The organism is Phaeobacter italicus (assembly GCF_019801785.1).
GTDB lineage: Bacteria > Pseudomonadota > Alphaproteobacteria > Rhodobacterales > Rhodobacteraceae > Phaeobacter > Phaeobacter italicus.
Window position 1 is genome coordinate 734192 of sequence record NZ_JAHVIJ010000001.1, and the last position, 57671, is coordinate 791862.

The 57671-nt window shown below is 59.8% G+C and carries 47 protein-coding genes and 1 tRNA gene (2 of these 48 running past the window's edge); 25 read left to right on the forward strand and 23 right to left on the reverse strand.

Annotated elements, in window-relative coordinates; translation table 11 throughout:
* The 3 genes in view from KUV39_RS03445 to KUV39_RS03455 are tightly spaced (each overlapping or abutting the next) and all read left to right on the forward strand, a layout consistent with a single transcriptional unit that may run on beyond the window.
* On the forward strand, positions 1-453 hold the 3' portion of the coding sequence (locus KUV39_RS03445) for an ABC transporter ATP-binding protein (protein ID WP_222458928.1). 213 nt of this gene lie to the left of the window's left edge; only the last 453 of its 666 coding nucleotides appear in the window; its start codon lies beyond the left edge, outside the window; its stop codon occupies positions 451-453.
* Positions 450-2864, forward strand: a complete 2415-nt coding sequence (locus KUV39_RS03450; RefSeq protein ID WP_222458929.1) for an ABC transporter permease — start codon at positions 450-452, stop codon at positions 2862-2864. The genes KUV39_RS03445 and KUV39_RS03450 overlap by 4 nt, the downstream gene beginning before the upstream one ends.
* Positions 2854-3957: a lipocalin-like domain-containing protein gene (locus KUV39_RS03455; RefSeq protein WP_222458930.1), complete on the forward strand. Its 1104-nt coding sequence runs from the start codon at positions 2854-2856 to the stop codon at positions 3955-3957. Before KUV39_RS03450 ends, KUV39_RS03455 begins: the two co-directional genes overlap by 11 nt.
* An 85-nt stretch (positions 3958-4042) precedes the next feature.
* Here the strand turns inward: KUV39_RS03455 and KUV39_RS03460 are convergent, their stop codons facing one another.
* From KUV39_RS03460 to KUV39_RS03470, 3 genes are all read right to left on the reverse strand, one after another.
* A complete protein-coding gene (locus KUV39_RS03460) occupies positions 4043-4474 on the reverse strand; it encodes a universal stress protein (protein WP_008561584.1) in 432 nt (143 codons plus the stop codon).
* Positions 4471-7077 (reverse strand): TRAP transporter permease, encoded by a 2607-nt coding sequence (locus KUV39_RS03465; protein WP_222458931.1) that lies wholly within the window; start codon positions 7075-7077, stop codon positions 4471-4473. Before KUV39_RS03465 ends, KUV39_RS03460 begins: the two co-directional genes overlap by 4 nt.
* A gap of 137 nt (positions 7078-7214) precedes the next feature.
* A complete protein-coding gene (locus tag KUV39_RS03470) occupies positions 7215-8180 on the reverse strand; it encodes a TAXI family TRAP transporter solute-binding subunit (RefSeq protein WP_008563148.1) in 966 nt (321 codons plus the stop codon).
* Between the two features lie 563 nt (positions 8181-8743).
* Here KUV39_RS03470 and mtnA point away from each other — a divergent pair.
* The 10 genes from mtnA to KUV39_RS03520 all read left to right on the forward strand — a co-directional run bounded on the left by mtnA (position 8744) and on the right by KUV39_RS03520 (position 20246).
* On the forward strand, positions 8744-9841 hold the full coding sequence (gene mtnA, locus KUV39_RS03475) for an S-methyl-5-thioribose-1-phosphate isomerase (RefSeq protein ID WP_222458932.1): 1098 nt from the start codon (positions 8744-8746) through the stop codon (positions 9839-9841).
* A gap of 9 nt (positions 9842-9850) precedes the next feature.
* Complete coding sequence (locus KUV39_RS03480) at positions 9851-10519, forward strand: class II aldolase/adducin family protein (protein ID WP_222458933.1); 669 nt, start codon at positions 9851-9853, stop codon at positions 10517-10519.
* 227 nt (positions 10520-10746) lie between these two features.
* Complete coding sequence (locus KUV39_RS03485; RefSeq protein ID WP_222458934.1) at positions 10747-11799, forward strand: dipeptidase; 1053 nt, start codon at positions 10747-10749, stop codon at positions 11797-11799.
* Positions 11800-11915: 116 nt separating this feature from the next.
* Positions 11916-13511 (forward strand): ABC transporter substrate-binding protein, encoded by a 1596-nt coding sequence (locus tag KUV39_RS03490; RefSeq protein ID WP_046210295.1) that lies wholly within the window; start codon positions 11916-11918, stop codon positions 13509-13511.
* Position 13512: 1 nt separating this feature from the next.
* Positions 13513-14571, forward strand: coding sequence for an ABC transporter permease (locus KUV39_RS03495; RefSeq protein WP_037302362.1), 1059 nt, complete (start codon positions 13513-13515; stop codon positions 14569-14571).
* Positions 14568-15509: a nickel transporter permease gene (gene nikC, locus KUV39_RS03500; protein ID WP_046210297.1), complete on the forward strand. Its 942-nt coding sequence runs from the start codon at positions 14568-14570 to the stop codon at positions 15507-15509. The genes KUV39_RS03495 and nikC overlap by 4 nt, the downstream gene beginning before the upstream one ends.
* Positions 15506-16363 (forward strand): ABC transporter ATP-binding protein, encoded by an 858-nt coding sequence (locus KUV39_RS03505; protein ID WP_046210298.1) that lies wholly within the window; start codon positions 15506-15508, stop codon positions 16361-16363. The genes nikC and KUV39_RS03505 overlap by 4 nt, the downstream gene beginning before the upstream one ends.
* Positions 16360-17115 carry an ABC transporter ATP-binding protein gene (locus KUV39_RS03510; RefSeq protein WP_222458935.1) on the forward strand — a complete coding sequence of 252 codons (756 nt, stop codon included), beginning with the start codon at positions 16360-16362 and terminating at the stop codon, positions 17113-17115. The genes KUV39_RS03505 and KUV39_RS03510 overlap by 4 nt, the downstream gene beginning before the upstream one ends.
* 89 nt (positions 17116-17204) lie before the next feature.
* Positions 17205-18635 (forward strand): HD-GYP domain-containing protein, encoded by a 1431-nt coding sequence (locus KUV39_RS03515; protein ID WP_244998201.1) that lies wholly within the window; start codon positions 17205-17207, stop codon positions 18633-18635.
* Positions 18636-18755: 120 nt separating this feature from the next.
* Positions 18756-20246: a sensor domain-containing diguanylate cyclase gene (locus KUV39_RS03520; protein ID WP_046210499.1), complete on the forward strand. Its 1491-nt coding sequence runs from the start codon at positions 18756-18758 to the stop codon at positions 20244-20246.
* A 113-nt stretch (positions 20247-20359) separates the two neighbouring features.
* Here the strand turns inward: KUV39_RS03520 and KUV39_RS03525 are convergent, their stop codons facing one another.
* Entirely contained in the window at positions 20360-21382 is a 1023-nt protein-coding gene (locus KUV39_RS03525) for a GAF domain-containing protein (RefSeq protein ID WP_082095508.1), read from the reverse strand.
* A gap of 286 nt (positions 21383-21668) precedes the next feature.
* Positions 21669-21754, reverse strand: a tRNA-Leu gene (locus KUV39_RS03530).
* A 206-nt stretch (positions 21755-21960) separates the two neighbouring features.
* Here KUV39_RS03530 and KUV39_RS03535 point away from each other — a divergent pair.
* Complete coding sequence (locus KUV39_RS03535; RefSeq protein WP_222458936.1) at positions 21961-22539, forward strand: YqaA family protein; 579 nt, start codon at positions 21961-21963, stop codon at positions 22537-22539.
* Between the two features lie 2 nt (positions 22540-22541).
* Entirely contained in the window at positions 22542-23006 is a 465-nt protein-coding gene (locus KUV39_RS03540) for a disulfide bond formation protein B (protein WP_046210303.1), read from the forward strand.
* Positions 23007-23074: 68 nt separating this feature from the next.
* On the opposite strand, the gene KUV39_RS03545 is transcribed toward KUV39_RS03540, so the two are convergent.
* Positions 23075-23500, reverse strand: a complete 426-nt coding sequence (locus KUV39_RS03545) for an Lrp/AsnC family transcriptional regulator (protein ID WP_037302819.1) — start codon at positions 23498-23500, stop codon at positions 23075-23077.
* A 113-nt stretch (positions 23501-23613) separates the two neighbouring features.
* Here KUV39_RS03545 and rocF point away from each other — a divergent pair, with 113 nt between their 5' ends.
* The 3 genes from rocF to KUV39_RS03560 are packed head-to-tail and all read left to right on the forward strand — an operon-like array spanning position 23614 to position 26509.
* Positions 23614-24540: an arginase gene (gene rocF / locus KUV39_RS03550; protein ID WP_050672624.1), complete on the forward strand. Its 927-nt coding sequence runs from the start codon at positions 23614-23616 to the stop codon at positions 24538-24540.
* Positions 24537-25466, forward strand: coding sequence for a citrulline utilization hydrolase CtlX (gene ctlX / locus KUV39_RS03555; protein WP_222458937.1), 930 nt, complete (start codon positions 24537-24539; stop codon positions 25464-25466). The genes rocF and ctlX overlap by 4 nt, the downstream gene beginning before the upstream one ends.
* Complete coding sequence (locus KUV39_RS03560) at positions 25463-26509, forward strand: ornithine cyclodeaminase (RefSeq protein ID WP_008559992.1); 1047 nt, start codon at positions 25463-25465, stop codon at positions 26507-26509. The genes ctlX and KUV39_RS03560 overlap by 4 nt, the downstream gene beginning before the upstream one ends.
* A 77-nt stretch (positions 26510-26586) precedes the next feature.
* Here the strand turns inward: KUV39_RS03560 and KUV39_RS03565 are convergent, their stop codons facing one another.
* Entirely contained in the window at positions 26587-27153 is a 567-nt protein-coding gene (locus tag KUV39_RS03565) for an HNH endonuclease (protein ID WP_008562607.1), read from the reverse strand.
* Between the two features lie 575 nt (positions 27154-27728).
* Here KUV39_RS03565 and KUV39_RS03570 point away from each other — a divergent pair.
* On the forward strand, positions 27729-28499 hold the full coding sequence (locus KUV39_RS03570; protein ID WP_222458938.1) for a pseudouridine synthase: 771 nt from the start codon (positions 27729-27731) through the stop codon (positions 28497-28499).
* 40 nt (positions 28500-28539) lie between these two features.
* Here KUV39_RS03570 and KUV39_RS03575 read toward each other — a convergent pair whose 3' ends face one another.
* Positions 28540-29205, reverse strand: coding sequence for an alpha/beta hydrolase (locus KUV39_RS03575; protein WP_046210306.1), 666 nt, complete (start codon positions 29203-29205; stop codon positions 28540-28542).
* Positions 29202-29855 (reverse strand): DNA-3-methyladenine glycosylase family protein, encoded by a 654-nt coding sequence (locus KUV39_RS03580; RefSeq protein WP_222458939.1) that lies wholly within the window; start codon positions 29853-29855, stop codon positions 29202-29204. The genes KUV39_RS03575 and KUV39_RS03580 overlap by 4 nt, the downstream gene beginning before the upstream one ends.
* An 89-nt stretch (positions 29856-29944) precedes the next feature.
* Here KUV39_RS03580 and KUV39_RS03585 point away from each other — a divergent pair, with 89 nt between their 5' ends.
* Positions 29945-31171, forward strand: a complete 1227-nt coding sequence (locus KUV39_RS03585; protein WP_008559674.1) for an MFS transporter — start codon at positions 29945-29947, stop codon at positions 31169-31171.
* Positions 31172-31271: 100 nt separating this feature from the next.
* Here the strand turns inward: KUV39_RS03585 and KUV39_RS03590 are convergent, their stop codons facing one another.
* The 5 genes from KUV39_RS03590 to KUV39_RS03610 all read right to left on the reverse strand — a co-directional run bounded on the left by KUV39_RS03590 (position 31272) and on the right by KUV39_RS03610 (position 36890).
* A complete protein-coding gene (locus KUV39_RS03590; RefSeq protein WP_222458940.1) occupies positions 31272-32048 on the reverse strand; it encodes a squalene/phytoene synthase family protein in 777 nt (258 codons plus the stop codon).
* Positions 32049-32101: 53 nt separating this feature from the next.
* Positions 32102-33715 carry a citramalate synthase gene (gene cimA / locus KUV39_RS03595; RefSeq protein ID WP_222458941.1) on the reverse strand — a complete coding sequence of 538 codons (1614 nt, stop codon included), beginning with the start codon at positions 33713-33715 and terminating at the stop codon, positions 32102-32104.
* Between the two features lie 56 nt (positions 33716-33771).
* Entirely contained in the window at positions 33772-35178 is a 1407-nt protein-coding gene (gene cysS / locus KUV39_RS03600; RefSeq protein ID WP_222459057.1) for a cysteine--tRNA ligase, read from the reverse strand.
* Between the two features lie 314 nt (positions 35179-35492).
* Entirely contained in the window at positions 35493-36068 is a 576-nt protein-coding gene (locus KUV39_RS03605) for an outer membrane protein (RefSeq protein ID WP_046210309.1), read from the reverse strand.
* Between the two features lie 318 nt (positions 36069-36386).
* On the reverse strand, positions 36387-36890 hold the full coding sequence (locus KUV39_RS03610) for a porin family protein (RefSeq protein WP_222458942.1): 504 nt from the start codon (positions 36888-36890) through the stop codon (positions 36387-36389).
* 526 nt (positions 36891-37416) lie between these two features.
* Between KUV39_RS03610 and KUV39_RS03615 the strand changes: the two genes are divergently transcribed.
* Positions 37417-38967: a trimethylamine methyltransferase family protein gene (locus tag KUV39_RS03615; protein WP_222458943.1), complete on the forward strand. Its 1551-nt coding sequence runs from the start codon at positions 37417-37419 to the stop codon at positions 38965-38967.
* 51 nt (positions 38968-39018) lie between these two features.
* On the opposite strand, the gene KUV39_RS03620 is transcribed toward KUV39_RS03615, so the two are convergent.
* From KUV39_RS03620 to KUV39_RS03645, 6 genes are all read right to left on the reverse strand, one after another.
* Entirely contained in the window at positions 39019-39708 is a 690-nt protein-coding gene (locus KUV39_RS03620; protein ID WP_222458944.1) for an ABC transporter ATP-binding protein, read from the reverse strand.
* Positions 39705-40475 carry an ABC transporter ATP-binding protein gene (locus KUV39_RS03625; protein WP_209034029.1) on the reverse strand — a complete coding sequence of 257 codons (771 nt, stop codon included), beginning with the start codon at positions 40473-40475 and terminating at the stop codon, positions 39705-39707. Before KUV39_RS03625 ends, KUV39_RS03620 begins: the two co-directional genes overlap by 4 nt.
* A 1-nt stretch (position 40476) precedes the next feature.
* On the reverse strand, positions 40477-41460 hold the full coding sequence (locus KUV39_RS03630; protein WP_222458945.1) for a branched-chain amino acid ABC transporter permease: 984 nt from the start codon (positions 41458-41460) through the stop codon (positions 40477-40479).
* A complete protein-coding gene (locus KUV39_RS03635; protein ID WP_008560713.1) occupies positions 41460-42380 on the reverse strand; it encodes a branched-chain amino acid ABC transporter permease in 921 nt (306 codons plus the stop codon). The genes KUV39_RS03630 and KUV39_RS03635 overlap by 1 nt, the downstream gene beginning before the upstream one ends.
* Positions 42381-42483: 103 nt before the next feature.
* Complete coding sequence (locus KUV39_RS03640) at positions 42484-43620, reverse strand: ABC transporter substrate-binding protein (RefSeq protein ID WP_050672614.1); 1137 nt, start codon at positions 43618-43620, stop codon at positions 42484-42486.
* A 488-nt stretch (positions 43621-44108) separates the two neighbouring features.
* Complete coding sequence (locus KUV39_RS03645) at positions 44109-44786, reverse strand: hypothetical protein (protein WP_046210315.1); 678 nt, start codon at positions 44784-44786, stop codon at positions 44109-44111.
* A gap of 235 nt (positions 44787-45021) precedes the next feature.
* Between KUV39_RS03645 and KUV39_RS03650 the strand changes: the two genes are divergently transcribed.
* Positions 45022-48270 carry a chemotaxis protein CheB gene (locus KUV39_RS03650; RefSeq protein WP_222458946.1) on the forward strand — a complete coding sequence of 1083 codons (3249 nt, stop codon included), beginning with the start codon at positions 45022-45024 and terminating at the stop codon, positions 48268-48270.
* A gap of 73 nt (positions 48271-48343) precedes the next feature.
* On the opposite strand, the gene KUV39_RS03655 is transcribed toward KUV39_RS03650, so the two are convergent.
* On the reverse strand, positions 48344-50737 hold the full coding sequence (locus KUV39_RS03655) for a 1-deoxy-D-xylulose-5-phosphate synthase N-terminal domain-containing protein (protein WP_222458947.1): 2394 nt from the start codon (positions 50735-50737) through the stop codon (positions 48344-48346).
* A 181-nt stretch (positions 50738-50918) separates the two neighbouring features.
* Positions 50919-52121: a methionine gamma-lyase gene (locus tag KUV39_RS03660; RefSeq protein ID WP_008561282.1), complete on the reverse strand. Its 1203-nt coding sequence runs from the start codon at positions 52119-52121 to the stop codon at positions 50919-50921.
* A 92-nt stretch (positions 52122-52213) separates the two neighbouring features.
* Here KUV39_RS03660 and KUV39_RS03665 point away from each other — a divergent pair, with 92 nt between their 5' ends.
* The 3 genes from KUV39_RS03665 (at position 52214) to KUV39_RS03675 (ending at position 56245) form a co-directional block, all read left to right on the forward strand.
* Positions 52214-52702, forward strand: a complete 489-nt coding sequence (locus KUV39_RS03665) for an Lrp/AsnC family transcriptional regulator (protein WP_222458948.1) — start codon at positions 52214-52216, stop codon at positions 52700-52702.
* 122 nt (positions 52703-52824) lie between these two features.
* Complete coding sequence (locus KUV39_RS03670; protein WP_222458949.1) at positions 52825-54597, forward strand: adenylate/guanylate cyclase domain-containing protein; 1773 nt, start codon at positions 52825-52827, stop codon at positions 54595-54597.
* Between the two features lie 163 nt (positions 54598-54760).
* Positions 54761-56245: a phosphatase PAP2 family protein gene (locus KUV39_RS03675; protein ID WP_222458950.1), complete on the forward strand. Its 1485-nt coding sequence runs from the start codon at positions 54761-54763 to the stop codon at positions 56243-56245.
* A 2-nt stretch (positions 56246-56247) separates the two neighbouring features.
* Here KUV39_RS03675 and KUV39_RS03680 read toward each other — a convergent pair whose 3' ends face one another.
* On the reverse strand, positions 56248-57671 hold the end of the coding sequence (locus KUV39_RS03680; RefSeq protein ID WP_222458951.1) for a hypothetical protein. It continues 1459 nt past the right edge of the window; only the last 1424 of its 2883 coding nucleotides appear in the window; the start codon falls outside the window, past its right edge — the gene reads right to left on this strand; the stop codon is at positions 56248-56250.

Here is a 57671-nt window from a genome sequence, read left to right on the forward strand (position 1 = left end):
CTGGACGAAGATGGACGCGCCGCGCTCAGGCGCAATCAGGTTGCGCTGGTGTTTCAGCAGTTCAACCTCATCCCATCCCTGACCGTGGGCCAGAACATCGGCCTGCACGCCCGCCTCGCAGGTCGATTGGATGGCGACTGGCTGGCAGAGCTCAGCTCGCGCCTGGGCCTTGCCGAGCTGAGAGGGCGCTTTCCGGAACAACTGTCGGGCGGCCAACAGCAACGTGTGGCGATCGCCCGTGCATTGGCCCTGCGACCCAAGCTGCTTTTGGCCGATGAGCCGACGGGAAATTTGGACGAAAAAACAGGATCTTCGGTTCTGGAGCTGATGCTCGATTTGAGCCGCGACAGCGGCAGTGCACTGCTGCTGGTGACCCATTCCCAAGACATCGCAGGTCGCTTGGATCGGCGGCTCCACCTGCGGGAGGGCAAACTGTCGGATCCCGCCCCATGATCGCTGCAACCCTGATGGCGGTGCTATCTCATTGGCGCCGCCAACCCCTTCAGCTTGGTATGCTGGTAATCGGCCTGGCCCTTGCCACCGCCTTGTGGTCCGCGATGCAGGCAATCAACAGCGAAGCCCGCGCCAGCTATGCCGAGGCCGCTGCTCAGATTTCCCCAGATCGAGAGGATTATCTGATCAGTGATAGAGGGTTTATTGAATTATCACAGTATGTTGCACTGCGACGTGCAGGTTGGCTTGTCTCTCCACTCCTGATCGGAGAATTCGGTGATCCGGGCAGCAGGATCGAACTGCTTGGCATTGACATCCTGACCCACCCGATGGCCGAAACCCTCACAGAGGTGAACACGCCGCAGCAGGCGGAGCCGCTGCAATCTGCCGATCTCCTGTTGCCGCCGGGCCGTCTGTTTGTGCACCCGGAAACCAAGCTGCCCGACACAGACCTGCCGCCAGTCATTGCGAACGCCAATGTCCCACCCGGCACCGCGGTTGGGGATATCGGGACGGTCGCCCGGCTCTTGCAGTCAGGCAGCAGGATCAGCCGGTTGGTGATCTTGCCGCAGCAACCAGTCGGCCTGCCGCCATTGCGGACCGTCGCGCCAGATCTGATCCGGCAAAGCCGATCCACCGGTGCCGACACCGAGCAACTAACGCGCAGCTTTCATCTGAACCTGACGGCCTTTGGCCTGCTCGCCTTTGCTGTCGGACTGTTCATCGTTCAGGGCACCATTGCACTTGGCATCGAACAAAGACGCGGAATGTTTCGCACCCTGCGCAGCTTAGGTATTCCTATCAAGATACTGATATCAGTCATATTTACTGAACTCGCGATCATCACGACCTTTGCCGCACTTATTGGTTTGGCCCTTGGCTATCTCATTGCGGCCGCGCTGATGCCGGGGGTTGGGGCGACGCTCTCTGGCCTTTACGGTGCTGATCTGCCGGGCAGTCTGCGCCTGCGACCCAGTTGGGTACTGTCTGGGTTTGGCATGGCTCTTGCGGGTATGTTGATGGCTGGTGTGCAAAGCGCATGGAGCATCCGGACGCTTCCCATCCTTGCGCCCCCGGCCTCTGCCGCGCGCGGCCAGCAGACATTGCGCGGCCATCGCTGGTCTGCAGCTGCGGGTGGCCTTCTTCTTCTTGCAGCCGCTGTCATACCAATTGCCTTCGATGGTCTCTTCGCAGGGTTTCTGTTTCTTGGCGCGCTGATGATCGGCGCAGCACTTTTGCTGCCGCTGCTGTTGTCGCTCTTGGCGACACTGGGCGGACGGCTCGCAAAACGACCGCTTAGCCAATGGCTTTGGGCCGACATGCGCGCCCAATTGCCGGGGCTTTCCCTTGCCTTGATGGCCCTTCTGCTCGCGCTCGCCACGAATATTGGTGTTGGAACAATGGTTTCGAGCTTTCGGCTCACCTTTGTTGGCTGGCTCGATCAGCGTCTGGCGTCAGAGCTGTACATGACCCTCCCCAATAGCGATGACGCAAGGAAGGTCACTCCCTGGCTGGAGGAACGCGGTGTTCGTGTTCTTCCCATTCGCCACAGTGACGAGCGGTTCAATGGCGCCCCGATGGAGGTCTATGGCGTGGTCGATGATGCGACCTACCGTGACAACTGGCCGCTGATCGCTGCCCAGACGCAGGCCTGGGACCAAATTGCGCAAGGAACCGGCGTATTGATCAACGAGCAGTTGGCCCGCCGGGCAGATCTGGCGCCCGGCGATCCCCTGCAGATCGCGGCGGATTGGCAGATGACGATTGCAGGCGTCTATTCGGACTACGGCAACCCCCATCCGCAGGCAATCGTTGGGCTGGATCGTCTGCTGGCAGAACGTCCCCGGATCGAAAACCGCCGCTTTGGTCTGCGTGTAGATGCAGATCAGGCCCAAGGTCTGCGTGCCGACCTGCAAGAGGCATTTGATTTGCCCGCGACCGCCTTCATCGATCAGCGCGCGCTCAAGGATCGTTCCTTGGCGATTTTTGAGAGGACGTTCGTGGTGACCGGCGCGCTCAATCTCCTCACCTTTGGTGTTGCGGGTTTTGCCATGTTGACGAGCCTTTTGACCCTATGGAGCCAGCGCCTGCCACAGCTCGCCCCGATCTGGGCGATGGGCGTCACGCGCCACGAACTTGCCCGCCTTGAGGTGCTGCGCAGTGTGTGTCTGGCCTCATTGACCGCTGTTCTGGCCCTGCCCCTTGGCCTGATGCTTGGATGGGCGTTGCTGGCGGTTGTGAACGTCGAGGCGTTTGGATGGCGGCTGCCGATGGTCCTGTTCCCGATGGAGTGGCTGCGGCTTTTCGCGATGGCGCTGATGGCGGCGGCGCTGGCTGCCGCCTTGCCGGCCCTGCGGCTCGCCCGATTGAAACCTGCTGACTTGCTGAGGGTCTTTGCCAATGAACGCTAAATCTCTGACGGTCTCTCTGCTGTCCTTTGTGCTCGCCATGCCGCACGCAGCCGCAGCACAGGGTTATGCCGGGCTTGGCACTGATGCAGAGGGGTTTGCGATACCCGAGCGCGGCGTCGCGCCGCAGTTTCCCACCGACCACGGCCCACATCCTGACTACCGGATCGAGTGGTGGTATCTGACCGCAAACTTGCAGGGCGATGACGGGCAGGACTACGGCATCCAGTGGACCTTGTTCCGCTCTGCGCTGCGCACCACCAACCATGAAACGGCCACCCTTGAGGCCGTTTGGGGAGATCCTCAGATCTGGCTGGGGCACGCCGGGCTTACGACGCCAAATCAGCATTTCCACGCCGAGCGGATCGCGCGGGGCGGGATTGGACAGGCCGGTGTCACGGCAGAGCCCTTTGCCGCCTATATTGATGATTGGAACATGGTTGCTGAGCCGCGCAAACCAGACCAAAGGGACGCATTGGACAGCTTGCGCCTGTCGGCCCGTGGCGCTGATTTTTCCTATCAACTGAACCTGCAGGCGGACGGCCCGTTGGTCTTGCAGGGTGAACAGGGATATTCCGTCAAATCCGCGACCGGCCAGGCCAGCTATTATTATTCGCAACCGCATTACCGGGTCAGCGGGACGCTTAATCTGCCGGATGGGCCTGTCACTGTTCACGGCGATGGCTGGCTTGATCGCGAGTGGTCCAGCCAGCCCCTGGCCCCCGATCAAAGCGGCTGGGACTGGTTTTCCCTGCGGTTTGACAGTGGTGCAAAGATGATGGGCTTTCAGCTTCGCGGTCGGGAGGTTTACACCTCTGGCACCTGGATCGAGCCCGATGGATCGGCCGTGCCACTGCCCCCCGGCGCGCTGCAGGCCGAACCGCTGAGGCACACAGATATCGAAGGCAGGACCATCCCGACAGGATGGCGGCTGACTCTGGCCGAAAGGGACCTCGATATCGAAGTTGACGCAATCAACCCCAACGCCTGGATGGGCACCTCATTTCCATATTGGGAGGGTCCGGTCAGGATCAGCGGCAATCAAACCGGGATCGGCTATCTGGAGATGACAGGCTATGCGCCCGACGGCGACTGAAGCGAAGACCTGAGGGCAAAACGAGTGAGAAAAACAATTGGGGCGCCCGATACGGACGCCCCTTTGATTTAGTCCTGAGCCCCGCTCAGCGCACGACGTAGACCGAGCAGCTGGAATGGCGGATCACCCGCGCCGCATTTGGGCCAAGCAGGTAATCCGTCAGCTCCGGCTTATGAGCCCCGATGACGATCAGATCGCTACCCGCCTTGTCGGCGACCTTCAGGATCTCCTGATAGGCCTTACCGGTGGCGACGAGGTGGCGCACCTTGGCATTGCGGTCTTCTCCCAACACCTCCTTGCACAGCGTCTGGAGGCGATCGTTTGCCTCCTTGATGGCGCGTTCGTGGTGATGTTCTTCGAAAAAGCCGCTGACCCAGCTTTCGCCGAAATCGGGCAGCACGTTGACAACATCCAACTGCGCGCCATCCAGCTCCGCCATCCGGGCGGCCTCTGTCAGCACCTTGCGGTCTGTCGCATCGCCATTCAGCTCCAGAGCGCAGAGAACAGATTTGCTCATGCCATTGCCTCCTCTTTGCGGGCGCGACCGGCTTGCATCAGAGCGATAAGCCCCAGCAGCAGCAGCGCCGGAATGAAGATCAGCTCCTTGGGCAGCTGATCCGCAGGCACCTTGACCGAGGTCAAGGATACAGGGTCATCCAGATAGAAATCAAACCCGTCCATCATCGGCTGCGCAGGGGTGCCAAACATCGGCTCTTCCAGCTTGACGGTTCCGTCCTCTTCAAGAAGCAGCAGACCGAACTGATCCACACTTGCCTGACCCCCGCCAGCACCCACGGTCAGAACCAGGGTGGTTTCGGTCATCTCGCCAGTGTCGAAGTCGGGGCCCGCCACTTTCAGACGCACCTCTGTGCCCTCGGGTGCCTCGTCCAGCGCGCTGACCAGCTCTGCAGGTTGCACCTGCGTGAACGGAGGCTGGATGTAGTCCATGAAAAAGCCCGGGCGGAAGATCGCAAATGCAATCGCCACCAGCGCCACGCTTTCATAGATGCGGCTGCGTGTAAGGAAATACCCCATGGTACCCGCAGTGAACACGAGGATCGCGATGGTCGCTGTTACAGCCACCAAAATCCCCTCGACCCAGGTGACATCAATCAACAGAAGATCGGTGTTGAAGATGAACACGAAGGGCAGCGCCACAGTCCGCAGGCTGTAGAAGAACGCGGTAAAGCCCGTGCGGATTGCATCCCCGCCCGAAACGGCCGCAGCGGCAAAGCTCGCAAGCCCCACCGGTGGGGTCACATCCGCCATGATGCCAAAGTAGAACACAAACAGGTGCACCGCGATCAGCGGCACGATCAGGCCGGATTGCGCGCCCAGTTCCACGACGACACCCGCCATCAGAGACGATACGACGATGTAGTTGGCCGTTGTCGGCAGGCCCATCCCCAGGATGAGCGACAACAGACCGACCATCACCAGCATCAGGATCAGGTTGCCGCCGGACAGGAACTCGACCAGATCAGCCATCACCTGCCCCACGCCCGTCAGCGTAACGGTCCCGACGATAACACCGGCGGTTGCGGTCGCCAGAGCGATGCCGATCATGTTGCGAGCGCCATCCACCATGCCGTGCCACAGGTCATTCACGCCATCAATGAAGTTGTGCAGCAGGTTGCTCTGACCGCGGAACAGCGCCTTCAGCGGTTTCTGCGTCAGCAGGATCACAAACAGCAATGCGGTCGCCCAGAAGGCCGACAGACCCGGCGATTTCTGTTCGATCATCAGGAAGTAGACCAGAACCACAATCGGCAGCAGGTAATGCAGACCAGCCTTGTAGATCTTTCCAACATCCGGCAGCTCGACTTCCTTGGCGTTCGGGTCATCGGGCTCCAGATCGGGGACCTGTGCGGCCATATAAACCAGCGCGATATAGACCAGCGCAACCAGGACTGTGATGATCAGACCAGCCGCATCCGGTGCGGTTGCTTCGATCGCGTCCACCGGGAACTGGGTGCCGTAGCACAGGCCGGCAAACACCAGGAAAAAGCTCAGCATCCCAAGCGCGGTGCGCATCAGGTTGACTTCGCGATTGCCAAGGGTCGGCATGTTCCGCTTCACCGCCTCAAGGTGCACGATATAGATCAGCGCGATGTAGGAAATCGCGGCCGGCAGGAAGGCGTGGGTGATCACCTCGACGTAAGAGATGCCGACATATTCCACCATCAGAAAGGCCGCAGCGCCCATGACCGGCGGCATGATCTGACCATTCACCGAAGAGGCGACCTCTACCGAGCCGGCCTGTTCAGAGCTGAAGCCGACCCGCTTCATCAGCGGGATGGTAAAGGTGCCGGTAGTCACCACGTTGGCAATGGATGAGCCGGAAATCAGGCCGGTTGCGGCAGAACCAACAACAGCCGCCTTGGCCGGGCCGCCCCGCAGGTGGCCAAGCGCACCAAACGCCATTTTGATGAAATAATTGCCGGCCCCGGCCTTATCCAGCAGCGCACCAAACAGCACGAAGAGAAAGACGAATTTTGTCGACACGCCAAGGGCAATGCCAAACACCCCTTCAGAGGTGATCCACATCTGTTCCATCGCGCGGTCAAGCGATGCGCCTTTCCAGCGGATCACGTCAGGCACCAATTCAGAGGAGCCGAAGAAGACATACAGCAGGAACACCGACGCCACGATTGCCATCGCAGGGCCAAGGGCCCGTCGCGCGCCTTCAAACAGCAAGACAAGACCGATTGCGGCAAAGATGGTGTCGATATCATCGCCCTTGCCGCCGGCATTCACGATCTTTTCGTAAAAGATATAGCCATACAGTGCGGTGAAGGTGCCCATCAGGGCAAGGATCCAATCCTGCACCGGGATCCGATCTGTCGGGCTGGTTTTCAACGCAGGATAGGCCGCGTAAGCCAGAAAAATCGCAAACGCCAGATGGATCTGGCGGGAGTTGTTTACAACGCTGCCGGGCAGCACGAGATTGGCAACCGGCGATGCCAGAAGCACCTGAAAGATGGACCAGATACAGGCCACGATCGCCAGGAACAGCCCAACGCTGCCCATCGGGTTGCGGGCACCGGAGTCGGATGAGGCAACAAGAGCCTGAAGCTCTTCCTCTGACAGCGGACGGTTGCCCTGTGTTTCACTTGTCATGATGGTTTCCCCTCGAAAGCTGGTGCCCCGGAATGATGGCACTGCTTCACTTGTTTTTGACACCCCGGTCAGCGGACGTGGGGACCGCAGGTGCAAAACGGGGCGCCTTGGCGCCCCGTTCGTTCAACTGGTCTGAATTATTCGATCCAGCCCTGTTCTTTGTAGTACTTTGCAGCACCTGCATGCAGCGGAGCGGACAGACCGGCGGTCGCCATTTCTTCCGGCTTCAGGTTGGCAAATGCCGGGTGCAGCTTTTTGAAGTCTTCAAAGTTTTCAAAGACCGACTTTACCACAGTGTAAACCGCTTCTTCGGAGACCGCATCAGAGGTCACGAAGGTTGCGCCCACACCAAAGGTCGCGGTGTCTGCGTCCGAACCACGGTACATGCCGCCGGGGATGGTTGCCGAGCGGTAGAAGGAGTTGTCAGCAATCAGCTGCTCAACAGCTTCGCCGTCAACAGTCACCAGAACGGAGTCACATGCAGTGGTGGCTTCCTGGATGGAACCGGAGGGGTGGCCAACGGTGTAAACCATCGCGTCGATCTGGTTGTCGCACAGCGCTGCGGACTGCTCTGCGGCTTTCAGCTCTGTTGCCAGTGCAAAGGCGTCCATGCCCCAGCCTTTTGCTTCCATCAGCACTTCCATGGTGCCGCGCTGACCGGAACCGGGGTTGCCGATGTTGACGCGCTTGCCTTGCAGATCGTCAAAGTTGCTGATGCCTGCGTCGGCACGTGCAACCACGGTGAACGGCTCCGGGTGGACGGAGAACACAGCGCGCAGACCTTCAAAGGCGCCCTGCTCTTCGAACTTGGAGGTGCCGTTGTAGGCGTGGTACTGCCAATCGGACTGCGCCACACCAAACTCCAGCTCGCCGTCGCGGATGGTGTTGATGTTGTAAACGGAGCCACCGGTGGATTCCACGGAGCAGCGGATACCGTGCTCTTTGCGGCCTTTGTTGACCAGACGGCAGATCGCGCCACCGGTCGGGTAGTACACACCGGTCACACCGCCGGTGCCGATGGTGATGAATTCTTCTGCCATAGCAGCAGGCGCCATGAATGCGCTTGCGACCAGGGCGCTAACGGCCAGTTTCGTTTTGGTCATGTTCGTTGTTCTCCCACGTATTTTATCGTCGAAACCGAAATGCCGCAAAATCTGCGGCGGGGGTCTAGAACCCTTCGGGACATGTAGCTGCCGGATTTGGATTGTCGCGCCTTGGCGCCACTTTTTTCCGGTGGCCACACCGGTCCGTGCAAAAAGCGTTTCAGTCACCAGATGCCAAGTCAAGGCACCCCCATGATCTGCATCGCCGGAATGACGGGGATTTGGCGTATCTGGTGCCAAACTCCGAATTTTCCCCGTGCGACACGAACCGCAGGATTCGCGACACTGTGTCAGAATGCCGCACCTGAGCGCAAGATGGCATCAATAAACAATCCATGCAGTTGATCTTTTGACTGACCCGCCTCTGGCTGGGTTCGGCGCTGAATTATGTCAGCCCTCCACTCCCTTCAAGCGAGAAATGCTGCCTTGCAGCACAAATACTTAACGGCCCGGCAAGACTGCGGTCGATAGCTTGGCAGAAATACCAATTCCGTTGCACTCTGCGTGCAATTCGCTAGGAGAACAGCAACACATCCGTCCATTTTGCGCAGGAGACACACCGTATGAAGGTCAATGGCACGCATTATCGTTCGCTTTGGTGGGACCATGACAAATCGGTCCTGATGATCATCGATCAACGCTGGTTGCCGCATGACTTTCGCATTCAGCCTGTCGAAACCCTTGAGGACTATGCAACCGCCATCGTTGAGATGCGCGTGCGCGGCGCTCCGTTGATTGGTGCGACGGCCGCATATGGCATGGCGCTGGCCGCGCAGCTGGACCCCTCTGATCGCGCGCTGGAAGCCGCCTGGCAGATGCTGAATGCAACCCGCCCCACGGCAATCAACCTGCGCTGGGCACTGAACCGCTGCCTTGCAGCCCTGCGCCCCCTGCCCGAAGCAGAACGCGCGTCAGCGGCGCTGGCCCTGGCGCATGAGATCGCGGATGAAGATGTGGAGATCAACCGCCAGATCGGTGCACATGGTTTGGAGCTGATCCGCGAGATCGCCGCCAAAAAACCAGCGGGAGAGCCGGTGCGCCTGCTGACCCATTGCAATGCCGGCTGGATTGCGACCGTCGACTGGGGCACCGCCACCAGCCCGATGTATCAGGCACATGATGCAGGCCTGCCGATCCACGTTTGGGTGGACGAAACCCGCCCCCGCAATCAGGGTGCGCTGACCGCTTGGGAGCTCGGCAGCCATGGCATCAGCCATAGCTACATTACCGACAACGCCGGCGGCCATCTGATGCAGCATGGCCAGGTTGATCTCGTCATCACCGGCACCGATCGCACCACCCGGCGGGGCGATGTCTGCAACAAGATCGGCACATATCTCAAGGCACTCGCGGCCCACGACAATGGCGTACCCTTCTATGTCGCCCTGCCCTCGCCCACGATCGACTGGACCGTGAGTCATGGTGTGCGCGAAATCCCGATCGAGGATCGCGACAGTCGCGAAGTCAGCCATGTGCAGGGCGTCCTGGAAAATGGCGACATTGGCCTCGCACGTGTCACCCCAGAAGGAACAGATTGCGGCAACCCGGCCTTTGATGTGACGCCAAACCGTCTGGTCACCGGCCTCATCACAGAGCGCGGCATCTGTGACGCCAGCGAAGACGGGCTTGCTGCGCTTTTCCCTGATCTGGCCAAACAGTAAGGACGCAACATGTCCTCCGCGCCCGAAGATAGCCGCGCCCTGCGCCAATCCATCATTGATGCCTGTCTGGAGATGAACCGGACAGGTATCAATCAAGGCACCTCCGGCAATATTTCCCTTCGCCTTGCAGGCGAGGAAATGCTGATCACGCCGTCCGGTGTTCCCTACGAACAGATGACGCCTGACATGATTGTCCGGATGCCCCTGTCCGGCGACCCTGACCCGAACGATGGTCAACGCGCTCCGTCGTCCGAGTGGCAGTTTCACCAGGCGCTTATGGCGGCAAAGCCAGAGACAATGGCGGTTGTGCACGCCCATCCGGTGAACTGCTGCGCACTGGCGGTCAATCACATGTCCATCCCGCCCTGCCACTATATGGTTGCGGCCTTTGGCGGTCATGATGTCCCGCTTGCGGACTACGCGCTGTATGGCACTGCTGACCTGTCTCGTCATGTTGTGACAGCAATGAAGGACCGACACGGCTGTTTGATGGCCAATCATGGCGCAATCGTCACCGGCGACACACTGGCGCGCGCGATGTGGCGGATGGTCGAGCTGGAGAGCCTTGCAAAAACCTACATCCTGGCCCGCAGCATCGGCACGCCCGTGTTGCTGACAGCTGAACAGATGGACGATGCGCTGGCCGCATTTGCAAACTACGGGCTGAAACCGGCCTGAGCTCCAAGAACCGCCAAAACAGCGGCTGAGTCGCCCAAACGGGCGTTATCCGAACATATTGATCATTGGGACAGGCCGCCAAGGTGCAGCCTGTCCCTTTTGGTGTGTGCCCTTGCGTGAAGGCGCTTCATTTTGGGCAAACAGGCGGAGGTTGCAGGTCGCGTGCGTAAATTCTCTTGCGTTAGCGCAAAAAACACGTCCTCATAAATTCGAATTGGAAGAAAGTTATGACTGATCCACTCATTTTTGACGGACACAATGATCTGCTTTTGCGGATTTACAACAACGATGTTCTTCCCGGCGCGGACGGGTTTCAGGGCAGCGGCGGGCGTCAGATTGATCTTTCCAAGGCCAAAACCGGCGGCTTTGGTGGTGGATTTTTTGCGATCTATGTCCCCGACAGCACCTCTCTGGGCAATGATGATGACATGATGGCCACGAGTTATGACCTGCCGTTGCCATCAGAAATCCCCTGGTCTGACGCCAGTAAGGTCGCGATGGCCCAGGCCGCCATTCTTCTTGATCTGGAGCGCGACGGTGCCCTGCGGATCTGCAAAACCGTCGCAGACATTCGCGGGGCCCTGGCGGATGGCATCATGGCCGCTGTCATGCACATGGAAGGCGCCGAGGCGATCGACCGCGATATGGCCTGTCTTGATGTGCTTTATGCGGCGGGGCTGCGCTCTCTCGGGCCAGTCTGGAGCCGTCCGACCCGCTTTGGTCACGGAGTTCCGTTCCGCTTTCCCAGCACGCCTGATACCGGTCCCGGACTGACGGCAGATGGCCGACGTCTGGTGGTACGCTGCAATGCCTTGGGGGTGATGCTGGATCTGTCGCATCTCAATGAGGCTGGTTTCTGGGACATCGCCTCTCTCAGTCAGGCGCCACTGGTTGCGACACATTCCAATGCGCACGCCCTGACACCTCACAGCCGCAACCTCACCGATCGCCAGCTGCATGCCATCCGCGACAGTGACGGGATGGTGGGCCTGAATTTCGCCGTTGCCTTCCTGCGAGAGGACGGGCGGATGGATGCAGACACGCCAATTGACCGGATGCTGCGCCATCTGGACCACCTGATCGAACACCTGGGAGAAGACCGCGTCGGCTTTGGTTCTGATTTTGATGGCGCGGTTGTGCCAAAGGACATCGAAACCATCGCGGGACTGCCAGCGCTGCGGGCCGCCTTGCGGGCCCACGGCGTTGACGATGCGCTGATGCAAAAGCTCTGTCAGGACAACTGGCTCAGGGTTTTGAACCTCACCTGGAAGGATAGCTGAAACCTTTGGTCAGCGCAGCATTAAGCGCCGCCAGAGTCCCCGTTTATTTCGAGCGATAACAAGACGCTGCCCACAGCGCGCCACAACAAAAAACCACTTTGACTGGGAGTTTAGTAATGAAGACCATTCGTACCCTGTTGGGCTCTGCCGCCCTTGGCCTTGCTCTGGGCGTGACCCCGATTGCCGGCATGGCGGAAACACCTGCAAACATGCTTGTGATTGCAAACCGCATCGATGACATCACGACCCTTGATCCCGCCCAGAGCTTTGAGTTCGCGGGCGCCGATGTGATCCGCAACATCTATGGCAAACTGGTCAATTTTGATCCCGCCAATTTGGATGCGGGCTATCAGCCGGATCTGGCCGAAAGCTGGACCGTCTCCGAAGATGGCCGCACCATCACCTTCACGATGCGCGAAGGTGTGACCTTCCAGTCAGGCAATCCCGTCCGCGCAGAGGATGCAGCCTTTTCGCTGAAGCGCGCCGTGATCCTGAACAAAACCCCGTCGTTCATCATCACGCAGTTCGGCTTTACCCCGGAAAATGTGGACGAGACCATCACGGTAGATGGCAACACGCTCTCCATTACCACGGACAAACGGTACGCGACCTCTTTTGTTCTGAACTGCCTGACCGCCACCATCGGCTCGATCCTGGATGAAAAGACCGTCATGGCCAATGAGGTTGATGGCGACATGGGCAACCAGTGGCTGGCGACCAACTCCGCAGGCTCCGGCCCCTTCACCCTTGCCAGCTGGAAACCCAAGGAAAGCGTGACCCTTACAGCCAACCCCGGCTTTTATGGTGGTGAGCCTGCGATGAAACGCGTGATCGTGCGCCATGTTCAGGAAAGCGCGACCCAGCGCCTGATGCTGGAACGCGGCGACGTTGACGTGGCTCGTGATCTCACCCCCTCTGATGTCGAGGGCATGGAAGGCGTGGAGGGCGTCGAAGTGGTGCGCGAAATGCGCGGCCGCCTGATGTATGTCTCCTTCAACCAGAAACACCCCGAACTGTCCAAACCGCAGGTCCGTCAGGCGTTGAAATACCTGATCGACTACGAAGGGATGGAAAACAGTTTCCTCAAGAACTGGTATGTCGGTCATCAGAACTTCCTGCCCAAAACCTACCTTGGGTCGGTTGACGAAAATCCGTTCTCGCTGGACATCGAAAAGGCCAAGGCCCTGCTCGCAGAAGCAGGTGTCGAGGGCATGGAGCTGACAGTCGGCGTGCGCGAGGCACAGGAACGTCTGGAAATCGCACAGTCCCTGCAGAACACCTTTGCGCAGGCAGGCATCACGCTGAACCTTGAGGTGGGCACCGGCAAACAGATCCTTGGCAAATACCGCGCCCGCGAACTGGACATCTATCTTGGTGCCTGGGGTCCGGATTATCCCGATCCGCACACCAATGCAGGCACGTTTGCCTATAACCCCGACAACTCTGACGAGGCCCAGGCGACGGGCCTTCTGGCATGGCGCAACAGCTGGGACACCGGTGGGCTGACAGAAAAGGTCGCCGCCGCTGTGGTCGAAGGTGACACCGAGAAGCGCGCGGAAATGTATCATGACATCCAGGCGCAGTTCCGCGAAACCGCACCGTTTGCGGTGATGTTCCAGCTGATCGAACAGGCCGGCGTTGCAGAAGAAGTCGAAGGCCTCAGCCTTGGTGCCGCGATCACCGCTGCGTCCTATTGGAACGTGACCAAGTAAGATGGCGAATTTCGCGACAGAAACGGAGAGGCGGCCCTGGCTGCCCCTCCCTCCTTGGGCACGCGGCACACTGGTGACGTTGTCCTCTATTGCGGTCACGATGCTGGGCCTGTTGTTTGTCACCTTCCTGATCGGTCGGGTGATGCCCATCGACCCGGTGCTGGCCATTGTGGGCGAGCGGGCAACAGAAGAACAGTATAATGCCGCCTACCGCGAGCTCGGTCTCGACCGATCATTGGCGGTCCAGTTTTTCTACTACGTCAGCGATGTCCTGCGTGGTGATTTCGGAACCTCGCTGCTGACGGCGCGGGATGTATCAAGCGACATAGCCCGCGTATTCCCCGCCACATTCGAGTTGGCAACGATTGGCATTCTATTTGGCTGCATTCTGGGCGTGCCACTGGGCGTCATTGCAGCGGTCCGCCGGGGCAGCTGGATCGACCAGATCGCCCGGGTGATTGCGCTTGTTGGCTATTCAATGCCCATTTTCTGGCTCGGCCTCATGGGGCTGTTGCTGTTTTACGGGATCCTTGGATGGGTCGGCGGACCCGGACGCCAGGGCATCTTTTACGAGGACATGATCCCTTCCGTCACGGGCATGATCCTGATCGATTCACTGATTGCCGGGGATTGGGGGGCGTTTCGCGATGCCTTCTCCCACATCGTTCTGCCGGCCTCTCTTCTGGGCTACTACAGTCTTGCCTATATCAGCCGCATGACCCGCTCTTTCATGCTGGAGCAGCTTTCGGCGGAATATATCACCACCGCGCGCGTCAAGGGCATGAGTGAATGGGCAGTGATCTGGTCGCACGCATTCCGCAACATCCGGGTGCAGCTGATTACCGTCATCGCGCTCAGCTATGCGAACCTCCTGGAAGGGTCGGTGCTGACAGAGATCATTTTTGCATGGCCCGGTATCGGCAGCTACATCACGACGGCCCTTTTGTCGGCGGATATGAACGCGGTTCTGGGCGGCACTGTTGTCGTGGGCCTCGTGTTCATCTGCCTGAACATCTTCTCTGATCTTCTCTACAAAGTCTTTGATCCGAGGTCGAAATGAGCATGACATCGCAAACCCCGCCCTCATCCGGCGGCCAGAGCCTGCGGCAATGGTTGCTCAGTGATACGCCGACTTCGCGTCGGCAGGCCCGCCTCTCAGCCCTTTATCAGGGCTGGTTGGCCCTGCGTCAGAACCATATGGCGATGGTGGGGCTGGCCATCCTTGTGGTGTTGATTTCCATCGCCCTCTTTGCGCCCCTGATCGCACCGCATGACCCGTTTGTTCAGGATCTGGCAAACCGCCTCCAGCCGCTGGGCAGCGAAGGGCATTTGCTTGGCACCGACTCTCTGGGCCGCGACATCCTGAGCCGACTGATCTATGGCGCCCGCATCACCCTCTATATTGTCGCGCTGGTTGCCCTGATTGCACCGGTTGTCGGCCTTTTGGTGGGGACCATCTCGGGCTACGCCGGGGGCTGGGCCGATGTGATCCTGATGCGGATCACCGATATCTTTCTCGCCTTTCCCCGACTGGTTCTGGCGCTGGCCTTTGTGGCGGCGCTTGGCGCGGGGATCGAAAACGCGGTTCTGGCGATTTCACTTACCGCCTGGCCGCCTTATGCGCGGATGGCACGGGCAGAGACGCTGACGATCCGGTCCTCCGACTACATCAGTGCAATCCGGCTGCAAGGCGCAGGTCCGCTGCGCATCATCATCAAACATATCTGGCCGCTATGCATCTCGTCGCTCATCGTGCGGGTTACGCTGGATATGGCCGGCATCATTCTGGCCGCGGCGGGTCTTGGCTTCCTTGGCCTTGGCGCACAACCCCCGAGCCCGGAATGGGGCGCCATGATCTCCGAGGGCCGCCGTTTCATTCTGGATCACTGGTGGGTTGCCACCATGCCCGGTCTCGCCATCTTTGCCGTTTCGCTCGCCTTCAACCTCTTGGGCGATGGCTTGCGCGACGTATTGGACCCCAAGGACAGCGCCTCATGAGCACGCTTCTGGATATTGAAAACCTCTGGGTGCGGTTTCCCACCCGCAATGGCATCTTCGACGCGGTGCGCGGCGTGTCATTTTCGCTTGGCCGAGAACGGCTTGGCATCGTTGGTGAAAGCGGGTCGGGCAAATCGATGACCGGCCGCGCGATCCTGCGTCTGATCCGTCATCCCGGCATCGTGGAGGCCGATCACATAAACCTTCACGGGGAAAACCTCCTCGCAAAGTCCGAGCGCGACATGCGCAAGGTCCGCGGAGAGCAGATTTCGATGGTGATGCAGGATCCCAAATTCTCTCTCAACCCGGTCATGACGATCGGTGATCAGCTGATCGAAGCGCACCGTCTGCACGCCAAGGCCACAAAGGCCGAAGCCCGCAAAAAGGCGCTCGAGATGCTGGAGGCGGTGTCGATCCGTGACCCAGAGCGCGTCATGGGCGCCTATCCCCATGAGATGTCAGGCGGTATGGGGCAGCGCATCATGATTGCGATGATGCTGATCCCCAACCCCGAAATCCTGATCGCGGACGAGCCGACCTCGGCATTGGACGTCTCGGTGCAGGGCCAGGTGTTGTCGATCATGGATCGTCTGGTGAAGGAACGCGGCATGGGGCTGATCTTCATCAGCCATGATCTCAATCTGGTGTCCCAGTTCTGCGACCGGGTTCTGATCATGTATGCCGGTCGCATCGTTGAGGTCTGCGACGCCAATCGCCTGCACGAGGCGCAACACCCCTACACCCGCGGGCTCCTTGGCAGCCTGCCCCGATTTGATGCGCCGCGTCCGCGGCTTGAGGTGTTGCAGCGCGACCCCAGTTGGCGCGATGCCCCCAGCGTGGAGGGTCGCACATGAACGCTGCCTTGGAGATCAACGCCCTGAACGTCTATTTCGGAGATCACGGCGCATTGGTGCATGCGGTCAAATCCGCCAGCCTGACAGTCGCCAAAGGCGCCAGCTTTGGCCTCGTCGGGGAAAGCGGGTCAGGCAAGTCAACCATTCTCAAGGCCATCACCGGCCTTGCGCCGCAATGGAACGGCGAGATCAAGGTCGAAGGCCGCCCCCTGGGTGCCAAGCGGGATCGGGATTTCTACAAGACCGTGCAGATGGTGTTTCAGGATCCCTACGCCTCGCTCCATCCGCGCCAATCAGTGGATCAGGTGTTGTCGGAAACTCTTTACCTGCATGGCTTTCGCGAAATTGACGATCGGGTGAACCAGCTCTTGCAGGACGTGGGGCTTGGCCCTGCTTTCCGCTTTCGCTATCCGCATCAGCTGTCCGGTGGTCAACGTCAGCGTGTTGCGATTGCACGCGCGCTGGCGCCGCAGCCGGATATCCTGCTGCTGGATGAGCCGACATCGGCGCTGGATGTCTCGGTGCAGGCCGAAATCCTGAACCTGCTCAGTGATCTGCGCGCGGCCCATGGGCTGACCTTTGTGATGGTGTCTCATGATCTCGCAGTGGTGGCGCATATGTGTGATCAGGCGGCTGTGATGCAGCATGGCGAAATTCTTGAGGTTCTCAGCATCGATGCCATGCGCGCAGGCCAGACCGCGCACCCCTATACCCGGACACTGTTGGACGCCTCGGCCAATCGGGTGGCTTAACTTAGGGTAAACCAACCGCTCCGATTGTTAGCAATGCATTCGGCGCAATCGCGTATCCTTGTCTTTCTCGTTGATGAGGATACGCGCCAATGGCCCTGACAGCCGAACATATTGATCCCCCAGCCGCCTCACCCACCGTTGCAGGCGCCCCGCGCAGCATTCGCCTGGCGGAACTGCTGGGCGCATTGAGCCACGCGCTTGACCTGACAGAAGGCCAGCCCGAAGGACATTGCATTCGCTGTTGCTGGATCGGGATGCAGGTGGCAGATGCGCTGGACCTCAGCGCCGATGAACGCGCAGATCTTTACTTCACACTGCTGCTCAAGGATCTTGGCTGCAGTTCAAATGCCGCCCGGATCTGCGAATTATATCGCACGGATGACCTCGCCTTTAAGCGCAATTTCAAGGTGATAGGTGCGGCAACACATCACAAACTGGGGTTTGTGGCGCGCAACACCGGTGTCAGCGACAACACGATACGGCGGATGAAAACCATCGCATCGGTCATCGCCCAATCCTCGGCCCTCGCAACAGAGCTGATCCAGACCCGCTGTACGCGCGGGGCAGATATCGCACGGATGATGCGATTTTCCGATGCCGTGGCAGCGGGCATTGCCAGCCTCGATGAACACTGGAACGGCGGTGGCCAGCCAGAGGGGCGGCACGGCTCTGCCATTCCTCTGTATTCCCGCATCGCCCTCATGGCGCAGGTCACCGATGTCTTTACGATGCAATCCGGCGCAGACGCCGCCGCCGCCGAACTGGAAAGCCGCGCAGGAAGCTGGTTCGACCCAGACCTGGTGCCCCTGTTCTGCGAGGTGATCCGCCAGCCAGATTTCACCGCCAGTTTGCAAAGCGATACGCTGGAACACCGTGTTCTGTCGCGCAGCCCAGCCCAGGCGACGATCGAGGTGGATGAACAATACCTTGATGAAATCTCGCATGCGTTTTCCCGCGTCATCGACGCCAAGAGCCCCTTCACCTACGGCCATTCGGAACGCGTTGCGGATTATACCGACATGATCTGCGCCCAGCTTGGCCATGATCGCGCGCACCGTCGCTGGATGATGCGCGCAGGTTTGCTGCATGACATCGGCAAACTTGGGGTTTCCAACACCATCCTCGACAAACCCGACAAGCTGACAGATGAAGAGTTCGAAATTATGAAGAGCCACCCTGTTCTGGGCCACGCCGTGTTGCGGCGTGTTTCGGTCTTTGAGGACGTCGCGGAGGTGGCCGCCGCACACCACGAACGGCTCGATGGGCGTGGCTACCCCTACGGGCTCAGCGCAGATCAGCTCAGCATGGATATGCGCATCCTCACCGTTGCCGACATCTTTGATGCGCTTACGGCAGACCGCCCCTATCGCGCCGCCATGCCGCTGGAAAAGGCGTTTGCAATCATGGATGACATGACCGGCACCGCGATTGACGACGTCGCCTACCAGGCATTGAAAGACGCCATCGCCGCCAGCCAGTGGCCTGCGCGCGGCAACAGCCGGCATGATCCCGTCAACTGATCCTGGGGCGCGGCGCAGGGGCCAGCGACGGTTGATGGCATTTTATACATTCTCCGGCCAGCGATTTAACGCTTGGTCAAGGTTGGCTGATAGACTTGGTCCGGTGGAATGGAGATCGGTATGGTACTAGAAACCCCCAGTGCATTTGAACGGCACGAGGCCGCAGCGCCAAATGACGCGCTGCTGGCACAGATGCGGGATGTTCTCAACCAGATGGAACAGGGGATCTTGGTGTGGTCCTCTGATGGGGTCTGCACGCTGCATAACGAACGCATCTTTCAGGTCCTCGAACTTGGCCCACATGATCTTTGCGTTGGCATGACGCGCGAGGCCTTTTTGTCCATCACAGTGGCGCAAGGGGTCATCACGGCCGACCGCAAAGCAGAGGTGCAGCAGCTGTTTACCACCGGCCAGCCGTTTCATTTCGACCGTGACATGGCATCGGGCAAGGTCATCAACTCCTTCGCCCGCCCCCTTCGGGATGGCGGCTACGTCGTGACATTCACCGACGTCACACAGTTTCGCCGCGACGCCGCAGACCTGGCTGCCGCCAAACACCAGGCCGAAGAGGCAGAGCAGCAGGCAAGGGCGATGCTTGCCAAGGAACAGCAGTGGCGAACAGAGGCAAAGGCGCTCGCGGAGCTTGATGAATGGCTGCAATGCTGCAAGTCGCTCGAAGAGCTGTTTACGGTCGTTTCAAAATTCATGACCAAGGCCCTGCCGAACACGCAGGGAGAGCTGTATATCTATTCCAACTCCCGGGATGTGCTGGATGGCGCCTGTTCCTGGGGTGATGCGCATCTGCAGGAACACATTGCGCCAGATAGCTGTTGGGCATTGCGACGCGGACGGGGCTACCGCTTTGATGCGGATGGGTTTTCCTTTGAATGCGGTCATGTGCGGGATCACCCGATCCTGCGCACCGTAGAAGATGCCTTGTGCATTCCGATCGTCGCCCATGGTGACACCGTGGGCCTTTTGCATGTCACCTATCCGCCCGAAACCCCGAAAGACGCCGCAGAGAAGGGTTTTGAACTCGCCCTTCAATGCGGCGAACACATCAGCCTTGCCATTGCCAATGTGAAACTGCGCGATGAGCTCCATGACCAAAGCACCCGTGACCCGCTGACCCGGCTTTTCAACCGGCGCTATTTTCTTGAGGCCCTGCGGGCAGAACACACAATGGCCGCCCGCAAGAACACGCCGTTCTCGATCCTGTCGTTTGACGCTGACAAGTTCAAAGCCTTCAACGACAATCACGGCCATGACGCAGGCGACATGGTTCTGCGCGCCATCGGCGACAAGATGCAGGAGGTGTTTCGTAATGGCGAAACGCCCTGCCGTTTTGGAGGAGAGGAATTTTCGGTTCTGCTGCCGGGCGCAGATCAGGCCACTGCTGCAAACATGGCAGAGGCGCTGCGCCTTGCGATTGAGGACACGTCGATCCGCTACGGTGCGGCCACCCTGCCCCGTGTCACCGTCTCCATCGGCACCGCAAGCTACCCTGATCACGGAGAACTGCCGCAGGATCTGCTGACCGCAGCCGACCGCGCGCTATATGCGGCAAAGGCCGCCGGGCGCAATTGTGTGCGCGGAGCCGATCACGCCTGAGCACGGCCCGTGTTGGTCCGCCCAGACCCAACACCATCCGGCAAATCCGCCCCGGACAAACCTGCTGTCTCGTCTTAGACGGGGCCGCCCGCCCTGTGGCTCAAACCGGGCTGCTATTCTTGTTCCAGGGTCCGTTGGCGCATGATTTCAAACCCCAGCCGGTCGCGCAGGACGGACAGCAGCTCTGTCTCGAGGGTATGGGTGATCACGCCTTCATGGTTGAACACCACGATGTGTCCGATCATTTCCCCCTCGGTATCGTTCACCCGAATGCCGAGATAGGCGTTGAAATTGGCCTCACGATAGCGCGGATGATGGGGATAGGCCTCTGCAAGGCCAGAGTCGATCCGCTCTTCAGGCTGGGATTTCAGGTTATGACAGGGCCGCCCCTCATAGGTCATCAACTGACCTTCCATGTCCGTCAGCCAATCATTGCCTTCGCAATAGGACAGAATCTTGAAGTAATCGGCATCATCCTGCGAGCATTCTGCGATCATCACCGCACGAACCCCCAGCAGCAGCTGCACCTGCTCGGCCACCAGACGGAACACATCCTTTGACGGCTCTGAAGGCCCTCGCGCCAGCGCCTTGAGGATTCGCACGGTGCGGAGGTTTTCCAACTCGGTTGCAATCCGGCGGGCGAAATCCGCGATCAGCTCAACAATCTGCTGGCTCTCTTCCTCTTCGATCTGGTGTTTCCAGCCAAGTTGGATCAGGCCGATCACCTCTCCGTGGACGTTGACAACGGGATAGCCAATAAAGCTCTCCAATCCCTTGTGGCGCAACAGGTCATCATCGGGATATGCGTCCTGTACGCCCTTGTGCGTGATGATGATCTGGGCGCTTCGGATCGCGTCGAGACAGGGCGTAAAACAGGCATCATACTCGAAATTCTCGATGTTTTCGCCATCCATCCAGCCTGCTTTGACCTGAATCCGTTCTCTTTCAACGACGCGCAGTTCGCTGATGGCCATAAAGTCGTTTTGCAACACGTCCTGCAGAATATCGACAAAGGTCTGCAGGAACTCCTGCCCGGAACTTGCCGACAACCGTTCCAGATCGCCGGTCACAGGCATGAGAGACGGTTGCGCAAACTGACCGCCTGTTGGCTGTCCTCCGACTGATCCCAATTCCATGACGCTCACCTCTTACTTTGATTAGCTGCCCCAGAATATCAGCTTCTGGTTAACGCAGTTTCCATCAGCATGTCGCCCAGTCGATCCCAACGTCAAGCAGATGCACTTTTTCAGCAGAGCATCCCAACAGGACGCAATCATGGCGAGCAGAGTGAATTGCAGCACCAGGCCAGCACAGCAGGCCACAAACCAGCAACCGGTTCTGCCCGTCACAACGCGATAGGTTTTGCGAGATCCAGAAATGAAAAAACAGAGAGCAGCCAAGGCTAACTCTCTGTTTTTGCGATGGTACCCAAGGCCGGACTCGAACCGGCACGCTGTCACCAGCGGGGGATTTTGAATCCCCTGCGTCTACCATTCCGCCACTTGGGCAACTTCCACACTCCTACCCAAGCGGCGCGGGGAGGTCCAGAGGCAAATCACGTCTGATCAACGGAAATTTTGCGACCCGGCAGGCAAGGATCTGCCAGCTGCGGCCCTGCCCTACGACCCTGTCAGCAAGGGCGCGATTGCAATGGTTGACCTTTCAGCGACCACGTGGCACCGCTTTGGCAACTGAAGAGGAGAGCCCCCACACAATGTTGCGCGCGCTATATGACCGAACCATGGCCCTGGCCGATCATCCGCGGGCCCTATGGTGGCTTGGTGCCGTCGCCCTTGTTGAAAGCTCGGTCTTTCCGATCCCGCCGGATGTGCTGATGATCCCGATGATTTTGGCGCGCCCCAACCGGGCCTGGATCATTGCTCTGGTCGCCCTGGTTGCTTCGGTCGCGGGTGGGGTGCTTGGCTATGCGATCGGTGCGTTTTTCTACGACAGCATCGGCCAGCCCGTGCTGGCAGCTATGGGCAAGGCGGACGCCATGGCCGAATTCAACGCACGTTTCAATGATTTCGGGTTCTGGGCCGTCCTTGGGGCCGGTGTCACCCCGTTCCCCTACAAGGTCATCACCATCATGTCCGGCTGGACCGGCATGCCCCTTGGCACCTTTATCGCCACCTCAATCCTTGCACGCGCGCTGCGGTTCTTTCTTGTTGCAGGGCTGTTGTGGAAATTCGGCGCGCCCATCCGGGACTTTATCGAAAAACGCCTCGGCCTCGTCTTCACGGTTTTCGTGGTGGCGCTGTTCGGTGGCTTTCTCGCACTTAAGGCATTCTGAACATGAGCAGACTTCTCATCATCCTCGCCAGCGCAGGCTCTGCTGCGCTCCTTCTTGGGGCCTTTGGCTTTCAGTACATCGGTGAAATGGCGCCGTGCAAACTTTGCATCTGGCAACGCTACCCACATGGGGCGGCCGTGGTGATTGGCGCTGTCGCGCTGGCATTTCCACTCCTGATCCTGCCCTATCTTGGCGCACTTGCCGCCTTGGCCACCGCAGGTGTCGGCGCCTATCACACCGGGGTGGAGCGCGGCTGGTGGGAAGGCCCAAGCACCTGCACCTCTGGGCCGATTGGCAACCTCAGCGCGGATGAGCTGATGCAACAAATCATGTCCGCACCGCTGGTGCGCTGCGATGATGTCCCGTGGGAGATGCTGGGCCTGTCGATGGCCAGCTGGAATGCGGTCGCATCCTTTGTCCTTGCACTGCTTTGGATCGCCGCCGCCAATCACATGCGCAAGGCCTGAACCACGCCAAAAAACACAAAGACCGCCCAAGGGCGGTCTTTTCAATTTCCACTGTTGAAACACCAGCCTTAGCTGTCTTTCTTGGTGGCAAGCAGCAGATTGGTCTCGCTGCTCACAACCCCCTCAAAAGTCCGGATTTTCGCGAGCGCTGTGTCCAGTGTCTCAAGCGTTTCGGTGCCCAGCTCCACGATCAGATCCCAGCGCCCGTTGGTGGTGTGGATCGCCCGCACCTCTGGCAGGCCCTGAAGCTGGCGTAGGATCCGGCTGGTTCCGCGCCCTTCGATGCCGATCATCATCAGCCCCCGCACCGGATCGCGCAGGACATCCTCCTTCAGAACCACTGAAAACCCAAGGATATCCCCGCGGGCCTGAAGCCGCTCGATCCGCGCCCGGACCGTGGTCCGCGACAGATCAAGTTGCAACGCCAGATCCGACAGAGACGCGCGGGCATTGTGGCGCAATGCGGCGATCAGCCTTTCGTCCGTTTTGTCCAATTTTCTGTCCACCTTGATTATTTGACCTACTATATGGGCAAATTGATCGCTGGAATCCACCTCAAATCGGAGATTTCTGTAGGCTATTCACTTTTCGCAGAGGAGATATGCGCGTGACATCCAAGACCTGTATTCTGATCGGCGCCCCCGTAGACAGTGGTAAGCGACGCGCAGGGTGTCTGATGGGCCCAGACGCCTATCGCACGGCAGGGCTGGCGCGCGCAATCCAAAGCCTTGGCCACAAGGTGATCGACCAGGGCAACCTGCGCCCTGCCGATCATGCCCCCGACAGCGGCGAAGAGCTGATCTTTGCCCGCAATGAAACCATCGGCTGGACCAATCGGCTGATCCGCGCTGCGGAAGAAGCGATGAAAGACGGCTTGCCGATTTTTTTGGGCGGCGATCATTCGCTGTCGCTCGGCTCTGTTGTCGGGGTGGCAAACCACGCGGCGAAGGTCGGGCGCCCGCAGTTTGTTCTCTGGCTTGATGCCCACACCGATTTCCACACCCCCGCCACGACGGACAGCGGAAATCTGCACGGCACGCCCGTCGGCTATTTCACAGGTCGCCCTGATTTTGCGGGCTTTCCCAAGGTCGCAAACCCCGTGCCGCAGGAAAACGTCTGCATGATCGGCCTGCGCTCTGTCGATACTCCCGAACGCCTGGCGCTGGAAGACAGCCAGATCCACCGCCATGACATGCGCGACATTGATGAAAACGGCATCGCCGGTCCGCTTTCTGCGTTCCTGCAGCGTGTCAAAGACGCCAATGGCATGTTGCATGTGTCGCTGGATGTCGACTTCCTTGACCCGTCTGTCGCGCCTGCTGTCGGCACCACCGTTCCGGGTGGCGCCACCGTGCGTGAAGGCCATCTGGTCTGCGAGATGCTGCACGATTCCGGGCTGATGACCTCGCTTGATCTGGTAGAGCTGAACCCGTTCCTTGATGAACGTGGCCGCACCGCCCACCTGATGGTTGATCTCTGCGCTTCGGCCCTGGGACGCCGGGTGTTCGATCGCCCGACCCGGAGCTATCAATGACGCTGTTGCAGGCCCCATCGGCCGTGGTCATGATCCGGCCGCATCATTTCTGCTCCAACCCGGAAACACGCGACGACAACGCCTTTCAAACCCTCGCAGATCAAACAGCCGAAGTGACATCGGCGCAGGCTCTTGCGGAGTTCGATGGTGCAGTCGAAACCCTGCGCGCGGCGGGTGTCACCGTGCATGTCTTTGATGACACCAGCCGCGACACGCCCGACAGCGTGTTTCCAAACAACTGGTTTTCGACCCACGCAGGTGGCCATGTTGCGGTCTATCCCATGTATGCGCCCAACCGCCGGAAAGAACGCCGATGGGATGTGATCGAACTGCTGAAACGGGATTACCGTGTACAGGATGTGATCGACTATTCCGGGCTGGAACAGGACAATCTCGCGCTGGAAGGCACCGGCGCGATGGTGCTCGATCACATCGGGCGCATCGCCTATACCGTCAAATCCAATCGCGCTGATCCTGTTCTGTTGGAACGCTTCTGCACCCATTTCAACTTTGAACCCATGGTGTTTGAAGCCAAGGATGCGGCGGGACGCGATGTGTATCACACCAATGTGCTGATGGGCATCGGGACCGACTATGCGCTGATCTGCCTTGAGATGATCACCGACCCGGCCCGCCGGGCCGAGGTGAAACAACGGCTGGAGGAAACCGGACGTACAGTGATCGACCTGACGCCAGAGCAGATTGCCGGATTTGCCGGCAATGCGCTTGAGCTGAAGGGCCGCGAACGACTTTTGGCGCTGTCTGCGCGCGCAGCCGAAGTGCTGCGCCCGGATCAGATCGCCCTCATCGAGCAGAGCGCCACGCTGCTGCCGCTCAACATTCCAACTATTGAAACCGCAGGCGGGTCGGTGCGCTGCATGCTGGCAGGCATCCACCTCAGCCCCCGTGAAAGGACTGTGTCATGACCCAACCCTCAGACAAGGCTCTTGTCCCTTTTGTAAGCGTCGACAACATGATGCGCCTGATCCACACCATCGGCATCGACACGGTGCTGAAGGATCTGGCAGCCTATATCGAAGAAGATTTCAAACGCTGGGAATTGTTCGACAAAACCCCGCGCGTCGCGAGCCACTCCGACGTCGGCGTGATTGAGCTGATGCCAACCTCTGATGGCGAGGCCTACGGCTTCAAATACGTGAACGGCCATCCGAAAAACACCTCTGAGGGGCTGCAGACCGTCACGGCCTTTGGTCTGTTGGCGGATGTCTACACCGGCTATCCGGTTCTGTTGACCGAAATGACCATCCTGACTGCGCTGCGCACTGCTGCGACCTCTGCCATGGTGGCAAAACACCTGGCTCCCAAAGGCGCCACCACGATGGCGATGATCGGCAATGGCGCGCAATCAGAGTTTCAAAGCCTCGCAATGCAGGCGATCTGCGGATTGAAATCCGTGCGTCTCTATGACGTGGATCCGGCAGCAACCGCAAAATGCGCCGCCAACCTGCAAGGCAGCGGCCTTGAGGTTGTGGTCTGCAAGAGCCCCGAAGAAGCAATCGAAGGGGCGCAGATCCTGACGACCTGCACCGCAGACAAGCAATATGCCACCATCCTGACCGACAACATGGTCGGCAGCGGTGTTCACATCAACGCCATCGGCGGCGACTGCCCCGGCAAAACCGAACTGGCGCCCGGCATCCTCACCCGGTCTGACGTGTTTGTCGAGTTTCCGCCCCAGACCCGCGTCGAAGGCGAAATCCAGCAGATGCCCGAAGATTTCGAAGTGACCGAGCTGTGGCAGGTGATCCTGGGCGAGAAACCGGGCCGCCGCGACGACAAGCAGATCACCCTGTTTGACAGCGTTGGCTTTGCCATCGAAGATTTCTCGGCCCTGCGCTACATCCGTGATCGCATCAAGGGCACCGATTTCTTCTTTGACCTCGATATGCTGGCCGATCCCGATGATCCGCGTGATCTGTTTGGCATGGTGCAGCGCGCCAAACCCTAAGCGGCACAGGAAAGACGACAAACGGCCCCGCCAGCACAACTGGTCGGGGCCGTTTTGCGTTTCCATATCGGTGGAACTTAGCTGTCCAACTCACTGTCCCAATAGAGAAAATCCATCCAGGTCTGGTGCAGCTCGGGCTTTGGCCGCGGTAGGCGTCGGGCGATGTTGTCCAGTTCATGCGGGCTGGGCGCATAGGGTTTGCGCCGCAACTTCAGCCCCACCTGCTGCGGGGTCAGATTGCCCTTGCGCAAATTGTCGGCACTGCAACAGGCCACGATATTGGTCCAGGAGGATTCACCGCCCCGGCTTCGTGGGATCACGTGGTCAAAGGTCAGCTCTTTGGCGGGAAACCGTTTGCCGCAGTACTGGCAGCAAAACTCATCCCGCAGGAACACGTTGTACCGGGTAAAGGCGACCTTCTTGCGCTTGCGATAGCGTTTGAGGGCGACAACGGCCGGCACCTCAAATGACTGGGTCGCGGAATGGACCTCCACATCCTCATAGGTCTTGACCTGAATCACGCGTTCCTGATGGACCGCGACAAAGGCATCCTGCCAATTGCACACGGACAGCGGAGCCCAGCTTAGGGGTTGCATATCTGCATTCAGGATCAATGTCCTCAGATTGCCAACGGCGACCGTCATACTTCACCTCCTCGTTGCAACAGCTGAGGTCCGCGCCAAGGCCCCTGCCATTGTCCGTTGCCCTGCCCCCGCGCCGCAGCACGACCCGACACACCAACGGTTTCAGAAAAAACAAAAGCGCGTGGAAACCACGCGCTTGTCTCAAAATTCAACATGCTCAACAGAACCAGAACCTGCGTCCAAAGGGGGCTCCTGCTCAGGGCTGCACGTATTCGCAGGCCACTCAGCGGACGCACCCTGACACCATGGTGCGGATCATCCCACCACGCGACACAGGACAACGCCACCAGACGGGCCCGGCCCGGCTGGCTGATGTTTGTGCGGATATGATCGTGGTCTGGCATGTTCTGCAACGGTCCTACTGCCCGGTCAGTCTGTGGTTCGACGCCAGGGCGGGGAGCCCGCCCCTGCCTGAATTTAACTATATATCGTGTCAGCAAGCTGGCAAGCCCCATTATCAAGCCCGCATCTGCGCCCAACCAAGCCGGTCCTGTCATCGCTAGGATGATTCCATGACACCCCCATGACAGGAGGATCCCCTTGCGTGGCCGCTCTGTGCTGCCTATTGCAGGGCCATGACCCGTCTGATCCGTTTCAACAAACCCTATGATGTCCTGCCCCAGTTCACAGATCGCGGCAGCACCGATAGCCCCCGCGCGACGCTCAGCGATTGGATCGATCTGCCCGGGGTTTACCCTGCCGGGCGACTGGATCGGGACAGCGAGGGGCTGATGCTCCTGACGGATCAGGGGCGTCTGCAGGCCTGGATTTCAGACCCGCAGCACAAGATGCCTAAAACCTATTGGGTTCAGGTCGAGGGCACACCAGACGCGGCGGCCATCACTGCGCTCGCCGAAGGGGTTGAGCTGAAAGATGGGCTGACCCGCCCCGCCAAAGCGCGCCTGATTGCCGAGCCCGAAGGCCTCTGGGCGCGCAACCCACCGATCCGGGTGCGAAAATCTGTGCCTGACAGCTGGATAGAGCTGACGATCCGCGAAGGGCGCAACCGGCAGGTCCGGCGGATGACGGCAGCGGTCGGCCATCCCACATTGCGCCTGATCCGCGCCGCGATTGGTGCGTGGACCCTCAATGGCCTCGGTCAGGGGCAATGGGAGGATCTGGAGGTGCCCAACATCCCCGGCCCGCCCAGACCCAAACACGCGCCCAACCGTCAGGCCATCGCCCGCCGTCACGCCCGAGAAGAGGCAGAAGCAAAACAAGAGGCGCGCGCCTCGCGTCCAAAGCCCGGCAAAGCCACCAGCACCAAAGCTGGCGGCACCAAAGCAGGCGGCACCAAAGCAGGCAGCGCCAAACCCCGAAAACCAAGAAAGCCGCGCAAGGGCTGATCCTCGCGCGGCTTTGCTCTCATGTCTGCGATCTTGGTGATCAGAGGCTCAGCTTGTCCCGCATGAACGCCAGAGCCACGCTCAGCCCATCGGGCGCAATGCCGTGTCCGGTCCCCTTCATGATATGGGCAAAAACATCCTGAAACCCGGCTTCCTGCAGCGCTTCTGCCGCTTCTGGCAGGGACTGGGGCGGAACAACATCATCCGCATCCCCGTGAACCAGCAGAACCGGCATCTTGGAGATCACCTCGTCGCTGAAAGTCTCAGGCGACAGGAGCCGACCCGAGAAGGCAACAATCCCCGCAATCGCATCTTCGCGACGCGGCGCGACATGCAGGCTCATCATTGTGCCCTGCGAAAACCCGAACAAAACGACCTGTTCCGGCAGCACATCCTCGTCCACCATCAAGGCATCCAGAAACGCGTTCAGGTCTTCGGTTGCCGCCATCATGCCACGCATGGATTCCTCTTCCGAGGAGCCATCAATCCAGGGGATCGGAAACCACTGGAAGCCAAATGGCGCACCGGCGCAGCGTTCGGGGGCATCAGGCGCCACAAACAGCGTGTCCGGCAGATGCTCGCTCAGCGGATCCGCAAGCCCCAGAAGATCAGCGCCATTGGCGCCATAGCCGTGCAGAAACACCACAACCGAGCGTGTCTGACCTGACAGCGGCTCCTTGCGTTCGGCTTTCAAAACTCGTGTCATCGGATCCCTTCCCTGTCCTTTGCCACACGGTAATAGGCCCAGAGCACGCGCGCCGCAACCGAACGCCACGGCGACCAGGCTTCTGCGATCTTGCGCATCTTGGCCGGCGTCGGCCGATCCTTCAGCCCCAGAAGCAGTCGCGCCCCTTCCTGAAGGGCAAGATCGCCATGGGCAAACACATCCGCCCGCCCCAAAGAGAACATCGCATAGATTTCTGCTGTCCAGGTGCCAATCCCCGAAACCTGGGTCAAGGTGGCGATCACCTCTTCATCCGGGGCGTGGCGCAGGGCGTCAAAATCAATCTCTGCCTCTGCGAGGGCGCGGGCGTATCGCATTTTCTGCCGACTGAGCCCGGCAGCGCGCAGATCCTCGTCGCTGGCCACCTGTATCACCGCAGCCCGGTCGAGCCCTGCTGCCACCATCCGCCCCCAAATCGCATTGGCCGAGGCGACGCTGACCTGTTGACTGACGATCGCGCTCAGCAATTCTGCAAACCCTTCGGGCTTGCGCCGCAGTGGCAGTGGCCCGCATTGCGCCAGCGCGTCTGCAAATCGGGGATCTTGGCGGGCCAACCACATCGCCCCTTCGTTCACACAGCTATCTGACAGAATGATCCGTCCCACATCGCCCTTGTCCGTCTGTCCCGCCATCTGCCATTCCTTGCGTCTTTTTCGCGCGCATAGCGCACCCAACCATCATCATTCTTGCCCCGTCCGATTTTCACGGCTACCCATCTGTCATGACTGACAGCCTTCCCCTTCACGACGACCGGATTGCCAAGCGCAATGTCGTTATTCTGGTGCTTGCGCAGGCGTTTTTGGGCGCGCAGATGCCGATGATCTTCACCATTGGTGGTCTTGCAGGTCAATCGCTTGCCAGCAATGCCTGTTTTGCAACTTTGCCGATTTCCCTTTTGGTCGCGGGCTCCATGCTGGCAGCGACCCCGATTTCCGCCATCATGCAACGCTACGGACGGCGGGCCGGTTTTCTTGTCGGAACCACGGCCGGTGCGATTGGCGGTCTGATCGGGGCGTATGGCCTTTACCTGGGCTCCTTCCCGATTTTCCTTCTCGGCAGCTTCATGACCGGCATCTACATGAGCGCCCACGGCTTTTACCGCTTTGCCGCCACCGATACCGCGTCAGAGGCGTTCCGGCCAAAAGCGATTTCCTACGTGATGGCCGGTGGGCTTCTTGCCGCCATCATCGGGCCCCAGCTGGTCAAGGCGACAAGCCAGGCCTTTGTTATTCCGTTTCTCGGCACCTATATGGCGGTGATTGCGATCAATGTGATTGGCTCGCTGTTGTTTGTCTTCCTCAAGATCCCGAAACCGCCCCGCCCGGCCGAGGACGCCCCCAAAGGGCGCAGCCGGATGGAGATGCTGCGCACCCCAACGATTGCGGTCGCCGTGATCTGCGCGATGGTGTCCTATGCGTTGATGAACCTCGTGATGACCTCCACCCCGCTTGCGGTGGTGGGCTGCGGTTTTGACGAAGGAAACGCGGCAGATGTGGTCACTGCCCACGTTCTGGCGATGTATGTGCCGTCTTTCTTTACCGGTCACCTGATCGCCCGCTTTGGGGTGGAAAAGATTGTCGGCGCTGGCCTCTTCATTCTTGCTGGTGCGGGCGCTGTTGCCCTTCAAGGGGTTGATCTTGAAAACTTCTTCATCGCGTTGATCCTGCTTGGGATCGGGTGGAACTTTGGCTTCATCGGGGCGACAACCATGCTCGCTGGTGCCCATGAAAGCTATGAACGTGGCCGCATGCAGGGGTTGAACGATCTTCTGGTATTTGGCGGCGTGACCTTCGCCTCGCTGGCCTCGGGTGGTTTGATGAACTGCTCTGGCGGCTCGCCGGTCGAGGGCTGGACCGCTGTCAATATGGCGATGGCACCCTTCCTGGCCCTTGCCGGGGGCGCGCTGCTGTGGCTGGTTCTGCGGCCACGGGCGCTGCGCGATGCCTGACGGCACCACCGATTGCTGAAACAGAACCGCCCGCGCAGGTCTGCGCGGGCGTTTTTTTTTTTGCGGGAATCTGGTTTTCACACAGGTGTCGCTGGAAAAATCACCAGCGACCTGTGCTCACCCGCCAGATCAGCCCTGCACGGCGGCGGAACTCGCTGGTGCCCAGCTCTCCCGCTGCCACACGTTGAGGTTCTGCAATGGCCTGCCGCAGGATCGCCTCTGCCTGCCAGCCCGGCAGCATCGCAGGCAGTGCAGATCGCGCCACCTTTGTTCGCTGTTGGCGGGCCTCCTGCAGGGCCTCAAGGCCGGAGTGTGCGAGCGCCTTGACCCCGGCCTCGGTCCCATCAAGCAGCGGAACCCGCTTTTCCGCTTCCAGCTTGGGGATCGCCCGCAGCCAATTCGCCACACCAACGCCAAAGCCAAAGCGACGGACGACCGTCTCGTCAGTTGCTCCAAGGGTCGCCGCAGCCATCCACATCAGCGAGCCACTGGTCTTGTCGATATGATCGGCAAGTGCGGCCTCATCCTCGAACGGATCGCGATAGATGTCCCAGCGGCGGGCCTCGGCCATCGCGTCGATATGCGCCGCCAGATCCGGGCGCAGCACTTGGCCCAGAGGTGTCGCCACGAAATGCCGTCGCACAGGCCCGCCAGCGGCGATTTCTGCGCCCACATCACGCCACCATTGCACGCGCATTTCGGCAATCATCGACTCCGCCGACGCCCAGGGCGCGCGCGCCAGTTCCAGGTTAAAGGCATAGAGCGCAAACAACGCGCCCCGCACCTTGACCGGCGAGGCCATGACGGTTTGAAACCGGTCTGGATCCCCCTTCTGCACCAGTTCGGCACAGGCAATCAGATCATCATCAAAGTCCATCGTGAAGACCTATCTCTCAGGCAGAAAGAGTGGGCAGAACCTGCACGCGCGCCTCAGGCGTCATCGCGCAACAGCTTCCAGCGGATCGCATCCAGAAGCGCCTCAAAGGACGCGTCTATTATGTTCGGGCTCACCCCGACAGTAGACCAACGCCGGCCCTTTCCGTCTTCGCTGTCAATGATGACACGGGTCACGGCCTCGGTGCCGCCTTGGGTGATCCGCACCTTGAAGTCGACAAGCCGCATATCATCCAACGCCTTGGAATAGCGCCCAAAATCCTTGATCAACGCCTTGGCCAGCGCATTGACGGGGCCGCGATCACTACCTGTCTCGTCCATCGATTCACTGACCGACAGCAGCTTTTCTCCATCGACCTTGACCACGACAACCGCTTCAGAGAGAGACACCATCTTGTCGTATTTGTTTTTGCGCCGCTCCACCGTCACCTTGTAGCGTTTCACCTCAAAGAAGGTGGGCAGCTGGCCAAGTTCCTCGCGCGCCAGGATCTCAAAGGAGGCCTGCGCGGTGTCATAGGAATAGCCCTCTGCCTCGCGGGTCTTGATCCGGTCAAGGATCCGCGCCAGCGCAGGGTCCCCCTTTTCGACGGACAGGCCCGCCTCGGACAGGCGTTTGCGCAGATTGGACTGGCCTGCCTGATTGGACATTGGGATGATGCGCGCGTTGCCGACCAGTGCGGGGTCGATGTGCTCGTATGTGCTTGGGTCTTTCAGGATCGCGCTGGCATGGAGCCCCGCCTTATGGGCAAAGGCAGATGCCCCCACATAGGCTGCCTGTTTCATCGGCACGCGGTTCAGGATCTCGTCCAGCATCCGGCTGAGCTTGGTCAATCCCGCCAGCCCTTCGCGGCTCACGCCGATGTCGAACTGATCCGCATAGGGCTGTTTCAGCAGAAGCGTCGGGATCAGCGTTGTCAGATTCGCGTTGCCGCAGCGCTCGCCCAGGCCATTCAATGTCCCCTGGATCTGTCGCGCCCCTGCATCAACGGCGGCAAGGGAACAGGCCACGGCGTTTTCCGTGTCGTTATGGGTGTGAATGCCCAGATGGCTGCCCGGAATGCCCGCTGCAACAACCGCCGCCACGATGCGCCCAACTTCCTCTGGCAGGGTGCCGCCATTGGTGTCACACAAAACCACCCAGCGCGCGCCTTCATCATAGGCCGCGCGGCAGGCGGCAAGCGCATACTCCGGGTTGTCCTTGTACCCATCAAAGAAATGTTCGGCGTCAAACAGCGCCTCGCGTCCCTGGTCCTTGATATGGCGGATCGAGGCGCGGATATTGTCGAGGTTTTCCTCCAGTTCGATACCAAGCGCATGGGTCACATGGTAGTCATGGCTCTTGCCCACCAGACACACCGCAGACGTGCCCGCGTTCATCACCGCTGCCAGAACCTCGTCATTGGCTGCAGAGCGCCCGGCCCGCTTGGTCATGCCAAAGGCGGTCATGGTCGCGCGGATCTTGGGGGCTTCGTCGAAAAAGCCGCTGTCCGTCGGGTTTGCGCCGGGCCAGCCGCCCTCGATATAGTCGACGCCCAGTGCATCCAGCGCCTCGGCAATCTGGGTTTTCTCGGCCGTGGAAAACTGGACGCCCTGGGTCTGCTGCCCGTCGCGCAGCGTGGTGTCGTAGAGGTAAAGACGTTCTTTTGTCATTGGCTGGCCTTATGGCTTGGCAAAAAAAGCAGGCGCCCCGGATCGGGCTGGCGTCATCATGGCTTCAAAGCGGCTTCCAGTTTCGCGGGATCAAATCCCGCACCGGGCACCAGCTCGACCCCTTGTTTTGACATGCGAACCTCAACGCCCGCTCCAAGATACGCGGATTTGAGCCGGTCAACCTCGGCAAAATCCTTGTTCTCCATCGCAACGGTGCGCGCATCAAAAAGTGCTTTTTCATAAACACTTAGATCAACTTCTTCACCCTTCACCCAGGCGCCCAGCTCCTCTGTCAGAAGGCCCATCAATTGCGCCGATACCAGAAGCGATGCTGCATCACCTGCTGAGGCTAGTTTATGCAACTCTGCCACTGCCCCTGCGGTATTCAGATCATCTGACAGCGCGGCAATCACCGCGGCAGCAGCACTGGGCGCGGGCTCGATGCCCGCGGTCAGTGCCCGCCACTTGCGCAAGGTGGCCTCTGCCTCTTTTGCCTTTTTGTCGGTCCAGTCCATCGGCTTGCGGTAATGCGTTTGCAGGAACACAAAGCGGATGACCTCACCCGGATAACCCTGTTCAAGCAGGTCGCGGACGGTGAAAAAGTTGCCGAGCGATTTGGACATCTTCTTGCCCTCGACCTGCAGCATCTCGTTGTGCAGCCAGATCCTGGCAAAATCGCCTTCCGGGTGGGCGCAGCAGCTTTGGGCGATTTCATTTTCATGATGCGGGAACATCAGATCATTGCCGCCGCCGTGAATGTCGAAACTGTCACCAAACAGCTCGTGGCTCATGGCAGAGCATTCGATGTGCCAGCCCGGGCGTCCACGCCCCCAGGGGCTCTCCCAGCCCGGCAGCTCATCCGTGGACGGCTTCCACAGTACGAAATCCATCGGGTCACGCTTGTTGTCGGCCACTTCGACCCGCGCACCAGCGATCATGTCATCGACCGACCGGCCCGACAGTGCGCCATAGTCCTTGTAGCTCTTGACCGAAAACAGCACATGTCCCGCGCCGTCTGGATAGGCATGGCCTTTGGCGATCAGCTCTTCGATCATCGCGATCATCTGCGGGATATAGGCGGTTGCGCGCGGCATGTGATCGGGCTCCAGCGCGCCCAGCTCGGCCATGTCGGCCAGATACCAGCTGATGGTTTCCTCTGTCCGCTCCTGCACCAGCTCTTCCAGCGTGCCCGGCGCGCCTGCCTCCTTGCGCGCAACTGCGGTTGCGTTGATCTTGTCATCCACATCGGTGAAGTTGCGGGCATAACTGACGTGATCGGGGCCGTAGACCTCGCGCAGGAGGCGATAAAGCACATCAAACACCACCACCGGGCGCGCATTGCCCAGATGGGCGCGGTCATAAACCGTCGGCCCACAGAGGTAGAGACGCACATCGTCGGGATTGATCGGGTCCAGCACCTCTTTGCCTCGGGTGCGGGTGTTGTGCAGCTTGATCGTCGTCATCACAAATCCTTCGTCTGACCGCAGCGCATGCGCCTCTGGCCGATCTCCCAACGGGTGCCGCAAGATAGCGGCGCGCAGCGCGGGCTTAGCAAGTTGTTCAAAAGAAGGGAACGACAGAAACCAGCCCGCTGAGTATTTCAGCAGGTAATGCAGCAGGTAATAATGTTGCACAGCCGGTTCATGAGCTTTTGCATATCACAGCCCAAATCCGCCGCCAAGCCTGCAAATAAACAGGCAGGGCAAAAGAAACGCGGCGCATCCCGAAGGATACGCCGCGCCTGCCCTCAGGTCTGAGGGATCGGGATCATCTTAGATCAGAAGCGATAGGACGCCCGCAGGGACACGGTGGTTGCGTCCGCGCTGATGCCGCTGCCGCCCAGATCGTCAAAGTCGTGTTCCAGGATCTCGCCGCCGACGGTCCACTGTTCATTCACACGGTAGGCCATGCCGATGCCGTAGAATTCGCCGGTTTCATCCCCGACAGAGGTGTCGACCTGCGCGACACCACCGGTCACATAGGCCAGAACCGGGCCAAAGTCGTAGCCGGCCTTTACCTTGGCACGGGCAACGGAATCCACGGTTGCGCCGCCCAGGTCCGTGTCGGTCGCGTCATAATCGAGTTCACCACCCAGAACGAACTGACCGAAGTCATAGTTGTAACCGGCGTGAATACCATAAGAGACATCATCCCCCGACAGACCATTGCTGGTGTCTGCATCCAGCTGACCGATCTGGCCACCGATGTAGGCGCCGGTCCAGTCTGTGCCGGTTTGAACCACGGTGACGGGCGCTGCTGGTACGGGCTCCACAACCGGCTCTTCGAGGTTGCCGGCAAAGGCAGGGGTGCTCAGTGCGGCGGCGATGGCTGCCATGGATACGATACGGGTCATGTCGATTTCTCCTTATTCGTCGTTCGACATTGTCATTCAGAAGGCGCCCCACTCTGGCGCCTGCCCCACCTAAAGAAACACGGGCCGCCTTTTGTTCCAGAGGGGGCGCGAATTTATTGAATTTCTGCGCATGGAATGGCCGAAACAGGCCGCTCTTCGGCAGCAATTGGCCCATGTTTTCAGGGGTTTTTCGGCCATCAGCGGGGCATTGCTCGCCTGCGATGTCACCCGGCTACTATCAGCCGATCAACATTCACGATGTCACTGCGTCACTTGAAACGGCGGGGCCGACATCAGGTGCGAGAGCACGGAGCGGGGTCAGAAACTGAACGATGCAGTCAGAGAAATCCGGTCACCGCCAGCGGTGTCAGGGCGGGTAGAGCGGTCGGTTTCATGCAGGTATTCCCCGCTCAGCCGAAGGGCACGGTTCAGAGAGTATGTGAGGCCAACGCCAACCACTGCGCGCTCCTCTCTTTCACCCGGCTCCCCCTGGGTCTCGGTGCCAACGGTCACATAGCCAAGGGTATCGCCCAGATCATATCCGGCCCGCAGGCGCAGCTCTGGCACCGTATCCTCCACACCGCTGCCCGGCCCGCCGTCAACGGCGAGATCACCACCTATGACCAAGCGGCCAAAGTCGTGGTCATATTCCAGATGAAAACTCTGCCCCGGGGTGGCGCCGATGCCCTGCTGTTGCCCCGCAGGTGCCTGCGCCCCACCAATGATGAAACGCCCCCAATCGCCAGCCTGCACTGACGGAGGTGTCAGGATTACCCCGGAAGATAACAGGGACGCAGCCGCCACACGCAGAAAACGGCCCATTTTTCGGCCTGGTATTGTCTGTACCGTGTTGCAAGAGACAGGTTTCATCGTCTCGACCCCATGTTGGGACACGCCGTTTTGGCATGCGTCCGTCCGCAACAGTCATTATCCGCACAAAAGCTTAACAGTCGGTTGTGACGCAGCCCCGCGAGGACGTAAAATCCTGCATGCCCCGGCTATTTCCGTGGCAGGTTGGCCGCGGGGATCCAAGCCCCTTTTTTCATGTGATTGGCCCATGACCGGATCGCGGGCGCCCCCCTTCATGCTGACCAATCAATCGTAAAACCCTGAAAAAGAGGTCGCAAATTTCACGTAGGTCGCAAACAGGATAGAATCCGTCGTCAAAAGTGCCAGCATTCCTAGAGGAAACGAGGAGAGCGGCATGAGAGCCCCTGCCACTGGCGATCGCTGGATGATCTCGCTGATCGGGCGCACCATTGGTGCCGCGCGCGGTCGCGCCGCCAGAGGCCGACCGTTTCCGGGTTGAGCAATTCAAGACCCTTTTGCCAACCCAACGAGACCTTACATGACTGACCAATCCAATTCTCCCCGGGCTGCGCGCTCCGGCGGACGTTCTGCGCGCCGCGCTGCGCGCGCCTCGGCCCTGCCCGACCATCTGCGCCCCATCCGCGCGGGGCTAGAGGGGGGCACCCTCAATCCGCTGTCCGCTGCCGACATGGACAAAATCCACCACGCCGCCCTTGATGCACTTGAGCGGATCGGCCTGGCCGACGCCCCAGAGAGCGGCATCGCCTATCTCACGCAGGCTGGCGCAATTCTGGGCGATGATGGCCGCATCCGTTTTCCCCGCGCGCTGGTCGAGGACACGATTGCCAAGGCAAACAGGTCGATCACGCTGTACAGCCGCGATGCCAAGAACGATCTCGATCTCTCCGGGACGCGGGTGCACTATGGCACCGCGGGGGCTGCGGTTCATGTTGTGGACGTCCACGGAAAGGAATACCGCGATTCCACTGTGCAGGATCTGCACGATGCCGCCCGCATCACCGACCAGCTGGACAACGTCCATTTCCTGCAACGTCCGATGGTCTGCCGCGACATCCTCGATAACATGGAAATGGATCTCAATACCGTCTACGCGAGCTGCTCTGGCACAATGAAACACATCGGCACCTCGTTTACCGAGCCAAGCCATGTTCCCCCCGCACTTGAGATGCTGCACATGATTGCGGGAGGCGAAGACAAATGGCGCGCGCGCCCGTTTGTGTCCAATTCCAATTGCTTTGTTGTGCCACCGATGAAGTTTGCGACCGAAAGCTGCGAGGTGATGGAACTGTGCATCAAGGGGGGGATGCCTGTCCTCTTGCTGTCCGCAGGTATGGCCGGGGCGACAGCCCCCTCAACGATTGCCGGCGCAATTGTCCAGGCGGTTGCGGAATGCCTTGCAGGACTGGTTTATGTGAACGCCGTCCAACCCGGCGCGCCTGCCATCTTTGGCACATGGCCCTTCGGGCTGGATCTGCGGACCGGGGCCATGTCCATCGGCTCGGGAGAGCAGGCGCTGCTTACGGCGGGCTGTGCGCAGATGCATCGCTACTATGACCTGCCGGGCGGCGCTGCGGCGGGTGCGTCAGACAGCAAGCTTCCGGACATGCAGGCCGGATGGGAGCAGATGTGCTCCAACGTGATGGCCGGGCTGTCTGGTTGTAATATGATCTACGAAGCGGCGGGCATGCATGCCTCGCTCTTGGGTTTTTGTCTGGAATCCCTGATCCTGAGCGACGATCTGATCGGCCAGGCCATGCGCTGTGTTCGTGGGATCGAGGTGACAGAGGACACACTCGCCGTCGACCAGATTGCCGAGGTCTGCCTGGGTGGGACTGGTCACTACCTCGGCACAGATGCCACGCTCAGCCGGATGCAGCAGGATTTTGTCTACCCGACCTTCGGCGATCGCACCTCACCAAAGGAATGGGCTGAGCTGGACAAACCCGATCTGATCGAAAAGGCAATCGCGCGCAAGGAACAGATCCTGAGCCAAGCATCACAAGCGCAATTCGATCCAATACTGGATCAGGCATTGCGGGAGAGGTTCAACATTCACTTGCCCGCGTAAAGGACTGAAAAACAACCCGGATAGATAATTATCCGGGTTGTTTTACCTCTTCTAAACGCCGAGATAGCTGTCCTTCAACTCGTCGCTCAAGCCATCCATGGGCCCAGCCCAGACCGATGTGCCCTTGTTCAAAATCACAGCCCGATCCGCCACGGCAGCCAGTTCGCGCAGGGTTTTGTCTACCACGAGGATCGACAGACCGCTTTCTGCCTTGAGCCGGGCAATGGCCGCCCAGATCTCCTGCCGCACCACCGGCGCCAGCCCCTCTGTGGCCTCGTCCAGGATCAGGAGCCGAGGGTTGATCATCAGGGCGCGGCCAATGGCCAGCATCTGTTGTTCGCCGCCAGACAAGGACGAAGCCGTCTGATCCCGTCGCTCTGCAAGACGGGGAAACAACTCAGCCACCAGCGCAAAATCCCACGGCCCCGGACGGGCGGCAGCAGTCAGATTTTCCTCGACAGTCAGGGGCGCAAAACAGCGCCGGCCTTCAGGCACCAGCCCGACCCCAAGGCGCGCAATCTTGTGCGAGGGCAGTTTGCGCAGATCCGTCCCGGCGAACGTCAGAGCCCCGCCGCTGGCGGGCAACATGCCGCAGATTGTCTTGATCGTGGTCGATTTCCCCATACCGTTGCGACCCATCAGGGCGACAACTTCGCCCTCGCCGATCTCAAGATCAACGCCAAACAAAGCTTGCGAAGGGCCGTAGGACGCCGTTATTTTTTCCATTTTTAACAGCGTCATACCGGCTCCTCCTCACCCAGATAGGCGCGCTGCACCTCTGCGTTGTTGCGGATCTCTTCTGTGGTGCCAGTGGCGATGACCTCACCATAGACCAGCACGCTGATCCGGTCCGCCAAGGCAAAGACCGCATCCATGTCATGTTCAACCAAAAGGATCGGCGCCTCATGTCGCAGCGTATCCAAAAATCCGGTCAGCGCCTGCGATCCACCTGCTCCAAGACCTGCCATGGGTTCGTCCATCAAAAACAGCTTTGGCTGCAAGGTGAGAGCGACCGCAACCTCCAACTGACGCCGCTGGCCGTGTGACAGATCGGCAGTCCGCCGTTTTGCATCACTCAACAGACCGACGCGCTCCAAGGCGTGTTCCGCTTGCGCAACCAACGCCTTGTCGCGCATCACATTGCCCAGGAACCGGAACACGCCACCTCTCGCGCCAAGGGCGCCCAGCACGGCGTTTTGCAGCACGGTGAATTCCATCGCCAGGGCCGAGATCTGAAAGGTCCGCCCCAGCCCCATCCGGGCCCGTGCCACGCGGTCCAGATCATCCACCGGCCGTCCGAGCAAAGACACAGATCCGCTGTCTGGGCGAAGTTCGCCTGATATCTGCTTGATAAGTGTGGATTTTCCCGCACCGTTTGGGCCGATCAGTGCATGAATTTCGCCAGCCCGCAGGTCCAACGAGATGTTCTTGCTGGCCTGCAATGCCCCAAAGGATTTGCTCAGATCGCTGACCTTCAGCACCTGATCTGCCCCTGCTGGATCAGTCATGTCAGTCATGGGCCACCTCCCGTCCGCTGATTGCACCGATCACGCCACCACGGGCGTAAAGCACGATGATGAGCAACAGACCGCCAAGATAGATCTGCCAATAGTCGCTGATCCCGCCCAGAAGATGTTCCAGCAAAATGAAAAGAGCTGCACCGATGACCGGACCAAACAGCCGTCCAACGCCGCCGATGATGACAAAAATCATGATCTCGCCACTGGTGTGCCAGCTGAGCATGGTGGGGCTGACGAAGCGGTTCAGATCGGCAAACAGCGCCCCGGCCAGACCGGTGATTGCCCCGGAAATCACAAAAGCGGTCAGACGCAATTGATAGGGGGTGATGCCAACGGTTTCGACCCGTGCCTCGCATTGGCGCGCCGCCGACAGCGCAAGGCCGAAGGGCGCACGCGCCAGACGCGCTGCGAACCACAAGGCGGCACAAAGGATCACGTAGCAGATCAGGAAAAACTCTAGCGGAACCAATGTGTTCAATCCCGGAAACTCATTGCGGACCCAGATCGACAGACCATCTTCGCCGCCATAAGCCGTCCAGCTGATTGCAAAGTAATAGAGCATCTGCCCAAAGGCCAAGGTGATCATGATGAAATAGACACCCGAGGTGCGCAGCGACAGCGCGCCGATCACAAGCGCCGCCAGCGCGCTGGCGACAACCGCGACCAGCCAGATCACCGGCATCTGATTGGTGCCTTCGATCAGCATTGGCCACTCGGCCAGCGGTTCATAATTCTGCGCGTGGGCCGCAAGGATCCCCATCGCGTAGCCCCCAATGCCAAAGAATGCCGCATGGCCCAAACTGACAAGACCTCCGATCCCCAATGCGATGTTGAGGCCGACGCCAGCAAGGGCGAGGATGGCAACCTTCGTCGCCAGCGTGATCAGAAATGGCTCTTCCGCCATATGCGCCCACAACGGGATCGCAAGCAGCAGAAGGATCACCGCCGCATTCAACAGTTTTTCCCTGTTCATCAGTGCTGCCCCCCATAGAGACCGGACGGGCGCACCAACAGGATGGCTGCCATCAGGATGTAAATCAGCATCGAGGCCAGCGACGCGCCAACCGATGTGGCGCTGGCTGGCTCCATGAAGAGACCAAAGAGCTGCGGCAGGAATACCCCGCCCAGGGTGTCGGTCAGCCCAACAAGCAGCGCACCGACCATGGCCCCCTTGATCGAGCCGATGCCGCCGATCACGATCACAACAAAGGCCAGGATCAGCACGGGTTCGCCCATGCCCACCTGCACCGACTGGATCGCGCCGACCAGCGCACCAGCCAGCCCCGCCAGCGCCGCGCCCAAGGCGAAGACCAGCGTGTAAAGCTTTGAAATATCGACACCAAGGGCCGCAATCATCTCGCGGTCGCTTTCTCCGGCACGGATCTGAATACCAATGCGAGTGCGGGCAATCAGCCAGAACAACCCTGCCGCCACGACCAGACCAATCGCAATGATGGTCAAACGATAAAGCGGATACTCAATGCCCCCCGGCAGGCTGATCGGGCCGGACAGATAGCTTGGCACGTCAAGAAACAGCGGAAATGAGCCAAAGACCCAGCGCGTGCCTTCGGAAAAAATCAGGATCAGCGCAAAGGTGGCCAGAACCTGATCGAGATGATCCCGGTCATACAGCTTGCGTATCACCAGCAGTTCGACCAGCGCACCCGCCGCAGCTGCCGCCGCCAGACTGGCAACCAACGCCAGCACAAAGGAGCCGGTCCAGGCCGCAACGATCGCCGCTGCAAAAGCTCCCACCATATAAAGCGCACCATGCGCCAGATTGATCAGCCCCATGACACCAAAAACAAGCGTCAGCCCGGCCGCCATGAGAAAGAGCATCACCCCGAACTGTAACCCGTTCAGGATCTGCTCCAGTATAAGAATGAGGGACATGAGTTAGTTCCACCAAGGCAGAGGCACACGGGGCCCCCACGACATTTGGGTATAGGTCACGTGCGGGCCGACGTTTCAATCGCCCCGCACGGTTCAAGCGGTCTTACATCTTGCACTCTGCCGCGTAGGCATCTGCATGGTTTTCCAGACCGGTTGCGATGATCTTGTTGGTGAATACATCGCCTTCCTGAATGACTTCGCGAACATAGATGTTCTGGATCGGGTGGTGGTTGTCACCGAACTTGAAATCCCCCCGGACCGAGTCGAACTCAGCCGCTTTCAGCGCCGCACGGAAGGCGTCTTTGTCATCGACACTTGCCTTGTCCAGCGCGCTGAGGATCAGGTTTGCGGTGTCGTAGCCCTGGCTTGCATAAAGGGACGGTAGACGTTCGTATTTCTGCTCGAAGGCGGCGACAAAGGCCGTGTTGGCCGGATTGTCGAGATCCTTGTTCCACTGCGAGGTGTTTTTGATCCCCAGGGCCGCACCGCCGACCGCCTGCAGGATGCCCTGATCAAAGCTGAAGGCAGGGCCAACAACCGGCAGATCAACACCGCTGTCGGCATATTGCTTGAGGAAGGAAATCCCCATGCCACCGGGCAGGAAGAAGTAAACGCTATCGGCGCCGGAGGCCCGGATCTGGGCAATCTCGGCGGCATAGTCGGTCTGGCCCAGCTTGGTGTAGGTCTCGCCCGCCAGATCGCCTTGGTACATCCGCTTGTACCCGGTCAGCGCGTCCTTGCCCGCCGGATAGTTCGGCGCAAGGATATAGCTGTTTTTCAGACCTGCATCATTTGCATAGGCGCCTGCGGCTTCGTGCAGGTTGTCGTTCTGCCATGCCACGTTGAAGTAGTTTTCGTGGCAGCGTTTACCGGCCAGTGCAGACGGGCCTGCGTTCGGTGACAGGTAGAAAACACCCTGCGCCGTTGCTGCGGGCACAACCGCCATCGCGAGGTTGGACCAGATGATGCCGGTCATGATGTCGACTTTTTCGGACTGGATCATGCGGTCGGCAATCTGCACCGCGCTTTCGGGTTTGCGCTGATCGTCCTCGATCACCACCTCGATATCGTCACGTCCGGCCTGTTCCATCGCCAGCATGAAACCATCGCGCACATCAACACCCAGGCCCGCGCCACCGCCGGACAGGGTTGTGATCATGCCGATCTTGGTCTCTGCTGCCGCGGACATTGCCAGCGCGGATACCGCTGTCGCCAGCGCCATTGTAGTGAGGGTCTTCATAGGTCCATCTCCCTGGTCTGTCTGAGCAAAGAGGGCCGCTTCTGATGGCAGCTCCTCGCAGCTTACTCTTTCCGATTGAACCGCGCGGCGCCAGCATTTTGCCGGTCTTTGTGAAAGATTTCCGACAGTTGCCCAACTGCACAGCCCGCACCGTCTTACGCGCGCTCTGCCAGAACACCCCATCATCCCTCTAGAATGCACAGGTCCAATGGGCCGGTTCACCGGCCTCTGAGTCGAGCCTAGGCTGATCAGGTGATTTGGTTCAAGCTTAAAATATCAAACCTTAAAGCTTTCCGACCGCGAACCAGCGCGCTACGGAAAATCAACCGAACGCCGGATCACCCTCATAGGTGGCGGACAAATCGCATGGAGCCGCTGCTCAATCTGGGCAGCAACGCACGCTCTGGGGACGACCCGAATGCCGGGTCAAACCCAAGATGGAAACAGTTTTTGGATTTTTTGGGACCGTAAAAGAGAAATAAAAAATCTCAGTTCGAGGTCAATTTTTCATTCGATTGGAATTCAATAAATCCAACGCGCGAACCGCTTCGGTCTCTTTCAAGCTGCTCGGTGAACCGCTTCACCATCTCGATATTAAACCGAATCTCGTGCACGCGTTCAGACAATTGCTGCCCCAGAACACCAATCGCCCGCTCGCTGTCGACCAGGCCCGTGTCTGACGCGGCCAGCACATTCAGCAGCGGCATGGCAATCTCGCTCAGCACCTGCGCGCTCAGCTCGCGGGTGGTTTCCTCCAGTCCAGCGCCGAACCCCACGTCCTGCAGGAACGCATGGGCCATGCTGCCAACGCTGATCCGGAACCGCACGATAATGGCACGAACGCCATCTTCCTCGGCAGAGGCGATGACATGGGCGCCAGCCATGATTAATCCGGGCAATTCAACGACAAGAGAAGGCAGCGACAGCACCTGGTGCCCTTCGCCCAGCCCCTGCAGGCATTCGTCAATGGCAGTGCTGATCTGCTCGTGAAAGATTTCACTGCAACGCATTTGCGCACTAAAGGAGACGCGGTTGCGAAAGCTGTGCGACAGGACTTCGCAGGATTTCAGAATGATATCATCTGCGCCCCGCTCCGTCAGGTTTACGACGAAACGTCTATGACCATCTGCGCGGTCAGCCACGTCTGAAATTCTGGAAATATTCATGTCAACCAACCTAACTCACGCCGTTATATATTTAACCTATAATTAGGAAGGTTAAACATTTCGTTTACAAAGCGTAATTTCCAATTCAGACTAACGTCAAGCGTTAAACAACCATAACACGAACTCGCACCGACCGAAGCAACCAGAAAAAAACACGCCAGTCGTCAGATGCCCATAGACCCGGGAAGGTGAATGCTTCAGACAGGTTTTGATACTTTAAGAGATAGGCAGCCAAATGACAACGCAATCAAGCGACAACCTGACACTGATCGGGATCGGATCCTCAGCTGGCGGATTGGAAGCCATCCGGGAGCTGGTCAGCGCGTTGCCGGGCAATCTGCCAGCCGCCTATGTCGTCGTGCAGCACATGTCGCCAACCCACAAAAGCCTTTTGGCTGAATTGGTTGCGCGCCAGACGGACCTCACCGTTGAAACGCTTGCAAGCGGAACAACACCAGAGGCCAACGTGATCTACATCACCCCTCCCAAGCATGATGTCATCTGCCGGGAAGGCAAACTGGTCCTGCTGGCAGATCCCAATTCAGAGCCGGGAACCCCCTGCCCCTCAGTCGACCGTTTTCTCGTCTCGCTTGCCGAAGATCGCGGCGCGCGCTCTGCCGGGGTGATCCTGTCGGGAACCGGCAGCGATGGCGCCTACGGGATCCAGGCGATCCGGGAATCCGGTGGCATTACCATTGCCCAGGAGGCAGAAAGCGCGAAATACGACGGCATGCCGGTCGCAGCCATCCAAAGCGGCTGCGTGGATCTGATTTTGCGGCCAAGCCAGATTGGCGCCAATATTTCCAAAATTCTGTCCAGCCCACGGGATTTTGCCGAATTCCGTTCTGAATCTGCGAACAATGACGGACCTCTGGCTGACCTGCTGCAGATCCTGCTGGCGCGCACCCGCGTCGACTTTCGCGACTACAAACAGACCACCATCAACCGTCGCATCGAACGGCGCATGCTGGCGCTTGGGATCGAAAGCCAGGAGGACTACACCCAGTTCTGCAGGGCAAACCCGCAGGCGGTGGATGCCCTTTTCAAGGATCTGTTGATTTCGGTCACCCGCTTTTTCCGCGACAAGGAAGAATTCAAGCATCTGCGCAAAATGCTGCAGCAGCTCCTGAAGGACCGAGGCCCCGGCCCATTGCGGATCTGGATTGCCGGCTGTGCCACCGGTGAAGAGGCCTATTCGGTGGCGATGGTCCTGGCCGAGGTTCTGGGCGAGCCGACAAGCCAGTTCAAATCCAATGTGCAGATTTTTGCGACCGACATCGACAAAGACGCGCTGCGCGTTGCCCGAACGGGCGTTTACCCGCTGTCAGCCCTGAACGACATCCCGTCCGAGCTGGCAGATAAATACCTGGTCCGGCAGACCGACGGCGTGAAGGTCATCGACAACCTGCGCAATGCGGTTCTGTTTTCCGACCACAACGTCTGTCAGGATCCGCCCTTTCAGAAGGTGGATCTGATTTGTTGCCGCAACCTGCTGATCTACTTCGGCACCGCCCTGCAACAACGGGTGATGTCGCGCTTTCACTATGCCTTGGCGCCCCACGGGCTTTTGTTTCTCGGCACCGCTGAAAGCATCGCGGGATCTGATGAGCTATTTGTGCAGGACCGCGAGGCCACGCATGTCTACCACAAGCGTTCGCTCCGGGCGACGTCCGGCCAGCCCTACTCGATGCCCAATCTGCCGCTCATGGTCCAGCGTCCGGTCATCAACCCCCCTGTTGACCCCGGCCCTTCAACGGACCGGCAGCTGTTTGAGGCGCTGGCGCAGTCGCTCGGCAAGAACTCGATCCTGGTGACCGAGGATTTCTCGATCGCACGGGTCTACGGCAACGTCAGCCCGTTTATCGAGGTCAGCGAGAAAAGCTCGCTCCGGATGCATCTTGATCTCCTGCGCAGTCCGCTGCGCGAGGAAGCCCGCAGTCTCATAACCATCGCGCTCAAGAACGGGGCCCGCAAAGGGGGCGTCCGTCATCTGCTGGCGGAAAACGACGATGAAGAAATCCGGCTCGACGTCTTTCCCATCGTCGCCAAGGAAATCAGCGAGCGTGCAGCGCTTGTCGTCTTTACCCCGGTAACGGTCGACCGTGCAAAACTGGCAGCGACCGCGGCAGAACAGAACCCCGGCGATCCCAACTACGAGCGGATCCGGATGCTGGAGAACGAGGTGGCGACCACCCGCGAGGCGCTGCAGCAGACCATCGAGGAACTGGAAACCTCCAACGAGGAACTGCAATCCCTGAACGAAGAGCTGCAGTCCACCAACGAGGAACTACAGGCCACAAACGAAGAGTTGGAAACCTCCAACGAAGAGCTGCAATCCACCAACGAAGAGCTGATCACCGTCAACGAAGAATTGCAGGTCACCGCAACCGAACTGAACGGTCGCACAGGCGAGCTGATTTCTGTTCTGGAAAGCACACCACTGGCGATTGTCGTCGCGGACAGCGCGCTTCAGATCACGCAGGCGACAGCAGCCGCAACACGCCTGTTTGGCATCCGTCGACCGATTTCCAGCCCGCATATCAGCCAATGCGAATGTCCTGACGGCTATCCGCCGCTTGCCCCCATGTGCAACGATGCGCTGCGGCTTGGCCAAACCGTGACGGAGGAGTTCACAGCCGGTGGCAAACAGGTTCGCATCAACTGTTCGCCTTACTTCGACGTGAACGGCAAAATCCTCGGCGTGACGATGGTTGTGTCGGAATTCCCGGCCATGGCCCATGAGATGGAGATGATCCTGGAGAACTCCGGCCTGTTCCTCATGAACCGCAGCCGCGATGGTGATATCCTGCGGATGAGCGCCTCCTATGCCGAACTTCTCGGCGTCAAGCGAGAGGACGCGCTGGCGCGCAACGTCTTCTCCCTTGGCATCAGTGCAGCCCGTCGCAAGCTGTTTGAAGATGACACCAAAGTGCTCAGTGACAGTAGCGGCTTCACGCAGGATCTGGTGCAGCTCACGATGCCTGGCAAAAAAGACGTTCGTTGGATCAACATGGCCCGGCATCAGATCCCGCACCCCACCGATGGCGACCCGACAATCTTTACCATCGGCACCGATGTCACCGAAACCGTGAACGCCCGCAAAGCCGCAGAAGGTCAACTGGCACAGGCAAAGCTGGTCACCGATATGGCCGGAATTGGCTTCTGGTCCATCACCGGCAAAGAGCAGGAGATCTATTGGTCACCGCGGGTCTATGACATCCACGGATTGACGCCGGAGGAGTACACGCCTGAACTCGGATCCGCGATTGACTTTTTCCATCCAGACGATGCCCCGAGCGTCGAGCGATCTGTGGCAAAAGCCATTGAGGCCGGTGGCAGCTTTTCCTTTATCAAACGACTGCGCCAACCTGACGGCACCATCGTTTGGGTGGAAAGCCACGGGATTGCGATGAAGGGCGAGGATGGAAATACCACCGACCTGGTTGGCATCTTCCGCGAGGCGGAACCCCACGCGCACCCCTGATCCGGCGCGCTGTATGACCCAACAAAAAAGGCGCAGAGTTCTGCGCCTTTTTGCTTTGCCATCGTCGGGCCTGCTAGACGGCTTTCAGCCGCCGCCCCGCTGTCAGACCATCAGCGGCATGCACGATCGCCTCGGCATCAATGCCAAAGTGGTGGTAGAGATCCCCAATGGTGCCGGTCTGGCCGAAATGCTCAACCCCAAGGGGGATCGACTGGTGCCCCCAAACGCTGCCCAGCCATGCCAGGGTCGCCGGGTGGCCGTCGATCACCGTGATGACCTTGCAATGCGCAGGCAAGCCCGCCATCAGCGTCTCGATGTGGCTTTGCGCCTGCGCCACGCCACGGGCGCGGGCCCGCTGGGCGGCGGTCCAGCCTGCATTCAGCCGGTCGGCCGAGGTGACAGCCAGAACCCCGACATCCCGGCGCCCCTCACCAATTGCGGCAGCCGCCTTGATCGCCTCCGGCGCGACCGCCCCCTGATAGGCAATGACCACATCGCAGTTCGGGCCGGGCTTTTTCAACCAGTACGCCCCATCAATCGCCCCCTGTCTGAAATCATCGTCGACGCGTTTGCCGGGCTGTTCAATCGGGTTGGTGGTCAGCCGCAGATAGACCGAACCGCCAGTTTCATCGCGCAGCCACGTGCGCTCGTCCGGGTCGCCGTCTCCGTCCCGTTGCAGATAGTCGAAGGCCCATTCCATGATGACCGCCAGCTCATCGACAAAGGCAGGCTCAAAGGCCGCGAGGCCATCCTGGCTCATCCCGATCAGCGGTGATCCGATGGATTGATGCGCACCACCTTCCGGCGCCAGCGTCACCCCGGATGGCGTGCCAACAATCATGAAGCGCGCATCCTGATAGCAGGCATAATTCAGCGCATCGAGACCGCGCGCCACAAACGGGTCATAGACAGTGCCAATCGGGATCAGCCGCTTGCCAAACAGCGAATGGGACAGTCCCGCAGCCCCAAGCAGCAGGAACAGGTTCATCTCCGCAATGCCCAGTTCGATGTGCTGACCGTCGGGGGTGAATTCCCATTTCGCGGTAGAGGGGATCTTGTGTTCGATAAAGGCATCGGCTTGGGGAGTGCGGGCAAACAGCTTGCGCCGGTTGACCCAAGGTCCAAGGTTGGTGGTCCCCGTCACATCCGGTGACATGGTGACGATCCGCGCAGCCAGATCGCTATCCCCTTTGGACAGATCATCAAGGATCTTGCCAAACCCCATCTGGGTCGACATTTCCCGATCCGTCTTTACCTCGACCGCTGGAACAGAAAGATGTGCGTCATTGTAGCGACGCGCGCCCTTTGCAAAGAACGGCACCTGATCCAGAAAACCCTGCAGCGCCGCAGGATCCTTGACCGTGGCAAAGGGCTCCCACTCCTCGCCTTCGGCCACACCCATATAGCGCTGCCATTCCGCCATCTGGCTCTTGTTCATCAGGCCGCCGTGATTGTCCTTGTGGCCCGCGATTGGCGTGCCCCAGCCCTTGACCGTATAGGCCAGAAAACAGACCGGGCGGTCATGGTCGATGGCGGCAAAGGTCTCTGCCATTGTGCTCACACAGTTGCCGCCAAGGTTTTCCATCAGCGCCGCCAGCTCTGTATCAGAGCGCCGGTCGATCAATGCGCTGACCTCTCCCTGATCGCCAAGGTCCTCCATCAGGCGCGCACGCCAAACCGCGCCGCCCATGAAGGTCAGCGCAGAATAGGTCTGATTGGGGCAATCATCGATCCACTGGCGCAGCTTGTCGCCGCCCGGCTCTTCAAAGGCCGCGCGCTGCAGGGCGCCATATTTTACCTTCACCACATCCCAGCCGAAGGCGTCAAAGATCTTCTCGATCCGCTGAAACAGCCCTTCCCGCACGATCCCGTCAAGGGACTGGCGGTTGTAGTCGATGATCCACCAGGTGTTGCGCAGATCGTTTTTCCAGCCTTCCTGCAGGCATTCATAGACGTTGCCCTCGTCCAGCTCAGCGTCGCCAACCAGCGCCACCATGCGCCCCTGCGGCGCGTCCGCACCCCAGGATTTCGCGGTGATATAGTCCTGTACCATGGACGCAAAGGAGGTGATCGCCACGCCCAGACCCACAGATCCGGTGGAGAAATCCACGTCATCAATATCCTTGGTCCGGCTGGGATAGCTTTGCACGCCGCCAAAGCCGCGGAAATTCTCCATCTTTTCGCGGGTCTGGTTGCCCATCAGATACTGGATCGCATGAAAGATGGGCGACGCATGAGGTTTCACCGCCACCCGATCCTCTGGGCGCAGGGCGCTGAAATACAGTGCGGTCATGATCGACACCATAGAGGCAGAGCTGGCCTGATGGCCGCCGATCTTGATGCCGTCTTCCTTGGCGCGCAGGTGGTTTGCGTTGTGGATCATCCAGTGGGACAGCCACAAAAGCCGCTGTTCAATGGTCTTGAGAGTTGCTGAAGGTGGCACGGGAGTTTGGGCATTATGGGCCATGGGGAACCTCATCACGACAAAGATAGGCTGACCGGCACGCGGGCTGTTGTCCTGATCGTCAGGACGCACCGCTCCCGGCTGCACCATTCGACATAGAATTGGCGCAGGGGCTGGTCAGGGCAAGGCTGGGGTGGATCAGGGTATGGGATGGGCCCGCAGACTGCGCGCCCACCCCAGACCATCAGGCGGCGTAGGCGTTATGTGACGACAGCGCCTGCATCAGGTCATCAATGATATCATCGACCCCTTCCAGGCCAACGGACATCCGCACCAGGCCTTCGGCGATGCCGTGTTCGGCGCGTTCTTCCGGAGTGTAGGTCGAATGCGTCATGCTCGCCGGGTGTTGGATCAGCGTTTCCGCATCGCCCAGAGACACGGCGCGCTGGATCATTTCCAGGCGGTTCATCATGGCAATACCGCCCGCCTTGCCACCGACGACCTCAAACGGGATCATGCCGCCAAAACCAGCCATCTGCCGCTTGGCCAGATCGTTTTGGGCAAACCCGTCCAGACCCGGATAATAAACCCGCTCCACCGCCGGGTGGGATTGCAGCGCCTCTGCCACCTTCTGCGCGTTTGCGCAGTGGCGTTCCATCCGCAGCTCCAGCGTTTTCAGGCCGCGCATCAGCAGCATCGCGCTAAAGGGCGACATCACCGCGCCTGTCATGTCTTTCAGCCCCACCAGACGGATCTGGGTGATATCCTCCTTGGAGCCCACAACCAGACCGGCAATCACATCGCCATGGCCGCTGATGAATTTGGTGGCCGAATGCACCACGATATCTGCGCCCAGCTCGATTGGCCGGGTGATGACCGGAGTGGCAAAGGTGTTGTCGACCACAACCTTGGCGCCGACCTTATGGGCGATTTCCGAAATCGCCGCGATATCAATCAGACGGTTGTTCGGGTTTGCCGGGGTTTCGAAATAGACCAGCTTGGTCTTGGTGCTGATTGCCTCGACCAGATTGGCGGGATCGGTCATATCCACCAGCCGCACCTTCACGCCAAAGCGCGGCAAGCCGTGGGTCATAAAGGCAAATGTGCAGCCATATAGCGTCTTATCCAGGATGATCTCATCCCCGGCAGCAAGAAACGACCAAAGGGTCGACGTGATCGCGCCCATGCCAGAGGCCGTCGCAAGCCCCGCCTCAGCCCCCTCAAGGTTGGCAATCCGTTGCTCCAGGTGATCAAGCGTCGGGTTGGAGATCCGGGTGTAGAAATGCCCCTCCCGCTCGCCTGTGAACATTTCTCCGCCGGCCTCGGCCGATTCAAACGTGAAGGTCGAGGTCAGATAGAGCGGCGGGTTCAACGCGCCCTGCTGCGATTGGGTGTCATAGCCGTGGTGAATGGCGCGGGTGGCAAAGCTGGAACCAGGTTTGGTCATGGAAATCTCCCTCGTGTTTCCGCAATGCTACGCTGGCACCAAAGGCTATTAGTTGCTATTTTCACCCCAGATAACGAAAGGATTGGCATATTATGCCACAAACACCCAAACTGGACGCAACCGACCGTCGCATCATTCGCGCGCTGCAAAGCAACGGCCGCATGACCAACCTCGACCTTGCTGCTGCCGTCAATCTTTCGCCCTCTCCCTGCCTGCGCCGATTGCGCAATCTAGAAAAGGACGGTGTGATTACCGGCTACAGCATCGACGTGGATGCACGCATCTACGGCCTTCCCGTGACGGTTTTTGTTCGCGTCAGCCTGGAGAACCACACTGAGGGCGTGGTTGCCAATTTCGAACGCCACATCCGCGACACGCCCGAGGTGCTGGAATGCTACGTGATGACCGGCCTTGCCGACTATCTGCTGCGCGTGGTTGTCGCCGACCTCGAAGATTACGAACGTTTCGTCCGCGCCCGCCTGCACCCGATCGGCGGCATCAGCTCTATCGACACGAGTTTTGTCTATGGAACGGTGAAAAAGACGGCAGTTTTCCCGGATGTCGGCAATGTCCATCGCTAACATCCCCGGCCGAGTGGAAAATGGCGCCCCAATAGCAGGCACTTACATAATTAACACCGCCGCATTCTTTCAAATTTTCCACATTTGAGTATACTAAGGCCTTAGGCGGCGGGACTACTTCCATGCAGGGGCCAATCCAGACATCAATGCAGAAACTCACCACTCGGCTGACGGCATTCGCCTTTGCCGATGTTGCGGGGTACACGCGCCATATGGAGGCAAACACGCCGGAAACCGTCCGGCGCTGGAAGGATCTGCGCGACACGGTTCTGTTGCGCGAGATGCGCAACTACCACGGCATTCGTCGCTCTGATGCGGGGGATGCGTTGCTGCTGGAATTTGCCAGCGCCACCGAAGCGGTTCAATGGGCACTCAGGGTTCAGTCCCGCGCCGCGCAAGAGCAACCCACCGACAACCCAATGCAGCTGCGGATCGGCGTCAACATCGACGACGTGATCGACGACGCGGGCACTGTGCAATCAGATGGGGTGGTTGTCGCCGCGCGCATTCAGCAGATGGCCGAGCCTGGAATGGTTGTGGTCACACAGCTGGTGCGCGATATCGTGCGGCGCAAGATGCAGCTGCGGTTTCACGACCTTGGCGCGCCCCTGTTGAAAAACATCGACCGCACCGTGCAGGTCTATCAGGTCAGCGCCGCAGATGCAGGCCAGCGCCCGCTGCAACCCCACATCGACTGGTCAAATCGCCCTACGCTCGCGGTGCTGCCGTTCGACGATCGCAGCAGCCACGGTGACGAACATTACTTTGGCGATGGGATCACCGAAGAAATCATCTCTGGCGTTTCGCGTAGCAGGGCCATGTTTGTCATGGCCCGCACCTCTACGCTGGAATTTCGCGGCACCCAGGAAACACCTGCCGATATCGGCCGCAAGCTGGGTGTGTCATATCTGTTGACCGGGGCGGTGGAACGCCACGGGGACCAGCTGCGCATCTTCGCTGAACTGATGGATGTGCTCCACAATCGCGCCATCTGGGCCCAGACCTACCGCGGCGCTCTGGATGATCTGTTTTCCTTTCAGGACGAAATCTCCTCCTCCATCCTCGCCATGCTGGAGCCCAAAGTCCTGTCCACAGAGGCTGAACACATCGGCGGGCGCACGCCAGACAGTCTGGATGCCTACAAATGTGTTCTTCGCGCCTTATCCCGTCTCTACCAGCTTGACGACGGCAGCTATGATGAGGCGATCGAGTTGTTGCGCCGCGCGGTCAAACTGGACCCCCATTATGCCCAGGCCCATGCCTATCTCGCGTGGTGCATGAATTTCTGGCTGGCCGAGGGGCATTCCAAGGATCTGCGCAATGACATTCTGACCCTCATCAAACATTCCCGTCGCGCGGTCGAGCTGGACCCGGAGGATGCGCTCACCCTTTCGGTGCGTGCCCATGTGCTCAGCCTGCATGAAAACAAACCCGAAGACGCGCTGGAACTCTTCGAGGACGCTTTGTCGCGCAATATGAACCTGCCCATTGCCTGGGGCTTGAGTGCGACGACCTATGCCTATCTTGGTGATGGCAAAGAGGCCCGCAAGCGCCTGTTGAACGTCTGGCGGCTGACCCCCAACGACCCACTCAACTTCTTTTTCCTCACCGCTGCCGGCCTCGCGGAGTTTGTCGAAGAGGACTACGAAGAAGCCGTCCGTTTTCTGAAAAACGCCCGCAGGAACAAGCCACGATTTATCGCGGCGCTTCGGCTATTGGCGGCGGCACTGGCCCTGCTGGGCCAGACAGAAGAAGCGCAGGAAGTCGGGAAGGAACTGCTGGCGCTCGATCCCAACTATTCCGTCTCCAAACTCGCGACGTGGTATCCATTGAAATCGAAATCCGCACTTGAACAACTCACCAAGGGGCTGCTCCTCGCGGGGCTGCCCGCCTGAGGCTGATCGCCATTTTGCGGGGCAAACCGGGCATATGACCCAGAACCCCGATCAGGAAAGATCAAAACAAGGCAGAGCAGGAAAACGGCAGGGCGCTCGGCCAGGTGCAGGGCGGCTGAGATATATTGTTGCGTTTATTGAAGAGTGTTTGGGGGGATTTACGATGACTGGACAAAACGCGGGCACCGCAAGGGGCGGACAAGCGGCCAACGGGCTCGGCCTTGGATTGGGGCTCGGGCTAGGGAACGGACTGGGCAATGGATTGGGCAACGGTCTGGGTTTGGGCCTTGGTCGTGGGCTGGGGCTTGGCTCTGGTCTTGGCCTCGGAAACGGGCTTGGCCTGGGTCAGGGGTTCGGCCTTGGGTTGGGTTTGGGCAATGGTCAGGGCCTTGGTCTCGGTCTGGGATTGGGGCTTGGCAACGGACTGGGCAGCGGACTGGGCAACGGGCTTGGCCTCGGGTTGGAGGACAACGGTTATCTCTTGGGCAATGGCGCGGATGCGGGCGTTGGCAGCATCCGCAGCTACTACGCCACACCGGCCGAATTGGGCCTCTTGCCCTGGACGCTCGACTTTACCCCCGACAATGCAGGCGGTGAACCCTTTCCACTGTCGATGATCATCAACCCCTACCAGCTGCCCCAGGATCCGGCCGCAGCGCCAGTTGTTCTGGAATGGACGACCGAGGATTGGGATCCTGCCTTGCGTTTCTGGGCGTTGCCGTTTGATCCGCATCTGGGCGAATGGCTGCGCGCGGCGGATCGCTCTGAGCCTGCGACGCTGGCCGCGCTGGAATTCGCCAGCCAGCCAGAACGCTGGCATCCCGATCACGTCGGCACCCGCTGGTTGGAAGACCGCGACCTCTTGTGGCGCTACCAACCCGGCCCGACCGTGGCCGTGTCCCGAACAAGGGCTGAGGAGGCCTTTGACATCATCAAGGCAGAGCTTGAGATCCTGAAGATGTACATGGAAGATGACCGCCAACAGTATCTCGTGGAATGCGATATTCAGGCAGATGGGCTGCCGGCCTATCTGATCCATTTCCTTGGCGCGAACAGTTTTGATCATCCCTTCACGCTCAAGCTCATCGATATGGGGCTCGCGCTCGGCAATGTCGCCTACATGAGCTACAAGGCCTATTTCAAAAGGGTGCGCCCATCGGTTCTGCGGCCCGGTCTCACCGTGCCCTTTGGCCCGCCCGCCCATCCGGCCTTTCCCAGCGGTCACGGATTTCTGGCTCATTTCCTGTCATTGCTGCTGCTGGAAATTCCAGGCATCGCGCAACGTTTCGGTGTGGTCAGCGGATACAAGGCAGATGGATCAGGCACCTCCGTTCAACTCCCGGATGGGGCCCTTTTGCGAAAGCCCACCTACGAGGACATGACGGGCGAGCATGTCGTGCCCTCCCCGCTTTTGACCGTGGCCCATCGCATCGCCGTCAACAGAGAGCGGATCGGAGTGCACTATCCATCGGATTCGATGGCCGGACGCCATATCGCCGCGGGCATTTGGACGTGTTTGATGACCCCAGCCCCTGCCGCGCCTGACGGCACGCCGTGGCAGCCCATTGCCGTCCCGACCCTGCACCGGCTGCTGGATAAGGCTGCAACGGAATGGCCAACGCCCTGGTCTGCTGTGAGCCTCGGCTAGGGTCAGGATGCGAACCGGTAAAGCCCCAGATTATTGTCCCCAGTCACCAGATCGATCAGGGCCTGCTGCGTGACGGGCAGGTCTGCGGTGTCATCCACCCCGCAGGCTAGCGCTGCGGCGGGGTCGGTGTTGGCCCTGTCTCCGGGCGCCGTGAGCTCATAGAGAAGCAAGATGGATGACCCAGCGTTTGCATTGGCCTGCGCCAGCGCCACCTGTTCGTTCACCGCACTCGCAAGGGCCGCCCCTACGGCCAGATCCTGAACGGAACTGCTATTGACCGCGCCAACCGGCAAGGCAAGACCCGGCAAGGGCCATGCAACATGACCTGCCAGTTCAACTCCAACCCAGCCGCGCAGCATGACATCTTCTGCCGTGACCCGGCCCCTGTTTCCGATCAACGGCAATGGCCCCGGCATCATCCATGCGCTGGCCTCCTCCCATGTCAGCGAGACGGGCACATAGCTCCCCGGTCCCACCGGCATATCCCCCACAGCGGTCGGGAACCGCAGAGGACGGCGATCACGGATGTAGAGATCGATCAACGGTGGCGCCCCCGCAGAGCGGCAGACCTTGGTAGGATCCAGCGGAAACATCCCCATCTGCTCAAAGGCCCAGCGAACCACCTTGTGCGACGTTGCAGGTTGCCATTCGCCCCCGCCGCGGTGCAACACCACGGGAGAGGACGCGAGCCAAGCTGCCGCCTCCATCCCTACTTCCAACATCTCCGCCCGAGACGGCGGCTGCGCCAGCGCGGCAATCGCCTGCAACAGCAGGTACAGAGCCCCATCCGAGGCCCGCAACCTTTGCGCCTGCGCTGCGCGTCCCTCGTGCACGCTGTCGCCACCAAGGCACCGGTACAGAAGAAACAAAGAGGACGAGAGGATCTGCTCGCTCAGATACCCCTTGTGGATGTCACCTCCGCTTGGGGGGGCCTCAACAACGGCGCGGTTCATCAGGCCATACCACCCCCAGCCCCTGAGCGGGCTGCGGTCATGGCGGCGCGGCGAAAAAACAAAGGGATAGGTCCACCCCCGCATCTGCGGATTGCCGGGATAGTCGGGCTCTGCAAGTTGCGAAAGCGGGTCAAAATAGACCGCGGCCATGCCATCGCCGGGGCTGTGGGCAAAGTCGAATTCCAGCTGACCAATGCGCGCCGCCAACAGATAGTGGGCAAATTCATGCATCATCCACCGCCCGCTGCTGGCAAAGCCAAGGGGCTGCGCAGGGCGCGCGGACAGGTTGCGCCCGTGGCTCGGTGGGGTCGGCCGGGACCACCTGTTCAACGTCGCCAATGCCAGATGCATGTCGATCGCTGGCCGCGGCTGGCTGGCTGCATCTTCTGCCACCTCATAGCGCACCTGCGCATTGATGGTCCGCCCACTGCGGCCCGGCCCCGGCGTGATCCCCGATCGATAATGGACCGACA

Excerpts from the sequence above, each read along its gene's own strand:
- KUV39_RS03450 (WP_222458929.1), top strand. The coding sequence starts at position 450 with ATGATCGCTGCAACCCTGATGGCGGTGCTATCTCATTGGCGCCGCCAA.
- KUV39_RS03455 (WP_222458930.1), top strand. The coding sequence starts at position 2,854 with ATGAACGCTAAATCTCTGACGGTCTCTCTGCTGTCCTTTGTGCTCGCC.
- KUV39_RS03460 (WP_008561584.1), bottom strand. The coding sequence starts at position 4,474 with ATGAGCAAATCTGTTCTCTGCGCTCTGGAGCTGAATGGCGATGCGACA.
- KUV39_RS03465 (WP_222458931.1), bottom strand. The coding sequence starts at position 7,077 with ATGACAAGTGAAACACAGGGCAACCGTCCGCTGTCAGAGGAAGAGCTT.
- KUV39_RS03470 (WP_008563148.1), bottom strand. The coding sequence starts at position 8,180 with ATGACCAAAACGAAACTGGCCGTTAGCGCCCTGGTCGCAAGCGCATTC.
- mtnA (WP_222458932.1), top strand. The coding sequence starts at position 8,744 with ATGAAGGTCAATGGCACGCATTATCGTTCGCTTTGGTGGGACCATGAC.
- KUV39_RS03480 (WP_222458933.1), top strand. The coding sequence starts at position 9,851 with ATGTCCTCCGCGCCCGAAGATAGCCGCGCCCTGCGCCAATCCATCATT.
- KUV39_RS03485 (WP_222458934.1), top strand. The coding sequence starts at position 10,747 with ATGACTGATCCACTCATTTTTGACGGACACAATGATCTGCTTTTGCGG.
- KUV39_RS03490 (WP_046210295.1), top strand. The coding sequence starts at position 11,916 with ATGAAGACCATTCGTACCCTGTTGGGCTCTGCCGCCCTTGGCCTTGCT.
- KUV39_RS03495 (WP_037302362.1), top strand. The coding sequence starts at position 13,513 with ATGGCGAATTTCGCGACAGAAACGGAGAGGCGGCCCTGGCTGCCCCTC.
- nikC (WP_046210297.1), top strand. The coding sequence starts at position 14,568 with ATGAGCATGACATCGCAAACCCCGCCCTCATCCGGCGGCCAGAGCCTG.
- KUV39_RS03505 (WP_046210298.1), top strand. The coding sequence starts at position 15,506 with ATGAGCACGCTTCTGGATATTGAAAACCTCTGGGTGCGGTTTCCCACC.
- KUV39_RS03510 (WP_222458935.1), top strand. The coding sequence starts at position 16,360 with ATGAACGCTGCCTTGGAGATCAACGCCCTGAACGTCTATTTCGGAGAT.
- KUV39_RS03515 (WP_244998201.1), top strand. The coding sequence starts at position 17,205 with ATGGCCCTGACAGCCGAACATATTGATCCCCCAGCCGCCTCACCCACC.
- KUV39_RS03520 (WP_046210499.1), top strand. The coding sequence starts at position 18,756 with ATGGTACTAGAAACCCCCAGTGCATTTGAACGGCACGAGGCCGCAGCG.
- KUV39_RS03525 (WP_082095508.1), bottom strand. The coding sequence starts at position 21,382 with ATGGAATTGGGATCAGTCGGAGGACAGCCAACAGGCGGTCAGTTTGCG.
- KUV39_RS03535 (WP_222458936.1), top strand. The coding sequence starts at position 21,961 with ATGTTGCGCGCGCTATATGACCGAACCATGGCCCTGGCCGATCATCCG.
- KUV39_RS03540 (WP_046210303.1), top strand. The coding sequence starts at position 22,542 with ATGAGCAGACTTCTCATCATCCTCGCCAGCGCAGGCTCTGCTGCGCTC.
- ctlX (WP_222458937.1), top strand. The coding sequence starts at position 24,537 with ATGACGCTGTTGCAGGCCCCATCGGCCGTGGTCATGATCCGGCCGCAT.
- KUV39_RS03560 (WP_008559992.1), top strand. The coding sequence starts at position 25,463 with ATGACCCAACCCTCAGACAAGGCTCTTGTCCCTTTTGTAAGCGTCGAC.
- KUV39_RS03565 (WP_008562607.1), bottom strand. The coding sequence starts at position 27,153 with ATGACGGTCGCCGTTGGCAATCTGAGGACATTGATCCTGAATGCAGAT.
- KUV39_RS03570 (WP_222458938.1), top strand. The coding sequence starts at position 27,729 with ATGACCCGTCTGATCCGTTTCAACAAACCCTATGATGTCCTGCCCCAG.
- KUV39_RS03575 (WP_046210306.1), bottom strand. The coding sequence starts at position 29,205 with ATGACACGAGTTTTGAAAGCCGAACGCAAGGAGCCGCTGTCAGGTCAG.
- KUV39_RS03580 (WP_222458939.1), bottom strand. The coding sequence starts at position 29,855 with ATGGCGGGACAGACGGACAAGGGCGATGTGGGACGGATCATTCTGTCA.
- KUV39_RS03585 (WP_008559674.1), top strand. The coding sequence starts at position 29,945 with ATGACTGACAGCCTTCCCCTTCACGACGACCGGATTGCCAAGCGCAAT.
- KUV39_RS03590 (WP_222458940.1), bottom strand. The coding sequence starts at position 32,048 with ATGGACTTTGATGATGATCTGATTGCCTGTGCCGAACTGGTGCAGAAG.
- cimA (WP_222458941.1), bottom strand. The coding sequence starts at position 33,715 with ATGACAAAAGAACGTCTTTACCTCTACGACACCACGCTGCGCGACGGG.
- cysS (WP_222459057.1), bottom strand. The coding sequence starts at position 35,178 with ATGACGACGATCAAGCTGCACAACACCCGCACCCGAGGCAAAGAGGTG.
- KUV39_RS03605 (WP_046210309.1), bottom strand. The coding sequence starts at position 36,068 with ATGACCCGTATCGTATCCATGGCAGCCATCGCCGCCGCACTGAGCACC.
- KUV39_RS03610 (WP_222458942.1), bottom strand. The coding sequence starts at position 36,890 with ATGGGCCGTTTTCTGCGTGTGGCGGCTGCGTCCCTGTTATCTTCCGGG.
- KUV39_RS03615 (WP_222458943.1), top strand. The coding sequence starts at position 37,417 with ATGACTGACCAATCCAATTCTCCCCGGGCTGCGCGCTCCGGCGGACGT.
- KUV39_RS03620 (WP_222458944.1), bottom strand. The coding sequence starts at position 39,708 with ATGACGCTGTTAAAAATGGAAAAAATAACGGCGTCCTACGGCCCTTCG.
- KUV39_RS03625 (WP_209034029.1), bottom strand. The coding sequence starts at position 40,475 with ATGACTGATCCAGCAGGGGCAGATCAGGTGCTGAAGGTCAGCGATCTG.
- KUV39_RS03630 (WP_222458945.1), bottom strand. The coding sequence starts at position 41,460 with ATGAACAGGGAAAAACTGTTGAATGCGGCGGTGATCCTTCTGCTGCTT.
- KUV39_RS03635 (WP_008560713.1), bottom strand. The coding sequence starts at position 42,380 with ATGTCCCTCATTCTTATACTGGAGCAGATCCTGAACGGGTTACAGTTC.
- KUV39_RS03640 (WP_050672614.1), bottom strand. The coding sequence starts at position 43,620 with ATGAAGACCCTCACTACAATGGCGCTGGCGACAGCGGTATCCGCGCTG.
- KUV39_RS03645 (WP_046210315.1), bottom strand. The coding sequence starts at position 44,786 with ATGAATATTTCCAGAATTTCAGACGTGGCTGACCGCGCAGATGGTCAT.
- KUV39_RS03650 (WP_222458946.1), top strand. The coding sequence starts at position 45,022 with ATGACAACGCAATCAAGCGACAACCTGACACTGATCGGGATCGGATCC.
- KUV39_RS03655 (WP_222458947.1), bottom strand. The coding sequence starts at position 50,737 with ATGGCCCATAATGCCCAAACTCCCGTGCCACCTTCAGCAACTCTCAAG.
- KUV39_RS03660 (WP_008561282.1), bottom strand. The coding sequence starts at position 52,121 with ATGACCAAACCTGGTTCCAGCTTTGCCACCCGCGCCATTCACCACGGC.
- KUV39_RS03665 (WP_222458948.1), top strand. The coding sequence starts at position 52,214 with ATGCCACAAACACCCAAACTGGACGCAACCGACCGTCGCATCATTCGC.
- KUV39_RS03670 (WP_222458949.1), top strand. The coding sequence starts at position 52,825 with ATGCAGGGGCCAATCCAGACATCAATGCAGAAACTCACCACTCGGCTG.
- KUV39_RS03675 (WP_222458950.1), top strand. The coding sequence starts at position 54,761 with ATGACTGGACAAAACGCGGGCACCGCAAGGGGCGGACAAGCGGCCAAC.